Source organism: Peptoniphilus asaccharolyticus DSM 20463 (genome assembly GCF_900176115.1).
Taxonomy (GTDB): Bacteria; Bacillota; Clostridia; order Tissierellales; family Peptoniphilaceae; genus Peptoniphilus; species Peptoniphilus asaccharolyticus.
In genome coordinates this window covers 865,071-920,626 of sequence record NZ_FWWR01000009.1, presented here as the reverse complement: position 1 = coordinate 920,626, position 55,556 = coordinate 865,071, and the positions used below count along the sequence as shown (strand labels likewise).

Sequence of the window (55,556 nt, the reverse complement as noted above, 5' to 3'; positions counted from 1 at the left end):
TCTCTTATTGATGATTTCCCTTTTAAAGATGATAAAGAATTTGATGGGTTTTATGATTTAGAACAGTCATTTGTATCAATGGTTTGTGTAGATATTGAAAAGTATTTTGAAAGTCAAAAGTTAGTAAAGAAAACACTTAATATTCCTAAGTGGTCTAATGATATTGGGAATAGACTAAATTTAAATTTTTCAAAAGTTTTAACTGAGGCTATTCAAGAGATAGCTTTAAGATAAATTTTAAACTTTGTGCGGTTTGTGCGATTTAACCGTGCTATACTTGTAGAGTAGAAATATGTATTCATTTTAACCTCAATTTAATTTAGACATTGAAGGACCTTGGCAAAGAGGTTCTTTTTTGTTATGACGAATTGTCAAATCAAATGCAACACCTATGGTAAGAGACCAAAAAGTTCTTCTTTAGGTGTTTTATATTTTATACATTTTCTAGGTCTATTATTCATTAAACTTAAGTTATAATTTAATTCATCAATATTCACTTCTGATAAATCCATACCCTTAGGATAAAACTCCCTCAAAAGTCCGTTACTATTTTCATTTGTACCTTTTTGCCATGCACAATAGGGATCACAAAAATAAGTTTTGCATCCTAATTCTTTTTCTATTTTCTCAAATTCTGAAAATTCTTTACCTCTATCAAAGGTTATTGTTTTTACTAATTCTTTTGGATAATCTTTTAATGCATTTATTATTGCTGGTGTTACGCTTTCCGACTTTCTATTTTCTAACTAGGATTGCTATATAATATCTAGATTTTCTTTCTTGCTAAAGTTACGAAACAACATCTACTTTTCCTTTTATGATCTAATCTGCCTGATTCCACTGTATCTGCTTCCCAGTGGCCTAATTCTTGCCTTCTGTATATCTCTTTAGGTCTTTTCTTAATTGTTCTACCTTTATCATTGAATTTTCCTCTTTTTTCTGCTGGCCTTTTAAATTTAGCTTTTCTTCTCAAATTTTTCATACTAGTTTTTGGCAGCTTTTTGGCGCGTATCATTCTATATATCGTTGATGTAGATGGTAATTCATGAATCTCATTTGTGTTTCTATTTGATATTTGTTCAGGGGACCAATGTTCGTTAATCTTTACAGTTAAATAATCAATAACATCTTTAGAAAATTTACTTTTTCTATGGCAGTCTTTTCTTCTATCAATATATTTATCATTTGCCTTTATCGGAAAGTACTTAGTGTAACTTCCCCTACTAACTTTTATCTTAGATGAATTTCTTTTAATTTCTCTAGATATTGTACTAGGTGACCTTTTAAGTGCTTGTGCAATTTTCCTTATACTCATTCCTAAATTTAAAAATTGGTAAATACAAGATCTTTCTTCTATGGTAAGATGGTTATAGCTCATAGTTAATCACTCCTTTTAATATGTTTTGTTTGGTCACTTACATATTAACACAGCTGATTAGCTATGAGTTTATTTATGTTGCACTTGTTATGATAAATTATCTTATGTAAAAATAGAAAGGACGGTGAAGCATGGCATTAACGGATAAACAAAAGCTTGTGGCTGATGAGTATATTAAAACTCTTAATAGGACTGAAAGCTATTTAAAATATTATAAAAACGTTAAAAACAGAGAGACGGCTCGTGCTAATGCAAGCCGTCTTTTTAATAGCCCTGAAATGAAAGAGTATATAGAGGCTAGAATGAAGGAGCTTGATGAAGAACTTATTGCAGACCAAAGAGAAATACTTAGAATGCTTACAAGGGCGGCAAGAAGGCAGGAGATTGATTATCAAGTGGTCATGACTAAAAAGCCTAGTTTTGATGAGAATGGGAATTTTTTAGGTATTGAAGAAAAGCCGGAGGTTGTCGAGCTACCAACTCAAAATAAGGATAGTATTAAGGCTCAAGAACTTTTAGGTAAAAGGTTTGGTATGTGGACTGATAAATTGGAAATCAAAGCGGAAAGTGTGGTGATTGTAGATGACATCGAAGATTAAACTATCTGAAATAATACTGCCTAATTTTAGAAGTATCCACAAAGAGATAAAAGCTAATAACTATTTAAAATATGTATTCAAAGGCGGCAGAGGTTCGGGGAAATCTTCTAATATAGGCATAGAACTCATTTTAGATATAGTAGCAAATCCAATAACTATTCTTTGTGTAAGAAAAGTTGGAAACACTCTTCAAGAATCTTGCTATGAACAGTTAAAAGAGGCAATAAGTATATTAAATCTTGAACCTTATTTTAAATTTAATTTAAGCCCTTTAAAGATAACTTATATTCCACGAGGCAATTCAATAATTTTTCGTGGTGCTGATGATCCAGCAAAGATAAAATCTATTAAGGTGGCAAAGTTTCCTATAGCAAGATTATGGATAGAAGAACTTGCTGAATTTAAAACAGAAGATGAAGTATCTATGATTGAAAATTCTGTTTTAAGAGCTGAACTTGCGGATGGGTTAAAATATAAGTTTTTTTATTCTTATAATCCGCCTAAAAGAAAACAGTCTTGGGTTAATAAAAGGTATGAGACTCAGTTTATTCCTAGCAATACTATAGTGCACCATTCAACCTATTTAAATAATGCTTTTATTTCAAAAGATTTTATTGATGAGGCAGAGCATATCAAAAAAACTAAACCAAATAAATATGAATGGGAATATTTAGGCAAGCCAATAGGGAGTGGTGTTGTGCCATTTGATAATTTAATTTTTAGAGAGATTAGCACTAAAGAGTTACTTTCATTTGACAATATAAGACAAGGTATTGACTGGGGATATGCTAATGACCCTTTGCATTTTATGAGACTTCATTATGACAAGATGAGAAGAAAAATTTATATATTTGGGGAGATACACGAGGTTAAACTCTCTAATAGAAATGCAGCTATTAAGATAAAAGAAAATGGTTGGAATGATACAAAAATATTTGCTGATAGTGCTGAACCAAAGTCAATAGATGAGATGTGGGAATATGGGTTAAAAGTGTACGGAGCTTCTAAGGGGCCGGGTTCAGTTGAATTTGGTGAAAAGTGGCTTGATGATTTAGAGGAGATAATAATAGATCCTGTAAGATGTCCTAATACTGCAAGAGAATTTGAAAATATAGATTACCAAGTAGATAAAGATGGTAACACAAAAAATAAACTGGAAGATAAAGATAACCATTCAATTGACAGTTGCAGATATGCACTTACAGAAGATATGAGGGGCAACTTAGTAGGATTTTAGGTGGTGAGAATTTGGATTTAAGTAAATTAACAGAGGAACAGATTAAAAAGTTTGTAGAGATTAATATATTAGCTCATGATATTATAAAACAAGAAATGCAAATAGGGATAGATTATTACAATTATGGCCAAGCTATTGATGAAAAGATAAGGGCTACAATAGGTAAAGACGGAAGGTTAGTAAGAATTAAAGCTCTACCAAATACTATTATAAAAGATAATCAGTATGCACGTGCGGTAGACCAAAAAATCAATTATCTATTATCAGACAAGCCAAACATTGATTCAGATGATGAGACAGTGGTAAATTTTATAAATGAGTTTATTGATAATAGGTTTATGAGAACTATGAATAATTTAGCAGCTGATTCATTTAATACAGGAATAGGTTGGCTATATTTATTTACTGATGGACAAGATGTTAAATTTAAAAGATTAGATCCATTGAGTGTAATTCCTGTGTGGAAAGATGATAATCATGACAGCTTAGAGGCTGTCATTTTGTTTGTATCAAAAGAGGAATTTAACGGTAATACAATAAAGAAGAAAGAGTGTGTTTATTTCTACACTCAAGATAAGATAAGAGTATATTCTTTTGAAAATGGACATTTAGAGTATTTAACGGATGAGCCGTATTTGGAAAAGAACGGATTAAGTTATAGTTACAAGAAACTACCTTTTGTGTATTTTAAGCAGCCTAATGAGTTAGCTTTAATTAAAAAAGTTAAGTGTTTACAGGATGCATTGAATTTACTGCTTAGCAACTATGCTGATAATATGTTTGAAAATCCTATGAATACTATCTTAATTCTTAAAAATTATGAGGGTGAGGATTTAGGGGAATTTAGAGAGAATTTAGCACAGTATAGAGCTGTTAAAGTTAGAACGGCAGATGGAAGTCAAGGCGGAGTAGATACTCTTGAAGTTACGGTTAATTCAGAGAATTATAAAGTTATCATTGAGCTTATAAAGAAAGCTATTGCACATAATGCCAGAAGTCTATATCTAGACAATGAAAGGTCGTATAATGCCCCAAATACTTTAAATATTAAGGCTATGTATTCTGATATGGAGCTGGATGCTAACAAACTAGAGTTAGAGTTTACAGCAAGTTTTGATTATATGTTTGAATTTATAGGTATAGTTAAGAATGTTAATTTTAAAGGAGTAGACATTAAATTCAAGCGAAACATAATGGTAAATGATGAGTCTACTGTTGAGATGATTAAAAATAGTATTGGAATTATATCAAATGAAACTTTAGTTTCTAATCATCCTTTTGTAACTGATAAGGATAAAGAGTTGGAACGAATAAAAAAAGAAAGAGATGAGAAAATTAAACTTTATGATGATTATCCCGACTTAGGTGGTGAAGCACGTGCGAATGGATTGGGAGAAAAGAATAGAAAAGCTTAACGAGAATGTGTTTAGAGAGTCTGAAGAATATGTTAAAGGAATACGAAAGATTTATGATTTTGAAGTAAATAAAATACAGGATAAAATTTATAACCACTTGACTAAGCTACAAGCTGAAGCAGGTGGTATTTCTTTATTCGAAGCTAAAAAAATGCTAAATGACAAAGAGTTGAGTTTATTTAAAATGGACCTGGATGAGTTTATGAAAAAGTCTAAGGGAAGTATAACTCCTGAAATAGAAAGAGAGCTAGATATCATTTCTCACAGAGTGAGGATATCAAAGCTTCAAGCTATGGAGTTAGAGCTTAAGAAGACTGTTGCAAATCTAATGTCCAAGGAAGATAAAGGATTATTTAATCATTTAGGAAAGACTTACGAGAAGAGATATTATAATGAATTGTATGAGCTTCATAGGATAGTTGGTTATTCAAATTTTCAAAGTATTGATAAAGGTACTCTAAAAACTATACTAAAAACACCATGGACAAGTGATGGGAATGAATTTTCAAATAGAATTTGGGAAAGGGGCAATAAGCTTGTTAATTCTTTAAAAGATAATTTAACAAGAGATATCATAAGAGGAACATCTCCGGATGAATCAATAAAAAACATTGCCAAAGAGTTTGAAACCTCTAAATATAATGCTGTTAGGCTTGTGATGACTGAAACTGCTGCTATTAATTCAAAAGCTGTTCAAGATTCATATAAAAAGTTAGGTGTTGAAAAATATGAAATAATAGCAACTTTAGATTTAAAAACAAGTCAAATTTGTAGAGATATGGATGGCAGAGTATTTGAGTATAAAGATTATAAAATAGGCATAACTGCTCCACCTTTTCACCCTAATTGCAGAACAACTACTGTTCCTTATTTTGATGATATAGATGATGAAACTAGGATGATTAGAAATCCTGAAACTGGAAAATCTGAAAGAATAGAAAAGCTTAGCTATGGCGAATGGTATGAAAAATATGTTGATGTAAGCAGTGAAAAAGAGTATACTAATAATAAACAAATGTTCGGAAGCGGGTTTGAAACAATTATATTTAAAAAATATTCAGAGTTTGTAGAATTTTATGGTCAAGATAAACTTGATGAATTTGAATGGTCAGTTAATGCTGAAGAAGCTGAAAGTATTGCTTATTATTCGCATAGAGGGGACGAAACAATAAATTCCATTTTGAGAAGTGGAAAGATAAAAGGTGAAATTGAAAGACACATAAGAAACATAGATAATGTAATATCAAACTTTGATTTACCAGATAAAATATCAGTGTATAGAGGAAGTGACTTAGATTTCTTATATAAAAAGTTTGAGACAAGTAATATACAAGAGTTTATAGGTAAAAGTTATATAGATAAAGGATATGTAAGTACATCAATAATTTTAGAAAAAGCTTTCTGTGAAAAAGAAGCTATGTTTGAGATATACGTTCCAAAAGGAAAAGGTATTGGAGCTATGATTAGTAGTTTTAGTAATCATTTTGATGAATATGAATTCTTATTAAAAAGAGATTTAGAATTTAAAATACTTGATGTAAAAGAAATGGGGCTTATAGTGAATAATAGAACTATGCCATTGCTTATTATGGAGGTTAAAAATGTTTAAGTTTGATGAAAAAGACTTTAAAAAGTATTTAGAGGCAAGTAATTTTTTTAAAAAATATAGTCCAAATAAATTGTTAAATGCTCATGATATAGAATTAAATAAAATATTTTATGAAGATTATGGATACTATGCCCCTATAGGAGACTTTAGAGATTTATTAAAAGGAATAGAGGTTAAGATAGAAAGATTTGAGCCTCTTAAATATTATACACCAAGAGAATATAGTTTTAATGAATATTGTGAATATGTTGAAAGAAGATTCCATTATAATAAAAAAACAAAGATGAGAGATTTTTCTGTTAGATCGGCTAAAGAATGTTTTGAGAAATATCAAAGATTTATAGAGGGTACTCCAGCTGACTCTATGGATGAACATGCGGAATTGCACAGAATGCAAGAAAAAGTTAAAAAAGAAGATTTTTATAATTGGTGAAAAGTATGAAAAGAACATTATTAAGAATATTAAAAGCTAAAAAAGCTAAGTTATATAGGGTAAGAGACGGACAAAGGGATTTTGAATTTATTGAAAATATAGAAATTCATTTGTATGAAGAAGAAAATAGAGTGCCTAGGCTTGGGAACAAAGAACCATTAAAAATTAATAATAGGGTGTCTATTGTTATAACTGAACCATTGGACGAACCATTTAGATATGGAGATGGTTTTTCTTTAGAGCTAGATTTAAAGAGAAATGATGGAATTTTTGAGCGTGTTTTTATTCATAACATTGAACCGATAAATATTAATGTTAATGGAAAGTGGGAATTTGAAATGGATCATGATTCTTTGAATTGGGTGAGATTTTTATAAGTGATAATATGACTAAAAATGATTATTTTACAATATATTCTTTATCGCAAGAAGATATAAATAAATTGAAAGAGTCAATTAAAAATATATTTTATATAGATTAAAATTTAATAAGTTTTTTAAGAGAGGGAAACCTCTCTTTTTTAGTGGTTGTAAATTAATAGTTTGTGACCACTTTTATATTGTCTTGGAATGACGTAAAACTTAGCCAACCTGTGAGACTGTAACACTCGTAAAAAAACGTAAGGAGGAAGTTAATGAAGAGAGAGTTTTTAGAGGGATTAGGTTTAGATAAAGATGCAATTGATAAGATTATGGCAGAAAATGGTAATGACATTAACGCTGAAAAGGCAAAAGCTATAGCCAAGGATGAAGAGATTAAAACTCTTCAAGAACAGATTAGTGTTGCAAATAAAGAGATTAAATCTTATAAAGATATGAATATAGAGGATATACAAAAGTCTGTTGAAACTTGGAAGGCTACTGCTAAGGAGCATGAAAAGGCGCTTACTAATTTAAAGAATGATACTGCTTTAAAAGAGGCTATAAGAACTTATGGGTCTTTGGATGATGATGTGTTGATGAAGTTAATCAACAAAGAAAATATAAAGTTCAATGATGATGGTATAAGTGGACTTAAGGAGCAGGTTGAAGCTTTAAAAGAATCTAAGCCTTATCTTTTCAAAGACGATAGTAACAATGGTAGTGATAATAGATTTAATGCACATGAGCCTCCAACTCCTGAGGGTGGCGGAGCTAGTGCTATGGAATCTACGATAGCAAGTATATTTAGTAATTGATAATTTATCATAACAAGTGCAACATAAATAAACTCATAGCTAATCAGCTGTGTTAATATGTAAGTGACCAAACAAAACATATTAAAAGGAGTGATTAACTATGAGCTATAACCATCTTACCATAGAAGAAAGATCTTGTATTTACCAATTTTTAAATTTAGGAATGAGTATAAGGAAAATTGCACAAGCACTTAAAAGGTCACCTAGTACAATATCTAGAGAAATTAAAAGAAATTCATCTAAGATAAAAGTTAGTAGGGGAAGTTACACTAAGTACTTTCCGATAAAGGCAAATGATAAATATATTGATAGAAGAAAAGACTGCCATAGAAAAAGTAAATTTTCTAAAGATGTTATTGATTATTTAACTGTAAAGATTAACGAACATTGGTCCCCTGAACAAATATCAAATAGAAACACAAATGAGATTCATGAATTACCATCTACATCAACGATATATAGAATGATACACGCCAAAAAAGCTGCCAAAAACTAGTATGAAAAATTTGAGAAGAAAAGCTAAATTTAAAAGGCCAGCAGAAAAAAGAGGAAAATTCAATGATAAAGGTAGAACAATTAAGAAAAGACCTAAAGAGATATACAGAAGGCAAGAATTAGGCCACTGGGAAGCAGATACAGTGGAATCAGGCAGATTAGATCATAAAAGGAAAAGTAGATGTTGTTTCGTAACTTTAGCAGAAAGAAAATCTAGATATTATATAGCAATCCTAGTTGAAAATAGAAAGTCGGAAAGCGTAACACCAGCAATAATAAATGCATTAAAAGATTATCCAAAAGAATTAGTAAAAACAATAACCTTTGATAGAGGTAAAGAATTTTCAGAATTTGAGAAAATAGAAAAAGAATTAGGATGCAAAACTTATTTTTGTGATCCCTATTGTGCATGGCAAAAAGGTACAAATGAAAATAGTAACGGACTTTTGAGGGAGTTTTATCCTAAGGGTATGGATTTATCAGAAGTGAATATTGATGAATTAAATTATAACTTAAGTTTAATGAATAATAGACCTAGAAAATGTATAAAATATAAAACACCTAAAGAAGAACTTTTTGGTCTCTTACCATAGGTGTTGCATTTGATTTGACAATTCGTCAATTAAAAAAGGAGAGTAAATTATGCCAATTAACACAATTGAGTATTCAAAATTGATGATGAAACAATTAGATCAACAAGTGGTACAGGGGCTTACAAGTGGATGGATGGAAGCTAATGCGGGCCAAGTTATTTATAATGGTGGGGATGAAGTTAAGATTCCAAATATGTCTACTGTTGGTCTTGGAAATTATGATAGGGACAATGGATTTGTTCAAGGTGGAGTAACTCTTAAGTGGGATACTTATAAAATGACTCAAGATAGAGGTAGAACATTCCAACTTGATGCTATGGATGTAGATGAATCAGGATTTGTTGCGACAAGTGCTAATTTAATTAAAATATTTCAAGCTGAGCATGTAATTCCGGAAATTGATGCTTATAGATATTCTAAAATTGCAACTATTGCTGAAAAAGCTAGTAAAACGGAGAAAATAACTATAACAGCTGATAACGCAATTTCAAAGATTAGAGAGCATATAAGAGCAATTCAAGATGTTATAGGGATTGATAGTAAACTTATTTTGACAATGCCATCTTCAATTCTTGCTCTTATTGAGGATTCTCCTAAAGTGAGTAAGTCTATTAATGTTGCTGATTTTAAGCAAGGTGGGTTGAATTTTAAGGTAAAGACTATTGATGAGCATGTTATAAGGGTTGTACCATCGGCAAGATTAAAAACATTATATGATGTTAATGACGGTAAAACAGGAGGACAAGAGGCAGGTGGATTAAAGCCTAATAGTGAAGCTAAAGATATAAACTGGATTATAACTCCTCAAAATGTTCCTATTGCAATAAATAAGACTGATAAGCTAAGAGTGTTTACTCCTGATGTGAACCAAAAGGCGGATGCATGGAAGATTGATTTTAGAAAGTATCATGATTTATGGATTAAGAAACATAAAGAAAACCAAATTTTTGTTTGTACCGCTGAATAATAAGGGGGAAGATGATGAAACTTAGATTAGATAATTTAATTTATACAACTACAGATGCAGGGAAAATAGAACAGCTTGAAAGTTTAGGGGCTGTAGTTATTGAAGATGATTCAAAGGCGGCTAAGGTTGTTAATGGAACTGTTATAGAAGAGAAATCTAATTTGAAAAATTTAACTGTTTCTGAGTTAGAGGCTCTTATTGATGAAAAGGGCATTGATAGAAGTGGTGTTACCAAAAAGGCTGATTTAATAGCTCTTTTAGGGTAGGTGATGGGGTTGTTTGAAACTCTAAAACCTATGGATCCTTTTTTTGATAGTATATATGCTAGTCAAGTCCTTGATACTTTAAAGAAAACTGGATTTGAAAGTATTGACTCTGGTATAAATATTATTGCTTCTAATGAAGTTATGAGGCTTAAGAATTTCTGCAATACTGATTATGTGCCTGAAAGGTTATATTATCTGTTGTATGAAATGATTTTAGGGAGTTTTTTAGAAAGTATGTATGTTTCTGGAAAACTTCCTGACGAGTTTGATTTTGATAGTTTAGTTGGGAGGGTACAACTGGGAGATACTTCTGTTGAGCTTAAGGATTCAACAAATATTAATGACATGAGTGAACAAAAACTTATGTATTGGATTGGATATCTAAAGGGGAGATGGCAAAAAGAGGCGATAACATGCAGAAAGATAAGCTGGTAAAAAAGTATAGGCAGACTATAGAAAATTTATATATCGGGGTGGCAAGTGTTGTTGTGAGGGAGTCTGTTAAGGATCATACAACTAAGGTTACTGAGTTTAAAGAGAAGACAGTTTATGAGAATATTGATTGTAGATTGTCTTTTTCTTCTGCTAAAAATAATAAAGGAGAGTTTGTCACTGAGAGTGAAAGCGGCTTTACTCTTTTTATAGCTCCGGAAATAGATATTCCAATAAATTCTAAGATAACTGTTATTCAAAACGGATATACTCATAATCTTATGAATGCAAGGTTAAAGTCTTATTCTACTCACAATGAGTATTCTTGTGTAGAGTTTGTGAGGTGGGCATAGAATGAGTTTTGGCACTAAGGAATTAGTGGCTTATAGGGATAAGTTAGTTTCTATAAGGGATAATCAAGATGTGATACTTGAAAAAGTTATTAAGGGCATAGCTGCAAGGCTTTTAAGAACTGTTAAGTTAAATACTCCTGTTGGGCAGTATGATAAACCGGTATCTTTTATTGCATATAAAGGAACGGACAAGGAAACTTTGGTTAGTTTTACTCCTCATACAGGTAAGCTTGGCGGAACTTTAAGACGTGGGTGGTTTATTGATGGCTATACTAATTCCGGAGGTTATTACACTATAAAGGTTGTTAATAATGTTGAGTATGCTCCGTATGTTGAAAGTGGACATAGGATAAAGAGAGATGGGAAAACCGTAGGTTGGGTTCCCGGTGTTTTTATGCTAAAGATTTCTGAACAGAAGATTGAAAAGCAAATTGATAAGTTTGTTGAGAATGAATTAAGGAAGGTGCTTGGATGATTAAGTTATTACAAGCGGTTGTGAATAGACTAGATGAGCTATTTCCTGAAACAAATATATATATTAAGGACACAGAGCAAGGTTTGATTGAGCCTTGCTTTTTTGTGCAGATTGTAAATACGGATATTAGTTTGGAGTTTCAAAGAAGGTATAGGGTGGATAGTCTTATAAATATTGTTTATTTAAATCAAAATGCTACTGCTTATATCAAAGAGGAAGTTGGGCAGAGGCTTATTTATGGAATGAGGAATATTAGACTTGAAACTGGTGGTGTTTATGGATTTGATGCTTCTGTTAAAAATACTGATTTTGAGGTGAATTTTACAATCAATTATAGGTACAACACTAAGGAATTTGTTGAAAAAGACCCGTATATGATGAGGATAGAAAATATTATTCATTATGCAGATGAAAAGCCATATAAAGAGGCTACTCAAAAAGATAACCCCGGCATGTGGGGAAGTGATTTACCTAAAGAGAATAGAGGAGTTATTCCGGAGAAAAATATAAGGAATAATGGCAAATTAGATGAAGAAGATTTGATGTTTAAGAAGGAGATTAATTTATATGTCAAGGACTAAAAATGTTCCTAAATTAGAATTGGAAGATGCCAAGTATTCTAAAGATTCAATTTTAAGGGCGGAAAGGTTAGATTGGAACAAAGATTTATTAAAAGTCATTTTAGATGACGATAAAGAATATACTCTTGATGAAGTTGAAACATTAGTCAAAGAGTTTAATAGTAGGGAGGTAAAATAATGGCTTATGGAGCATTAGGGGGAGGTACTTTTTTAGTACAAAACAAGATATTACCAGGAGCATATATAAATTATGTTTCGGTTGCAAGAGCTTCTAACACTTTTTCAGACAGAGGGTATGCAACTATTGGTCTGGAACTTGATTGGGGAAAGACCGGGGAAATTATCACTATTGAGCCTCAAGATTTACAAAATGATTCTCTTGAGATTTTGGGATATTCTTATGTGCATAAAAAGATGAAACCTTTAAGAGATTTAATGAATGGTGCTAAAACTTTATATCTTTATAGACTAAATGATGAAGGAGGAGCAAAGGCCAGTGTAACTATTGGACAATTAAAGGTTACTGCTAAGCACAATGGAATTCGAGGTAATGACATCATGATAATCATTGAAAAGGATGTTGATACAAAGAATGCTTTTGTAATTACTACTAAGATGGGTGATGCAACTGTTGCTGAACAACTTGTTAAGGACTTGAAAAATATAGAAGGAAATTCTGTAGTTGATTTTAGTTTTGATGGAGAATCTTTGGAAATTACTTCAGGGACTAAATTGACCGGCGGTGAAAATGGCAAGGTTGTTGGCAAGTCTCATTCCAGGTATTTAGAGGAGATAGAAAAGTATGATTTTAATGTGATTGGTTATGCCGGGACTGATGATGATGTAAAGCTTCTATATAAAGAATTTACAAGAAGAATGAGAGAGGATGAAGGGATAAAATTCCAGTGTGTTGTTTATAAAAACAATAAAACTAAATCTAATTATAAAGGGCTTATAAATGTGTTTAATAGGGTTTTAGATGAGGATAATGAGGCTGCAGCAGTTTATTGGGTTGTCGGCAATGAATCGGGATGTAATGTGAATGCTTCAATTACTAATAAATTATATTCAGGAGAATATAAAATTGATACTAAGCTTAAAAAGCGCGAACTTGAACAGGCTGTAAAGGACGGCTATTTTGTATTTTATGAAAGAAATAAAGAAGTTAGAGTTCTTGAGGATGTCAATTCGTTTACTGAGTTTACTTTGGCACAAAATGTTGATTTTTCTAAGAATCAAGTTATTAGAGTTTTAGACCAAAGGGCAATTGACAGTGCCAAGATATTTAACAAACAATTTTTGGGCAAGGTTCAAAATAATGAAGATGGAAGAATTGGTTATTGGAATGAACTTGTTAAACATGCAGAGACTTTAACTGAATTAGGGGCTATTGAAAATTATGAGTCTTCTGATACAACTGTTGAGAAAGGTCATGAAAAGGATGCTGTTGTTGTACATGATTATTTGCTTCCTGTAATGGCTATGCAAAAACTTTATCAAACAATTCACGTGAGATAGAAAGGAGATATAGATGTCAAATATTAATCAACCAATTATGCATGCAAGAGAGCCGCTTCACGGGGCTGAAGGTGCTGCTTATGCAACTATAGAAGGTAGTAGATACTTACTTTTCCAACTTAAGAATTTTGAGGGTAATTGGGAAAAGGGAAAGAGTGAAATACCTAGGCTCGGTACAAGAAAGAAAGGTAACAGGTCAAATACATTATCGGGCAAGTGGTCTGCTGATTTGTATTATAATACTGATGTTTTTAGAAAGCTTATAATGGTGTATGCGAAAACCGGAAGGGATATTTATTTTGATATTCAAATTACAAATGATGATCCTAATTCTAATGCAGGTAGACACACTGCTATTTTTAGAGATTGTAATATTGATGGGGCGGTTATGGCCAAGCTTGATATAACTGCTGATACTTTAGAAGAAAAGATTTCAGGAACGTTTGAAGATTGTGATATGCCTGAAGAATTTAATGTTTTAGAAGGGATGATATAAGATGAGTTTAACCGGTTTTTTTAAAGACGAATTGTCAAATCAAATGCAACACCTATGGTAAGAGACCAAAAAGTTCTTCTTTAGGTGTTTTATATTTTATACATTTTCTAGGTCTATTATTCATTAAACTTAAGTTATAATTTAATTCATCAATATTCACTTCTGATAAATCCATACCCTTAGGATAAAACTCCCTCAAAAGTCCGTTACTATTTTCATTTGTACCTTTTTGCCATGCACAATAGGGATCACAAAAATAAGTTTTGCATCCTAATTCTTTTTCTATTTTCTCAAATTCTGAAAATTCTTTACCTCTATCAAAGGTTATTGTTTTTACTAATTCTTTTGGATAATCTTTTAATGCATTTATTATTGCTGGTGTTACGCTTTCCGACTTTCTATTTTCAACTAGGATTGCTATATAATATCTAGATTTTCTTTCTGCTAAAGTTACGAAACAACATCTACTTTTCCTTTTATGATCTAATCTGCCTGATTCCACTGTATCTGCTTCCCAGTGGCCTAATTCTTGCCTTCTGTATATCTCTTTAGGTCTTTTCTTAATTGTTCTACCTTTATCATTGAATTTTCCTCTTTTTTCTGCTGGCCTTTTAAATTTAGCTTTTCTTCTCAAATTTTTCATACTAGTTTTTGGCAGCTTTTTGGCGTGTATCATTCTATATATCGTTGATGTAGATGGTAATTCATGAATCTCATTTGTGTTTCTATTTGATATTTGTTCAGGGGACCAATGTTCGTTAATCTTTACAGTTAAATAATCAATAACATCTTTAGAAAATTTACTTTTTCTATGGCAGTCTTTTCTTCTATCAATATATTTATCATTTGCCTTTATCGGAAAGTACTTAGTGTAACTTCCCCTACTAACTTTTATCTTAGATGAATTTCTTTTAATTTCTCTAGATATTGTACTAGGTGACCTTTTAAGTGCTTGTGCAATTTTCCTTATACTCATTCCTAAATTTAAAAATTGGTAAATACAAGATCTTTCTTCTATGGTAAGATGGTTATAGCTCATAGTTAATCACTCCTTTTAATATGTTTTGTTTGGTCACTTACATATTAACACAGCTGATTAGCTATGAGTTTATTTATGTTGCACTTGTTATGATAAATTATCTAAAGAAAATGTTGTTTCTGCTTTTAACGAAAAACAAATTGTTGTTAGTGATAGATTTAAGGATGAAAATGGGGAGTCTATTAAATGGACAATTAAACCAATGAAAGCAAGTCAGATTTTAGAGGCATCTGATAATGCTGTTGTAACTAGAGGAAGAACTGCAGAGTTTAAGTCATCTCAATATTTTTTAGGGATAGTTATAAACAGTGTTGTTTATCCTGATTTAAATAATGCTGAGTTACAAGATTCTTATGGTGTAATGGATTCGTACTCTCTTATAAATGCTATGTTAAATGCTGAGGAGTTTCAAAGACTTCAAACTGAATGTAACAAGATAAATGGTTTAGATAAAACTTTTAAAGATTTAAAGGATGAGGTAAAAAACTAATTAGGGAGGATTTAGAAACCTCCCTTTCTTATTATGTTTTTGTGGCTACAGAATATAAAATAAGACCAACTGAATTTATAAAAATGAGTAAGGCGGAGCAGGCCATGTATGTTGCTATGCTTGAGAAGTATGCTGAAGACACGAAAAGAGGTGAGAGTTAATGGGTTTAATTGAGTCTACAATTGCTTTGCAAAACAGAATGACTCCAGTTTTAAATAATGTTATTAATTCAATGAATATTGTTATTGCAAGTGCAAGTAAAATTGAAAATGCAACGGACAATATGTTTAATATTGAAGATTTAAAGACTGCAAAAAAAGCTCTTGATGATGCAGAATTTCAATTAAGAGATATTGAAAATAATACTAATAGAGCAAAAAATGCACAGGATGAGTATAATAATTCAATTAATGTTGGTGTAAAGGGAGCTAATAAATTATCGGGGGCTATTAAGACAGTTGTTGCGACTTATGTATCTATGGCAGGAATGAAGTTATTAGGTGGATTGTCTGATGAGTTAGTTTCTGCTAAGGGAAGGGTTAGTGCTTTGGTTGAGTCTGAAGAAGAATTTATAAAAGCTCAAAAATTGATTTATGAGTCGGCTCAAAAGACGGGGTCTATATATATTGACCAACTAAATACAGTGGCTAAGCTAGGTGGGCAAGCTAAGGAGGCTTTTGGTAGTTTAGAGGAAGTAATTAAATTTCAAGAGTCTATTAATATGATTTTTGCAACTGCCGGAACCGGTGTGAACGAGGCTAAAAATGCTTCTATACAATTGACTCAAGCTCTCTCTTCAGGTGTTCTTCGTGGTGATGAACTCAACTCCATTTTTGAACAATCTCCTCAATTGATAAGATACATTGCTGAGTATTTAGGAGTTCCTATCGGGAAGATTAGAGAGCTTGCAAGTGAGGGTAAACTCTCTGCAGATGTTGTTAAGAATGCAATTTTTGCAAATTATGATGAAATCAACTCAGCTTTTGAAAATACTCCAAAGACCTGGGGAAGAATTTTTACCGAGATGAAAAACGAGGCTGTATCAAAGCTTGAGCCGGTGCTTGTTCGTTTAAATGAGTTTGCCAATAGTGAAGATTTTATGATATTTAGACAAAATGCAATGGAAAATTTAGGGATTGTTTTAAATGGATTGGGATGGATTATAGAAAAATCTATTCTACTTGCTAATACTATATCTAACAATTGGGATTTTATTGAATCTACTTTATATGGGATTGCGGCCGCTTATGGTGCTTGGACTGTCGCTACAACGATTCAAACTGTTGCTCAAAATGGATTAAATATGGCAATTTTAGCTAATCCAATTTTTTGGTTTGCTGCCGGGATTGGAATTATTATTATGTTTTTAGCTCGTTGGGTTAGGTCTGTTGGCGGTGTTCAAGTTGCACACATGATTTTGAAAGATGAGATTCTTACTACCTATGAGTCTATTCAACTAAAAGTTTTAGAAACTCAGAATAGGTTTGAAGAGACTAAGATAAACATTTCTAGAGGGATAACTGAGTTAGTTAATAGCATTCTAAACAACTTAGGGAATTTAAAAGTTCAAGGACTAGGTATTATAGACTCATTTTTAAATGGAGCTATAGATGGAGTTAACAAGTTAATTAATTTTGCAAATAACATACCTGGGGTTGCTATAGAAACTGTGGAACATGTTACTTTTCAAGCAGATATGGCTACGAAAGAAGCAGCAAAAAAGAAAGAAAGAGACGATAAGCTAGAAAGTTTAAATAGACAATATGAAAATTTAAAAGCAGTAAATCAATCTGAAAGGGCTGCATTAGAAGCAAAGAATAGATCTGAACAAACTAAGAGAAGTAAAGGTATAACTGATTTAAAAGAAAAGAAATTAAATGAAAAAAGGAAAGTTTCTGAAGCTTCAAATTATTTAAAACCTAATTTTCTTTCTAATATACCAAAAGCTTCAGAGTTAGATTCTATAAAAAAGGCGACTAATGGTACTGAGAAAAATACTAAAGCTTTAAAAGATGGCATTCAAGTTAAAAATGAAGATGTTAAATATTTAAGAGATTTAGCAGAGAGAAGGGCTATTCAAAACTTTAGCTTTGATAAACTTGAAGTAATAGCTAATAATACATTTGGTGATGTTCATGAAACGGCTGATTTAGATGGATGGATAGAAGGATTAACAGATAAGCTTGGAGATGCGGTGTCTACAACTATGGGAGGTATAGCTGCTTATGAATAAAGGGTATGACTTTTATATAGACGATTTATTGCTCCCTATAACTCCATCAAAAATAAATACAAAAATAAAAAATAAAAATAAGGTTATAACTCTGTTAAATGGTGAAGAATTAAATTTATTGAAGAAACCAGGATTAACAGAGTTTAATTTTGAATGTAGAATTCCGAGTGAAGAGTTTCCATCTGTAAAAGAATTTATTAGCCCTCACTCTGTATTAAATAAACTTGAAAGATTAAAAGTTGAAAAAAAGACATTTCAATTTAAAATTCTCAGAAGTAAGTATCAAAATAATCTTAATGATTCAATAAATAAAGCAGTTTCTTTAGAGGATTATGAAATATTAGAAGATGCAGAAAATGGTATGGATTTAATTGTTTCTATATTTTTAAAGCAGTATATTCCTCTTAAAACAAAGATAATAAATGTAAATGCTGATAAAAATTCAAAATTAGAAGCTAGTGAAGGTAATGTTCAAATGAAAGCTAGCAATAAATTTGATAGTAGTTTGGCATCTAATGTGATTCATGGTCTTAAAGAAAATGTATTTAAGTTTTTAGATACTGTAATAGGTGTAAAAAGATGAAATCGAATAGATTTAAAGTAATAATTGATAATCAAGGAAAGGTTCAGGAAGTTTTAATCGAGGGTGAAATTCAAGTAACATGGGCAAGAAATGGAGAACCGGGCAAAATGATTTGCAATATAGTTAAAGATAAGTATTTAGATTATCAAGAAGGTAATCCAATAGCTTTTTATATAGATGGAGAAGTTTTTTTCTATGGCTATGTTTTTTCTAAATCTAGAACTGGAGAACAAATAATAACTACAACTTGTTATGACCAATTAAGATATTTAAAAAATAAATCTACGTATCAGTATAAAAATTGGACTTATGGGGAATTATTAAAAAACATTTGTGCAGATAGAAATCTTCAGATTGGAGAAATTGACAATACTGGATTTAAAATCCCAGGACGGATAGAAATAAATAAAGAGTTTTGGGAGATTTTAAAGTTTGCAAGTGATATGACAACTGCGAACACGGGCAAACTATATGTTTTATTTGATAAGGCTGGCAAAATTTGCTTAAAAAACATAGAAAATTTAAAAACTAAAGATGTGATTGATTATGATTGCACTGAAGATTTTAATTATCAAACTTCTATTAATTCAAATAGTTATAATAGAATTCATTTAAAACTTTTAGATGATAATAATAAAGAAATAAAATCTGCTACTGCGGAGGATAAAGATTCAATAGCTAGATGGGGGCTTCTGTCATATTCAGATATGACAAACAATGAAGAAGTAGATATAGAGGCTAAAGCAAAAGAGTTGTTAAAAGTTTTAAATAGAAAAAATAGAAAATTAAGGTTAAAAAATATAATCGGAAGGCTAGATGTTAGGGCTGGTTCTTTAGTGCCAGTAAGAATGATTGGGCTAGGGGATATAGATGTAAATTCTTTAATGCTTGTGGATTATGTAACACATAAATTTTCTGAAGAACATCATTTTATGGATTTAGAAGTTTATAACAAGGATATTAGCCCGGAAGTATCTCCACAAAAATTGGATCAAAAACAAGAACAAAAAGCTACTTCGGGTAAAGGTGGCAGTTATTCTGGTTCTAGTAAAGTTGTAGCAGTTGCAGATAAATATCTAGGTAAACCTTATGTATGGGGAGCGGCTAATTCTAATGCTGTAGATTGTAGTGGTCTTGTAATACAAGCATACAAGGCAAATGGAGTTCGTTTCCCTGATAGAATGACGTCTTCATCATTAAGTTCTAATCCTAAGAGATATGGATTTGTTGAAATTCCAGTTAAGCAAGCACAGCCTGGAGATGTCATGTGGAACAAGGGTCATGTGGCTATTATGTATGATGGTAAAAATGTAATTGAAGCTAGTCAAACAAAAGGTAAGACTGTTATTCAAACGGCATGGAATAGGAATAAAAACTTTACAAGAGCTTTTAGATATAAGGGGTGATTAAATGAGTGAGTTTGATATTAATAAATTAAAAAATGTAATTTCTAAAATAGCTGCAGATTATATATCAACGCTTACTTTTTCTAATTTAGTGCATGCTAAACTTGAATCTTTAGAACCTCTTACATTTAAAAGAGATGATGATGTGGAATTAAAAGAGGAATTTCTTGTGGTCCCTAGATATAGGAAGTTTACAGAAGAAGAAGTAGGACATTATTTTGTTTTTCAATCTAACCAGGAAGGACAAGTGTGGTATTACATGTATGAAGCATCAAGTCCACAAGGTTCAAATGGTGAAGATTATTACTTTGATGGAACTCATAAGTTAAAAGGTAATGTTAAGTGCAAACTGAAAGGTAATTGTTCAGATGGCTCTACAACTTTGGTAACAGAAGGTACTATTGAATTATTTGAGGGAGAAATAATAGAAATCAAACATGATAAAGGTATAAGGAAGTGATTTTATGATTCCTGAACAAAATGATATTAATTTAGCTATGAAACTAGGGATAGAAGAAAAAATATCTGCTACAAAGACTTATAGAATGCATGTTAATTCTAAAAGAATTTACGGAAATATAGACGGAAAAGAAGCGTTAAAACAAATGATTTATAAAAATCTAAATACTGAATACGGAGTGCATTTAATCTACCCTACATTTGGAATTGAATTACAAGATCTATTTGGAAAGCCTAAAAATTTTGCTTATGTTGAACTTATAAGGAGAATAGAGGAATGTCTTATTAGAGATGATAGGATAAATTCTGTTACTGATTTTAAGTATATAAAAGAAAAATCTTATAAAGATAATCTGTCAATTAGTTTTGTTGTTAATTCTATTTACGGAGATATTGAAATAACTAATGATTGGAAGTTTGATTATGACAACATTGATTAGGGGGTGATTAAATGGCACAGATGGAGTATAATGCACAATTTGACGAATTCTCTGCTGATTTTCTTTTGAATAGAATGTTATCTAGAGTTGACAATTCTAGAGATAAGCGAGAGGGTTCTATAATTTATGATGCAATGGCACCTGGTTCTATAGAGCTTTCTTTGATATACATGGAACTTGATTATATATTAAAGAATATGTTTGGTGATACCGCTGATAGGACTAGCCTTATAGCTATTGCAAGAGATAGAGCACTTAAGCCATTTCCGTCAACACAAGCTATTGTTAAGGGTGAATTTGACATTAAATTACCAATAAACGCTAGGTTTAATTTTGATAATATCAATTTTATGGCAACTAACTTTTTAGAAGAAAGAAGTGGAAAATTTTATTATGAGCTTGTGTGTGAAGAATATGGAGAAGTAGGGAATATCCCACATGGAAAGTTAATACCAATAGATACTATTAGAAATCTCAAACATGCTTATATAGTTAGTGTTATTAAGCCTGGAGAAGAAGAGGAAGATACTGAGGATTTTAGGGAGAGATATTTTAGGCACATAAAAACTAATGCGTATGGCGGCAATATAGATCAGTATCTTGATTGGTGCCATGCAATAGAAGGTGTTGGAGGGGTTAAAGTATATCCGGTATGGAATGGTGGAGGAACAGTTAAGATAGTCTTTACAGATTCTAAGTTTAATTCTCCGTCTAGAGAGTTAATTGGAAAAGTTCAAGAACTTTTAGATCCGGTTGCACATCATCAATTAGGATACGGACTTGCACCTATAGGGCATCTAGTCACTGTTGGAGGAGCTAACAAAAAAGAATTAAATTTATCTTTAAAATTGACACTTAGAGATGATGTTTTATCTGATGGGATTTCTGAAAAAATAAAAAGTGCTTTAGAGCCTTATTTTTTACAGCTAAGAAAAGAATGGGAAAAAGAAAAATCTACAATAGTAAGAATCTCTAAACTAGAGTCTTTGATTTTAGATGTAGATGGTGTGATTGATGTTTTAGATACAAAACTAAATGAATATGAACGTAATGGAATTTTGGGTGAAGCTGAGATTCCATTTTTAAATGCGGTGATAGTTAATGGAGGATAAGAGAAGCTTTGAAAAGATATGGTATTTTGATACAGAAGAAGATTTTTCAGGAAGAGAACTTGAGGTAGCAAGAAAAGTAGATTTAGCTAAGTATAATGACTATGAAACTATTGCTAAGTCTTCTGACTGGATAGAATGGACTGACAGTGAAGACTTAGAATTTGATTTTTTAGCTAGAAGAGTATTAAAAACGTATGCGGATAGGTTTATTTTACAAGCTAGCGAATATGGGATTTTAAGATATGAGAGGATGTTAGGGATTTCATCTGATAATGATATTAGCTTAAATGAACGAAGGAAGAGAGTTTATTTATTATGGAATAGAAAAATAAAATGGACTCATAGAACCTTATTAAAGTGGTTAGATTCTGCTATAGGGAATGGGAAACATGAGATAGAGTTTGCTTATAATGACTATGAATTAATTTTTGAATTAAAGATACAGAGAGGTGTATTTGACGTACCATGGCTTGGAAATGAACTAAGAAAAATAATTCCAGCCAATTTACTATTAACCTTTAGATTGTATAGATTAGATAAATTCATCTACAAAGAAAAAACAGACGTATACAAATCTAAATACTGGATGGTAAGTGAACCGCCGTGTGGCAGAGTGCCAAATCAGGCATATAAAGGTAAGAAATTTAGTGATGTTATTAAAGTGTCTAACGGTTCTAATATTAGAAATAATAGACAAGTTAGAGTTAATGAGATTAAATCAGGGGGTGTAGTGAATAAATGATACCGGTTGAGCAACTTAGTAAACGTGCTAAGAAACTGCATGAAGATATATCTAGTGCAAACATATATATTGATGGAGTAAAAAGCGCAGGTAATATTATAAAAAAGACAGTTAATGAGAATATTGTAAAGGTGTTTGTTAGTCTCTCTGTTCAAAAAGGAACGGTAACTAAGGTTGAAATTATAGACAAAGATGGAGATATTTTACAAACACAAGATATGGAGATTATAAAAAATACCAGAGAGGGTTTTATTGCAGTTATTGAAATTAGAGTAGAAAACGAGGTGCTAAATGGCAAACATTGATTTAAAAGAGAATCCTTATTTTGGGATACCGACAAAACAAGAGGACATAAACAATGCAACGTACACAATGACAGAGTTTGATGATGAAATCGTTGAGAATCCTTGGACTTTTTCTCTAGTTGAGAGGGGTACGGACAACAAAGGCAACAAGATTGTAACTTTAGAGCCATGTTTTGGAGAGGTTATTCAAGAGGGTTTACCTCTTAGTGCAAGGAATTTAGGCAACGTTGATGTTGGAGTCGACTTGCTTTATAAGTGGAAAAATTGGGTAAATGAAAGAATTTTAGCACTGACTTTAAAGGGTGATGCAAGTGACGGAGCAATCCTAAATGGTTTTTTAGCTATTCAGTTTGTAGCTACTCTTAAGGATTTGGGAGATAATATATTAATTTTAGATGGATATTATGACGAAGATAGAGGGGTTCTAAGTGTATAAATTCATTTGTAGACATGTGTAATACATTGTAATTATTGTGTGATAAGCGTATAATACCCATAAGAGGTGATTATATGAGTAAGGTTAATTTGACGATTAGTGTTGATGATAAAGATAAAGATGTATTCAGTGATTTAGTTTCAGAACTTGGAATGAACGTGTCCGTTGCAATCAACATGTTCATAAAACAATCTATTAGGCATAATGCTTTACCACTTAGTTTATCAATTGAAAATAGTAGCATTGAAGATAGAATTATGAACAAATATGATGAAGCTTTTAAGGAACTCGCTAAATGAAATATGTAAGTGTAGATGAGGTAATAAAACTTCAAGAGAAGCTTATATTTAGATATGGTGGTTCAAAAGGCATAAGAGAAATGAACTTATTAAAATCTTCTATTGAAAGTGTTTTTCAAACTTATGAAGGCATTGAACTTTATCCAACTATAATTGATAAGATTATACAAGTTTCTTATTCTTTAATTAAAAATCATTGTTTTATTGATGGTAATAAGAGAATTGGAGTTATGATTTTACTATATTTATTAGAAATAAATGAAATAAATCACATAATGAGTAATTTAGATATTATTAAACTTGGTCTTGAAGTAGCAAGTGGAGAAATAAGCAAGGAAGCTTTTAAAAGTTTTGTTGAAAATAAGATAATTAAATAGTTAATTTAAGGCAATCCTTAGGGGTTGCTTTATTGATATGTAAATTTAAAATGAGTATAATATGAATGAGGACATACAGATGGTCGCCCAATATAAAATTTGGGAGGTGCGTTATGAGTGATTATGAAATCTTATCTTTATTGATTAAGATTACAACACTTATAATAGCCATCCTAACGCTTGTTAAAAAGAATTAGGACATAAAAATACCACCTGTACTAGCACTACAAGTGGTATTAAAATAAAAATATCCTTTAGGGCTACCGTCGCTTGTACTGTAAAGTATTAACGGTGTCCTCTTTAATTAAATTATACCACAATTAAATATATAGTAAACATAGACAAGTTTGAAGACTTGTCTTTTTTAATGGAAGGAGTGATTAGATGGTAAATCATTTATGGGGGAAGTATAGAAAAGTTGTAGATAGGGGATATGTTGAAGAAAATCTTGGGGTAAAGACATTAAGATTTGTCAATCCATTAACACCTAAGATTGTCGGGATAGGATATACGAATGGAAAAATTTGTTATTTTGGTGATTGGCTTAGTAGAGACCCATATAATGAGAATATCACTTATAAAGAAAGTCCTGCAATAAAAAAATCATTTAGAGGATACCTAGTTTCGAACGTTGAATGGTTGAGGGGAGATACACTCCCAAGAGGGGCTGATTTTTTAGAGTTTGGAGGACACGGAGGAAACGGCGGCGCAACTGCTACTTACTCTAAATCTAATTATAGAATTGAAGCTCGCGACAGTGATATACAACATGGTAAATCAACTAAAATAGACGGAGAATGGGAAAATTTTAGTGAAATAATAGGTATAGTTTATTATCTTAAAGAAAAAATAACTACTTCAAAAGGTTCTTATCTTGGAGATGTTAAATCTACTAATGCTAATGCTTATCCTAAAGATGGTGTTAGCGGTGATTATTGGTATGTATATAAAGGCATTGATAATCAAGCGCCGAGCGTTTCAGGTTCTAATTTAGATTTAGGTTCTAAAACAGAAAACTTCGACATTGAATATATCGTAACAGACATGGATAGTGGAGATGCATTAAAAGTAGACATCTATGAAGATACTGTTAAAAAAGTCAGTGCAAAAAGCATTACAAGTGGAATCAAGAATATATATAGAGTTGACTTATCAGGATTTAACCTTGGAAAGCACACAATAAGAATTGTGGCTACAGATACTAAAGCAACTACAGAGAGGACATACACTTTCTATAAATCAAACTCAGCGCCAATAATCAGTGGAGAGGATAGAGATTTAGGAAATAAAAATACTGCATTTACAGAAACTTTCACAGTAAAAGATAGTAATAATGACTCAGTATCTGTAATCGTGACTTTAAATGGAGAGGAAATAAAAAATATTTCAAACGCTCAGAATGAAGAACAGAGCGTTACTATTTCAACTGAAAAGCTTGCTACTCTTGAACTTGGAAGAAAAAATGAAATAATAATTCGTGCTGATGATGGCAAAACAGGAATAACTTATAGAAAACTTACTTTCACAAGGAGTAATCAACCTCCTATTATAGGTGGTACTAATGGAGATTTAGGGATAAAAGACAAAGAATTTACTCTTAAATACTCTATCTCAGATTTAGAAAAAGACAAGATTTCAAGTGTAATTTATTTAGACGGAAAAGTAATTGAAACTAATGAAAATGTGACAGATGGAAAGATGAACACCTTAACTATAGATAAAGAAAAATTTGTAAGACTTTCAAAAGGACTTCATGCGATAAAAATCGTGGCTAAGGATAGCCAAGGTGGAGTTTCTGAAAAAATAGGGTTCTTTTTTAAACAAGTAAACAAACTTGAGTTTATTTTAATTGTAAAGGAGACTGATGTTGCAGCTAAGAAGATACTTGCAATACTTAATAGCACAGTAGCTGAGGGCGATGTAGTTAGCATAAAAGCTTGTAATAACTACAATGATGCAGAGAGTGCTGTATGGGAAGATATTACTCAAAAAGCACTTGCTAAAATGGTACATCAATACACAAATTCAAATAAGACTAAAGCAAAGCCTTGGAGGATTGCTATTCATGTGACTATTACTAAAAAGTCTGACGATAGCTTAAAGAGTGAAGTTAGAGGGATAAGTGGAGGTTATGAATAATGTTAAAGATTATTGGAGACAACTTACCTCTTAGTGAGGTGCAAGGGTTAAAAGAGGGGCGAGTTGATAAGGTAATAGCTAAGATAACAGACCCTGAGATAGTAAAGAGTTTAGAAAAGATAGAAGAGGATAGTAAATCGGGTAAGATGCAAAGTGCAATGCTTGCAACTGAAATAACTACAATGATACAGAAGCAACAAGAGGACAACGCTAAAGCAATTGCAGAGCTTACTACAATGATTTCAATGAGCATGATGGGAGGAATGAAATAATGAAATTTACTAAGGATAGCATGGTTGTAAAATGTTGGGTTATGTTAATTCAAAATAAAACAAAGTCTCTTAAGGATGTTCCGGACTTATGGAATTTAAGAGAAGTTGTTACAAATGTAATCGAAGGAAAGTGAGGTGAAAGACAATGTTTAAGCTAGGTAAAGATAGTGCAGTAGTTAAATGCTGGGTGACACTTGTTATGGCAGGCACTTACAAACTAGAACAAGTTCCAACAATCTTTGGAATAAAAGAAGCTGTTATGGCAGTATTAAAAGAAACTGGCATAGAAATTTAAGAAAAGACAGGGCAACAGATTAAGCTACTGTCTTTTTTGTTGCCCTTATAATTAAAATGTAATATTTATTTACAAATGCGTGTAAAATGATATAATTATTTTAAGGGGATGATTATATGGCAAATGTAAATTTAAATATTAGACTGGAAGAAAATTTAAAAAATGAATTTTCAAGGGTTTGCGATTCTATGGGGATGAGTATGTCAACTGCATTTAATGTATTTGCTAAGGCTGTTGTTAATGATAGAAAAATTCCTTTTGAGATAAAAGAAACAAATCCTATAGTTGCAGAGTTTGACAATATGGATGATTTTAAAAATTTTGTGGATAGTTTATGAAAAGAAAGATTCAAATTAGGTCTAGCTTTAAAAAAGATTTAAAAAAGATAAAAAAGTCTGGGCTAGATATAGAAAAACTATATTTTGTTGTGGAATGTTTGGCAAATGATATAGTTTTAGATGGAAAATATAAAGACCATAAATTGATAGGCAATTATACAGGGTGCAGAGAGTGCCATATCGGACCTGATTGGTTGTTGATTTATGAAAAGGTAGAAGATAATTTAATATTAATTTTAAATAGAACTGGTTCACATAGTGAATTGTTTTAGAGAATAGGCAATCCTTAGGGGTTGTCTTTTTTAGTGTTTCAAAACGGGGTGAATTATGGATGAAAAACAATGTGAAATATATAGACAGCATCTGTTAGAAAAAGTTAATAGGAATGAAATAAGAATAAACGACCATTCAAAAAGAATTGACTCAATAGAACAACACAATAGTAGGACAGATGAAAAGATAGAAAACTTAATAGATAAAATGGATAATCTTATCTCAACTATGCGTTGGGGAATGGGGTTATTAGTAGGAAGCTTTGTAAGCTTCTTTTTTTATGCAGTTCAACACGGACTATTTAAATAGGAGGTAAAAATGTTAGATAACAAAAAAGTAGAGAGGTTTATTGCAGCATGTATGAAATATGAAGGGGATTTATATTCACAACTTAAAAGAATGATGCCGGGATTTAGTGATTGTTCATCTATTCCTTACAAGGCACTAAAAGCAACAGGACTACTAGATGAAAGCCAAACTACACGAACTATATCAACCAAATTTATGAGAGATGGAGACCCTAGAATGCATCAAATCCCAATGAACCAAATACAAAGGGGTGATTTGTTGTGGTGGCAAAGACCGGGCACAACAGACTCAAATTACTATGGTCATACCGGAGTTTATCTAGGCGGTGGCAAAGTATTAGAAGCCATTAAGCCTAGGGCAAAAATAACAAGCATTAAAAGACTTGGATGGCAAAGAGCTTATAGAGTTAAATCTTTAGAAGCTAGTACAGTGCAATCTAAAGAAGGCAATAGTCAACAATACGCTCTTTTATATGTTGCAGGCAAGCAAACTAAAATTAGTCCATATATAAAAAATGGAGTTTCATATATAAAACTAAAAAATATTGAAGTGCCTGTTCGTGAATTTTTTGAAAGTCTTGGTATGACTGTTAAGTGGAATAACGGAAGAATAGATGTTGTATAGGAGGTAACTATGCAAGAAGTGTTATACACGCTAAAGGAATACTTAAGTCCGGAACTCGTGTTTATGGTTCCGGTTCTTATGGTTTTAGGAAGTATATTAAAGAAAAGCAACAGGATTTCGGATAGTTTAATTCCTACTATTTTATCGATAGTAGGAATACCTCTTGCAATGATAACAAGCTTGGCCAATAAGTATGATGCAATGAATATTGTTCAAATGATTGTATGGATATTAATGTCTATTGGGCAAGGTGTTTTTCTCGGAACAACTAGCGTAGGTGTTCATCAATTACTAAAACAGCAAGGGGAGTATTCTAAATTAAAGAAATGGCAGCAAAAAGAAGAGTTGTTAGAAGAGTTAAAGCAAGAAATGTTAGAAACTCAGGGGGAAAGTAGAAAAAAATCTAAAAAAAGTAAAAATAATGATTATGAAAGTGGTTAAGTTAATAGATAGCGATAAAATGCTATCTATTTTTAATTTTAAATTGAAAGCTATGTAATTGGATTAGTAGATAAATAAAAGCTCTTAAAATTCGATTTGTGGGGCATTTTTTGAAAGGGGAAAATAAAAAATGAAGAAAGAATATTTTGAAATATTAGTATTGTTATTAAAAGTTGGTTTAATAGTACTTTCAGTTTATATTGTGCCATCAGCCAAAAAGTTTTTAGATGCGAATGTAAGCAAAGAGCAAAAAGAACAAGCAAAGTTTTGGACTTTAATGGCTGTGAAATTTGCTGAAACTATCTACAAAGAAAAAGGTCAGGGAAAATTAAAAAAAGAGTGGGTATTAGAATGGTTAAATAGAAATAAAATAACAATATCTAAAGAACAAGCAGATATTTTAATAGACACTATAGTAAAGGAATTTAATAAAAATGGATGGGACACTGATATTATTAATTCATTAAAAGAACAAGCCTAGGATTAATTTCCTAGGCTCTTTTTTATTGACGAATTGTCAAATCAAATGCAACACCTATGGTAAGAGACCAAAAAGTTCTTCTTTAGGTGTTTTATATTTTATACATTTTCTAGGTCTATTATTCATTAAACTTAAGTTATAATTTAATTCATCAATATTCACTTCTGATAAATCCATACCCTTAGGATAAAACTCCCTCAAAAGTCCGTTACTATTTTCATTTGTACCTTTTTGCCATGCACAATAGGGATCACAAAAATAAGTTTTGCATCCTAATTCTTTTTCTATTTTCTCAAATTCTGAAAATTCTTTACCTCTATCAAAGGTTATTGTTTTTACTAATTCTTTTGGATAATCTTTTAATGCATTTATTATTGCTGGTGTTACGCTTTCCGACTTTCTATTTTCAACTAGGATTGCTATATAATATCTAGATTTTCTTTCTGCTAAAGTTACGAAACAACATCTACTTTTCCTTTTATGATCTAATCTGCCTGATTCCACTGTATCTGCTTCCCAGTGGCCTAATTCTTGCCTTCTGTATATCTCTTTAGGTCTTTTCTTAATTGTTCTACCTTTATCATTGAATTTTCCTCTTTTTTCTGCTGGCCTTTTAAATTTAGCTTTTCTTCTCAAATTTTTCATACTAGTTTTTGGCAGCTTTTTGGCGTGTATCATTCTATATATCGTTGATGTAGATGGTAATTCATGAATCTCATTTGTGTTTCTATTTGATATTTGTTCAGGGGACCAATGTTCGTTAATCTTTACAGTTAAATAATCAATAACATCTTTAGAAAATTTACTTTTTCTATGGCAGTCTTTTCTTCTATCAATATATTTATCATTTGCCTTTATCGGAAAGTACTTAGTGTAACTTCCCCTACTAACTTTTATCTTAGATGAATTTCTTTTAATTTCTCTAGATATTGTACTAGGTGACCTTTTAAGTGCTTGTGCAATTTTCCTTATACTCATTCCTAAATTTAAAAATTGGTAAATACAAGATCTTTCTTCTATGGTAAGATGGTTATAGCTCATAGTTAATCACTCCTTTTAATATGTTTTGTTTGGTCACTTACATATTAACACAGCTGATTAGCTATGAGTTTATTTATGTTGCACTTGTTATGATAAATTATCTCTACCATTACATCACCTCTCTTTCTATATTCTTATTATATAACGTATTACGTTATAAGTCAACACTATTTTTGAAGTTTTAACTCGTGGAATAAATCTCCTAGCTTTTTTATTGTAAAAATGTTAGAAATGGGTATAAAAATAAAAAATAGTACTTGACAAAACGAAAGTTGTTGATAAGTACTTTGTCTTATCCATAGTATTTTTTCTAAATATTTGATATAATGAACAAGCTTAGCAAAATATACTTGAAGGTGTTGTTATATGAAATATGACAATGAAGAAAAATTAAAAGAAATAGAAAGCGTTATAGATTATTTGTTTAAAAACAAACACTATAATTCTTTAGCGAATAGAACATATTATTATATTTTTCAAAATATAAGTATATATTTAAAAAATAATAATATAGAGTTTGAAACAAATGGAAGAGATTCACATATTAGTGCTATAGAAATGTATAGTAAAAATAAGTTGGGAATTCCTTCGATGAATAAAGAAAAAAGAGTGTTTAATAGTTTGATTTGGGATTTGAAAGATCAAAGAAAAGTGGCTGATTATGAATTTCAGTCGCTAACAGAAAAAGATGCCGAAAAAAAATATGATGAGTTTTGAAGCGCTAAAAATAATAGTTAATAAGTAAGAAAAGATCAGGAGTGATTTTATGGATATTAATCAATTAAATAGTTTTATTGGCTTATTAAAAGAAAAATATCCTAATGAAAGATTTTTCATAGATCAAGAGGATGTTTACTTTAAAGTCTTATCTAAGAATAGAGATTTGATAAATTCAGAAGAATTTTTAGATTTTTTTTATAATAAGAGTGATGAATTATTGTTAGAAGATAGTTATTTAGTAGTGCCTTTGTATGACTATCTTAATAGAATGCCAGAAATATCTTTTGAAAGCTTTGAAAATATTAAAGTTGTTTTTGGAGATTTTATAAAATCTTTATCTTCAAAATACTTAGTTAAAAAAGATCTATTCGTTCAAGAAAAAAATGAAAATATTGTAGAATCTAAAAATATAAAAAGAATTGTTTTTAGTGAAGAGAAATTTGGGCAAAATAAGAAATTAAACTACAGAAAACAAAAAAACATCTATCACAATAATCTTAATACTAAGGAAGATGTTCTGATAGGTGCAGAATTTGTATGTGAGGTTGCGTAATGAATAGTAATAAGGATTTTAAAGGGGCCATTAGTTTTGATGGATACAGAGTTATAGAAATTAATTATAACCTCAATGATAAGTTTAAAGCTGATGAAACATTAGATATAGATATTAATTTTAGATTAGGCCATGGATTAGAAGTTATAGATAATACTATGATAGTAAGTCTTGGCGCAGATATTTTTAGTGATCCAGAAGAAAATAATTATCCTTTCTCTATGAGGGTGATTTTAGAGGGGATGTTTACAGGTGAAGATGGAGAAACTGAAATGGAAAAGTATTTACCTAATGCTTTATCTATCTTATTTCCATATGTAAGAAGCATAGTTTCAACATATACTTCTGTAGCAAATATATCTCCATTAAATTTACCGACAATAAATATTATTCAGTATTTAAAAGATGCTAAAAATCAAAATTAAGTAGAGTGGTTTAATTCCACTCTTTTTGTTTTTAAAAGAAAATAAAATGTATATATATGATGAAAAATATTGTATAATTTTCTAATAAATAAAGAATAGTCTGATGTAAGATACTCTAAAGAGACAGAAAAACACAACAAGTATCACATCAGTAGATTACAAAAGTAAGAGGGAAAGCCTAAATATAGAGAGATTATGTATCGCTACGGACCAGAAGGTCAGGGGTTCGAATCCTCTAAGGCGCACCAATTTAACCTCTGTAATTATACAGAGGTTTTTTATGTGGAATTAATTATGGCTCTATGTCAAATATTGGGGAGACTCGTTAACTCGAGTCTCTTTCTTTATGTAAAAATGGGCACATAGACGCTAATAAAGATATCAAAACTAAAATAGCAAAAAACAACTAAAAATAAGCATAGCAAATAAAACCCCTAGGGGTTTTGCAAATTTTCCCGTTTTCCCAATCTCTACTTACATGAAAACATAATTCTTTTTCTAAACAAGTCAAAATTTCTCATACCAAAACAATTTCTTTTTAATGTTTTTATCTTTGTATGAGTTCCTTCAAGAGGTCCATTTGACCAAGAGTAATCAAATGAATTACATATTTCTTCAAACCAGTTATTAAAAGAAGTGATACAAGATTTAAATTCTTTTAATTTTGATTCATCTGCTCTTTTTATCCATTCTCTTAAAGCTTTTTTAGCTCTAGTTTTGTTTGGCTGACTAAGTACATACTGGTACCCACAGGGCACACAGTAGAACAATTCTTTTAACTTGTATGCTTCTTTTAATTCCTTGTTAAGTTCAATCATAAGTGATACTTCATTAGCTTGTTCTGAAGTTAGCTTAGAGGCAGGTTTTGTAATTAAACTCTTACTTCTTTTAAAATATTTCCTAAGCTTTGATGATACATCCTTTTGTATTCTCTTTCTAACATTTTCTAATGCCCAGGATACTTGTCTTATGAAGTGGTACCTATCTATGATATGTATTGCGTTTTTAAAGAATGATTTCTTAACTGATTTAAATGTTTTAGACATATCACTTACAAAAAATTTTACTTCGTTTCTTTCTTTGTTTGGTATCTTTTCAAAGTACCCATACAATGTATTCTTATCTCTTGATGGTAAGATATCTATGATAGAGTGTTTAGATCCATTAAGAAGAGAAGTCTGATACCTGTTATTACCACTATCACCTTTAAATTCATCAATACATAAAACCTCAGGAAGTTTAGCTCTAGAAGCACTTAAACAATTTAAAATTCTTAATACTGTGTTTGAAGAAACATTATACCTATTAGCAATAGAAGATATAGAATAAAGCTCATCAAACTCAGAAACAATAGCAAAAACAAGTCTATTGGTCATAGTATGACCTTTGGCAATAAAATCAAGATTCCTCTCAAAACGAGAACCACAAGACTTACAATCATATCTAGTTTTCTTTAAGAAAATCAAAGATTTCTTACCTCGGATGTGAGTATCCCTAATCTTTTGAATTCTATGATCATGAACCCAAATCTTTTTAGAACCACAATGAGGACAAATAGACATCTTAGAAACAGAAGCGTGAACATTAACAAAATTATTACTCTCATCAACACTATCAAAAACTACATCTTTAAAACCAAACAAATTCATGATATTATTATTTTGCACTTATATGCACCTCCAAGCTTTGTTGTTGATTACTTAAAGTTTAGGACTAAAAGCGTATAAGTGCAATTTTTTTTGCAGATAATTTATCATAACAAGTGCAACATAAATAAACTCATAGCTAATCAGCTGTGTTAATATGTAAGTGACCAAACAAAACATATTAAAAGGAGTGATTAACTATGAGCTATAACCATCTTACCATAGAAGAAAGATCTTGTATTTACCAATTTTTAAATTTAGGAATGAGTATAAGGAAAATTGCACAAGCACTTAAAAGGTCACCTAGTACAATATCTAGAGAAATTAAAAGAAATTCATCTAAGATAAAAGTTAGTAGGGGAAGTTGCACTAAGTACTTTCCGATAAAGGCAAATGATAAATATATTGATAGAAGAAAAGACTGCCATAGAAAAAGTAAATTTTCTAAAGATGTTATTGATTATTTAACTGTAAAGATTAACGAACATTGGTCCCCTGAACAAATATCAAATAGAAACACAAATGAGATTCATGAATTACCATCTACATCAACGATATATAGAATGATACACGCCAAAAAGCTGCCAAAAACTAGTATGAAAAATTTGAGAAGAAAAGCTAAATTTAAAAGGCCAGCAGAAAAAAGAGGAAAATTCAATGATAAAGGTAGAACAATTAAGAAAAGACCTAAAGAGATATACAGAAGGCAAGAATTAGGCCACTGGGAAGCAGATACAGTGGAATCAGGCAGATTAGATCAATAAAAGGAAAAGTAGATGTTGTTTCGTAACTTTAGCAAGAAAGAAAATCTAGATATTATATAGCAATCCTAGTTGAAAATAGAAAGTCGGAAAGCGTAACACCAGCAATAATAAATGCATTAAAAGATTATCCAAAAGAATTAGTAAAAACAATAACCTTTGATAGAGGTAAAGAATTTTCAGAATTTGAGAAAATAGAAAAAGAATTAGGATGCAAAACTTATTTTTGTGATCCCTATTGTGCATGGCAAAAAGGTACAAATGAAAATAGTAACGGACTTTTGAGGGAGTTTTATCCTAAGGGTATGGATTTATCAGAAGTGAATATTGATGAATTAAATTATAACTTAAGTTTAATGAATAATAGACCTAGAAAATGTATAAAATATAAAACACCTAAAGAAGAACTTTTTGGTCTCTTACCATAGGTGTTGCATTTGATTTGACAATTCGTCTGCATAAAAATATCTGTTAGGGATTTACTCCCCAACAGATATTTTTATGCAAAAAAATTTATTGTTAACAGGAGTAATAGAATTAAGGAGAACACTTAATCACTATTTTAGTGAAATATGTACTTCTTAATTCTTTTTTTATTGAAAAATTAAGAGAAAGGGGGTAAAAATGAGGAATTTTGAAAAGATAACAGCACTCTATGAGAGATTAAGTCGTGATGATGAACTGCAAGGAGAGAGTAACTCTATCATCAATCAGAAAAAAATATTGGAAGAATACGCAAGCAAAAATAATTTGTCAAACATCATTCACTTTACAGATGATGGAATCAGTGGAACGCAGTTTGACAGACCGGGATTTATGGCAATGATGAACGGAGTCAATCAAGGAAATATTGGTTGTATCATTGTAAAAGATATGAGCAGACTTGGCAGAGATTATCTCAAAGTCGGTCAATGTATGGAGATACTAAGACAAAAGGGCGTAAGACTAATCGCTATCAATGACAATGTAGATAGTTTTTACAGAGAAGATGATTTTACCCCTTTTAGAAATATCATGAACGAATGGTATGCAAGAGATACATCAAGAAAAATCCAATCGACTTTCAGGTCAAAAGGCGAAAGTGGGAAACATACTGCAAGTACACCGCCTTATGGCTATATCAAAGATGAAAAAGATAAAAACAAGTGGATAGTAGATGAAAAAGCAGCAGAGATAGTAAGGCGAATATTTAACCTGACCATGCAAGGCAATGGTCCGTATCGAATAGCAAAGATATTGGAGAGTGAAAAAGTAGATATACCAGCCTATCATCAACAGAAATTAGGCTATGGACTATATCAAAGCAAAAACTTTGAACATCCCTATCGTTGGTGCAGCTCAACCATAGCAAGCATTTTAAAGAAACAGGAATACTTGGGACATACAGTCAATTTCAAAACAAGAAAACACTTCAAGGACAAGAAAAGCAAATATGTATCCGAGGATAACTGGCTTATTTTTGAAAATACACACGAGCCAATTATAGATCAAGAAACCTTTGACAATGTGCAAAGGATAAGAGGAAATGTAAAAAGGTATCCTGACGGTTGGGGAGAATATCACCCACTCACAGGACTGATGTATTGTGCAGATTGTGGAAGTAAAATGTATGTTCATAGAACAAGCAATTACAAAAATATACCCTATTACACTTGCAGTGCCTATACTAAAACACCTTGTGGCATGCTTTGTCCATCAGCACACAGAATAAAAGCGGAAGTAGTCTTAAATTTAATACAAGACACACTAAAAGATATTAAAAAATACCTTGATGAAGATAATGAAGCCTTTATCCGTTCCATTCAAAATGAAATGGAAGAAAAGGAAAAGGTGGAGATAGAAAGGCAAAGAGCAAGACTGATTGATAATAAGGCAAGAATACAAGAGTTAGAAAGGCTTATGTGTCGTATTTACGAGGATATGATACTTGAAAAAATACCAAGCAGTAGATATGAGATACTTAATAGCCAATACGAAACAGAGCAAAGAGCTTTAAGCACAGAAATTAAGGAGTTAGAGCAACAGGTATCAAGATATGAAAAAGAAACAGACAGAGCAAGAAAATTCATATCTCTTATCAGTCGCTATGAAAACTTTGATGAACTTACAAATACTATGATAAATGAGTTTGTAGAGAAGATTATCATTCACGAAAGGGATAGGAAAGGCAGTCAAAACTCAAAACAGAAGATAGAGATATATTTTAACTTTATCGGAAATTATGAACCGCCAAAAGAAGAATTGACCGAAGAAAAACAAAAATTTGAGGAAGAAGAAAGAAAAATCAATGAGAGAAAGGACAGGCTTCATCAAAATTACCTGAAACGAAAAGCAAATGGGAAACAACAAGAATATGAGGAAAGGTATAAGGAAAGGTATAAGGAAAGGAGAGAACAGAAGAAGCAAGAGAAATTAAAGGTTTTGAAAAGAGTGGGGATACCCTTATGTGAAATGTAGAGTTTTTTAACTGAATAATATATCCAAGGTCAATGAATATAAAACAAAATATTCATTGACCTTTAAATTTGCGGGCGTTATAATATCTATGAATAAAAAACGGAAAATTCACAGATTGGTTTGAGAAGTTTGGAGGTTAAAAATGGCAAAGGCATTTACAGAAGAAGAAAAGATAAAAATCAAAGAAAGTATTATGGAAACTGCTCTTGATTTATTTCATGATAAAGGTACAAAATCACTTAGTATTTCGGAATTGACAAAAAGAGTAGGGATAGCACAAGGAAGTTTCTATAATTTTTGGAAAGACAAAGAATCTCTTATCATCGATTTAATAGCATATAGGTCAATACAAAAATTGGAAAACATTGAAAGAGAATTTTCAAATTCACTCACGAATCCTAAAAAATTCCTTTCAGAGGTAATTTATAAGTATTCGATAGATATGACTGAGAAAATTAAAACTCAGCCAATTTATCAAGAGGCATTTAGAATATTTGCAAGTCAAGATTCAAAGAAAGTGAATAGAGTAGAAAATCTATATGGTGATTTTTTGGATAGGTTAATAGATTATTGGTACAAAAATAATGTAGTAAAAAGCGTAGATAAGCAAGGCTTATCAAATGCCTTTGTTGGCAGCTACGTTCTATGTTCAAATTATTTCCATTTTAATAAAGATACCTTTGAAGAAGTGCTTAATATTTATATACAAAGCATTGTTTTTAAATATATAGAAATTTAATTGTATAAGGGAAAGTGATAGCAATGATTCTGGATTTTAATGAGATAAAAAAGGAAGATGTATTAGTTGCTGGAGGTAAGGGTGCTAATCTTGGAGAAATGACTTCTGCTAAAATAAATGTTCCAAGTGGATTTGTTATAACAGCAGACGCATATAGAGATTTTTTAAAAGTAAATGGGATTGATATTCTCATTGAAAATGGAATTAAAAAATCAGTAGATGATGAAAGAAATCTTCTAAATGAAGCTGAGCATTTTAGAGGAAAGATAAAGTCTGGAAAATTTCCTGAAAGGTTAGAGAATGCAATAAGAGAAAAATATTTTAATCTTGGAAATAATACAAGAGTTGCAGTGCGTTCTTCAGCAACGGCAGAAGATTTGCCAGATGCCAGTTTTGCAGGGCAACAAGAAACTTATTTAAATGTTCAAGGTATTGAAAGTGTATTGAATGCAGTGCGTAATTGTTATGCTTCACTTTGGGGGAATAGAGCTGTAAGTTATAGATTTCATCAAGGTTATGCTCAAACTTCAGTTTCTATTGCAGTTGTTATTCAAGAAATGATAGAGAGTGAAAAATCAGGAGTTTTATTTACCGTAAATCCAGTAAACAAAAAAGAAAATGAAATGCAAATAAATGCAAGCTTTGGATTAGGAGAAAGCGTTGTAAGTGGAAGAGTTACAGCTGATAGTTACATTATTGACAAATTAGGGAAAATAGCCCAAGTAAATATTGGAAGCAAGGAAACACAGATTATATATGGGGATAAGGAAACTGTTGAAGTAGCAGTAAGCTCTGATAAAAGAAAAACTCGTGCATTAAATGATAGAGAAATACTTGAACTTATGAAGTGTGGTTTAGAGATTGAAAAACACTATCGCATGCCTATGGATATTGAATGGGCAATCAAAAATGATATTGTATATATTTTACAGGCGAGAGCGATTACCACATTAAAAAATTCTGAAAATGATATAACTGGCAATGATTTAATAGAGAAGTACACAAAGGATAAAAAAATCAAAAAGGATACACGAGAAGTAATGTCATTCTTATTAGAAAAAATGCCTTCTGCATATAGAGTCCTTGATTTCGATTATTTGATGGCAATCAATGATCAGAAATTAAACATTTTATCAGAAGGTGGGATTATTTTACCAAGAAATCCAATTATAGATGATGATGGTATACAAACTTTTTCTGATGAAGGAAAGCGAATTGGAAAGAATATTTTCAAAATTTTTAATATCTTAAAGAACATGAAAGATTTTGAGTTCTGTTATAAGAAGTGCAAAGATTTTATGAATATATATGAAACTGAAATAGAAGAAATGGGGCACTTAAATTTTGAAAATATGACATTAACGGAGTGTGGAAATTTTTTAGAAGAAAGTTATGCTCTTTTGCAAAAGCTTGCTTATGATAGATTTAAGTATGCCTTATTTCCATCAGTATTAAATAGCAAGAAATTTACCAAAATAATAAAAAAAGTAAATAGCAATTACTCATCGTTTGATTTTTATTGGGACTTAGATAATAAAACATCGGTGATTACAAATGATGTCTATACAATGGCTTGTGAGATAAGAAAAAATGAAGTTTTAAAAAGAGCGATAATTTCCGGAGATAATTTTAAGGAATTATATAAAAAGTATAATGATTTTAAGAATATATCAGATGAGTTTATGAAAGATAATGGCTTTAAATCTGATTATAACTGTTATTGTTTATCTGCAAAAACATTTCTCGAAGATCCTGATAGGCTAACAAATATATTACGACCTATATTAAATGAAAATAGTAATGAAAGTAAAGATACAAAGGATTTTTCTAAGCTTATGGAGAGTATAGAGGGAATCTATGGTAAAAAGTATCAGGATATAGAAAAACAGATAAAATATTTTAGATATTTTCATGTGGTTCGTGAAGAAAGTCAATATTTGTGGGAAACACTATTTTATTATGTCAGAAAGTGTGTTAAAAGAATTAACTTTATACTCTTGGGTGATGAAAACATAGAAATAGGAGTGGCTAATCTTTTTCATAAAGAATTACTTAAAGCAATTAACAGAGGTAATTTAAATGAATCAGATAAGGAAAAAATAAATAGGAGAAACGAAAAATTTCCTTTAGCAGTGAAAGTATGGGAAGCTTCAAAGTTATTGATTTTTAAAACGGATGGTGATGTCTTAAAAGGAGTAAGCGGAAGCACTGGTATTGCAGTTGGAAAGGTGTGCCTGATAAATAGTTCCAAAGAATTTTATAAAATGAAAAAAGGAGATATATTAGTTTGTCATCTTACAGATCCTGAGTGGACTCCATTATTTAAGCTGGCAAGTGCTGTTGTGGCAGATACAGGTTCTGCTTTAAGCCATGCTGCAATTGTTGCAAGAGAATATAATATACCGGCAGTTCTTGGAGTTGGTTTTGCAACTACCAAATTCAAAGATGGAGATACCATACAAGTAGATGGTAATACCGGCGAGGTCAAAGGCTTTTAATATGAAATCAAAAAATCAAATAGATCAAAAAGAATTGAGAAGGCAAAAGATTTTAAGTGAACCACTTTTACCTCTGATAGTAAAAATGTCTGTTCCAACAATTGTTGGTATGCTAATTATGGTTATTTATAATTTGACAGACACATTCTTTGTCGGACTTTTAAATGATAAATCGATGACAGCTGCTATTGGTGTTGTTTTTAGCTTCGTGAGTATTATTCAGGCTATTGGTTTTTGGTTTGGATATGGCAGTGGGAATATTATGTCTAAAAAACTTGGAGAACAAGATGAGGAAGAGGCAATAATTATTTCTTCAATCGGAATAGTATTTTCTATTATAAGTGGATTTTTAATAGCTATAATGTCATGGATTTTTATATCTGACTTGACAAAGTTCATTGGTGGGAATGCTTCTGTTAACTTATTTAAATTTACTACTCAGTATTTAAAGGTGATTATAATAAGCGTTCCATTTAGTCTGTATTCAATTACTATTTATAATCAATTACGACTTTGTGGAAATGTAAAAGATGGAATGATAGGTTTACTTTTAGGAATGTTCAGCAATATGGTTCTTGATCCTGTATTTATGTTTATATTAAAATTCGGGTTTGTTGGATCTGGATATGCAACTTTGACAGGGCAAATAATTGCTTGTATTTCACTTACTATGTTGGCGAAAAGAAATGGTAATATTCCTGTTTCTTTGAAAAATGTCAAATGTAGTAAAGAACGCATATACCATATTCTTGTAGGAGGAATGCCTAATTTTTCAAGGCAAGCAATTACAAGTGTTTCCCTCATTTTATTGAATAGAGTTGCAGCAAGCTTCGGGGATAGTATTATTGCAGCTTTAACCGTTAGTTCAAGAATAGTTGCCATAGCTTATATGATTATGATTGGATGGGGGCAAGGGTTTCAACCTATTTGTGCAATGAATTATGGTGCAAAAAAATATGGCAGAGTTAGATCAGCATTTAATTTGACAGTTGTTGTTGGAACTATATTTTTGATTATATCAGCAGTGGTGCTATATATTTTTTCGGAACATTTTGTTATTGCAATGTCTAAAGATAGTGAAGTTATTTCTATAGGAGTGCAAATACTTAGAATGCAATGTATAACAATTCCGTTGTTAGCCTATTATGCGATAAGTAGTATGTTGATGCAAAACATAGGGAAATATTTTTGGTCGTTGATAATTTCGATTTCAAGGCAAGGTATTTTCTACATCCCTCTTTTATATTTACTTACTAATTTATATGGGAAGTTGGGAATATATTTATTGCAACCTGTTTCTGATGTATTGTCATTTGCTTTGGCTGTTTTTATAGTTTGTAAAATGAAACTTACTTGTTATAAGCTTCAAAAAGATAATATTTAAGGTTTACAGAATATTTATTAGGAGGGAAAAAATATGTAACTAAGCAATGGAGGGATAAATAATGGGAACATTAAATTCGGTTATTCATATAAGATACATTTATCCTTTTTTATGCTTGGAATTGCTTAAACATAGCAATAATACTTTGTCATACACAACAAAATAGGAAATTATATAAGACATTAGTTTTTAAGCCGAGAGGACATTTTACGCCAAAGTGTAGAAGTTCTCCTTTTTTATTCTCAAAAAGCAAAACAGAGAACTTAAAAAGGAGGATAATACGATGGCTAAGAAAGAATATTACCTTTATTTAAAAGGCAAAGCAATACCTGTAAGTGAAGAAGTCTACAAAGCCTACTGGAAGATAACAGAGCATGAAAAGTATCTTCACAAGAAAGATAGAGAACACTGGGTATTACCTTTTTCGTCTTTTGATTATGACGGACACTTTGTAGATAACATCATAGATGAAAAAATAGACTTAAAAAAATTGTAGAAGTAAAAATGCGAATTGAAGAACTTCATAGAGCATTAAATACTCTTTCAAAAGAAGAACGAGAGTTAATGGAAGCCATCTTCTACAGAGAAGAAAGTCTAAGGTCAATCAGCAGAAGAGAGAAAGTTACACATCAAGCAATCAGCGGGAGGAGGGACAGAATTTTAGAAAAACTGAGAAAGATTTTAGAAGATAAAGTCTAAAAACTTGGAAAGGTTAAGTGTCAAAAAAAGGTGCTTAACCTTTCTTTATGGAAACAAGCAGATACCAAAATGGAGGAATTAAAAATGAAGAAAGAAAACACATTACAGAAAGTACAGGAACAAATTTTTGAACTTCAGGAAGAAAGAGAAAAGTGCGATGTAAAGCTGAAACAATTACAAAATCAAGGCAAAAAATTAGAAAAACTGGCAAATGAAAAGGAACGAAAAAGAAGAAATCACAGGCTTATACAAAGGAGCTGACAATTCAATTTTCAGTAAAATAGCTGGAGCAAGCAAAGAAGAATATTATAATTCTCATAAAAAGGAAATAGACAGATACCTAAGAGCAAGAAAGACCATAGAAAAGTTTACCGGGACATCAGCCATAAAATTAAATGATTGGCAAAAAGAAATATCAAGCCTTGAAAAAGAGATACAAGACTTAAGCGAAGATAAAGCTAAAGTACAAGATGAATTTAAGCAGATAGATCATATCAAATATGCAGTAAAGATTGTCAATGACGAGTATGGAATAGATTTATCCATAGAGATAGACAAGGCAATTAAGAGAGGAGATAAACCAAGCGTGATTGCACAACTTAAAAAATTTCAAGAGCAAGAGGAAAGAAAGGGGCAGTACAAACAAAAGGCAAAAGAAAAATATAAGGGAGAGGAGAGGTAGAAAAAAAGGCTTGAAGTGGTATAATAAAAAAATAGGCAAATATAGATTTGAATTTTGAGGATGAGTTTGAGATGTAAAAGATGAAAAAACACATAAAAAAAACAATATTTATAATAGCATTTTTGCTTGTATTACTGGGAATAGCAATCTTTATTTCTTTAAGTAAATTTAATGTGGAAAACCCATTTTCAGTTGTTACAGGGTTATATAAAATCACATTTACAGACACTGAATATGTAAAAATACAAGAATATCCAAAGGTAATTATTGCAAAACCAAATAATGCCAATGATTTATTAAATAAATATATGGAAGGTGAAGGTTATTATGAAAAGGATAGATTAGGTGCAATAATCGAATTTACACAAGCAGAAAGTGTGAATTATGTTGAATTTTCAGTAAATAAATACTATTCATTATGGAAATGGAACGAATGACGACAAGAAAGCTACAAATCCAAGCTTGTGAAGTTAATAAAACTTAATATATAGCAAAATCAGACGGTAGAAGAAAAAGCTATCGTCTTTTTTTATTGAAGAAAGACTAACTATTAAAAGTCAAGAGGTGAAACAAAGAAAATATAAGTAATGATATTGATAAAAACTGAATAAAAATAAGCATGAAAAAGTACCCTAAAGTTTAAGATTAAAAATAGGGTTAGCAAAGTTTTTTCCTTTTAAATAGTAATTTTCTCAAAAGAACCTGTAAATGATAAAGGCTATGCCCGAGCAAAGCTCGTCATTTACAGAACCTTTTTCAAAAATTAATTCATAATTAAGCAAAAACTAACTTTGTTGTTGATATGGTTCATTTTTAGTTAAAACAGCAAAAATAGTATGACAAAGCTTTCTAGCAACAGCGTTTGTAGCAACTAAATGATGTTTGCCTTCACTGATTTTCTTCTGATAATAATCAGAAAAAACTGGGTCACAAAATTCAGCTCTAAGAGCGGATTGAAAAAGAGCACGCCTTAAGTAAGGAGAACCTCTTTTACTCATATGATTGTAAGTAGATTCATATTCTCCAGACTGAGAAACACTAGCATCCAAACCAGCATAAGCGACAAGCTTAGAAGGATTAGAAAATCTTTTAATATCTCCAATCTCACCTAATATAGTAGCAGCATTAACAGAACCAATACCAGGAATGGTATTAATTGGAGAATTGAGTTTTTCAAGTAAAATTTCAATTTCTTTTTCAACATCTAAAACTTGATTTTGAATAAAAGAAATTTGCCCTATAAGCATTTTAATTTGAAGTCTAAAAGAATCCATGCAGAAATTAATGCCAAAAGATTTAGAAGCTTTCTTAGAAAGTTCTTCAAGTTTTCTAGAAGCATACTTCTTTCGAGAAACATTGTCTAAAAAATATTGTAAATCTTCAGAACTGATATCTTCAAAGTCTAAAGGAGTAGAGAAATTTGAAAGAATTTCTTTAGAAGTCTTACCAAAAATATTGCTAAAAGAAGAAGCATATTCAGGGAAAACTTGGTCTAAAAGAGCAATAGTCTTTCTTTTAAGATCACCAATTGATGATACAAGATAAGATCTGAATCTAGAAAGATTTCTCAAAGACAAATAGTCCTCATTAGAAAGAGAAGTTTCAACAAAATCACCATAGCGAAGAAGATCGGCTATTAAAAGAGAATCAATAATATCAGTTTTTCTCTTTCTGATTTCGATACCTTGTCTCCAACCATCAGTTTGGATTGGATTGATAACACGAACAGTAAAGTTTTTTTGGGCAAGATATGAGTATAGAGATAACCAATAATGACCAGTAGCCTCCATGCCAATTTCAAGTTCATTTTTGAAAGCTTCTAGTTTAAGGATTAAACTCTCAGCACCATAAATGGAATTTGAAAAAGAAAAAGCTTTAAAAATAACTTTTTTCTTATCATCAACTAATGAAGCAACATGAGTATTTTTACCAATATCAATACCTAAATAAAACATTTGAAACCTCACAAAAAAGTATTTTAGATAGACACCTCAAAATCTAATAACGTTACTGCCTTATGCTAAATACGAAGTACCCTAAGAGGGTCAACATCTAACTTATTCGTAAACAGTTAAAAGATTAGAGGACTCACTCTTTCAATTACGAGATTAAATCTCAAGGAGAAAACGAGTACACTCTATCTAATAACAATATTATACAGCAAACCTGAATAATATTTAGTCGATAAAGGATTATAGGTTACCTTTAACAACCTAAATACATTATATAAGGAAAAAAGATGAATAATACAACATTACAAGATTTATTTGAAATAACAAATACAGATGACTTATTAGACATCAACCTATATACACAAGCTGTATATTTTCATTTAGCAATGAGAGCAGATGAAAAAGACTTAATAGCTAACTATAAATCAGTATTAAGGATGCTTGGAGTATTAAACCACGAATTAGTAGAGCTGATAGAGAAAAAATTTTTGAAAAAAGAAGAGGGAAAGCTGTATTTAGTAAGCAGAAAGGAAAGGTAAGCAAATGAGCGATAATAAAAAATATTACTACATAAAGCTAAAAGAAGATTTTTTTACAGATAAGAGAATCAAAAGGCTAAGAAAAATATCAGGAGGAGATACCTATACAATCATTTACCTCAAATTGCTTTTACTTAGCTTAAAAGATAGTGGGAAGCTGTATTATGACGGAGTAGAAACAGACTTTATCAAGGAGCTTGCATTAACGATTGATGAAACGGAAGATGATGTAATGGTTACAGTAAATTATCTTGTAGCACAAGGATTGATGGAGATAATCACAGAAAATGACGAGTATTTTTTAACAGAAATTCCAAGTCTAATAGGTTCAGAAACAGCTTCTACAAGGCGTTCTAGGAAATCAAGAGGACAAAAAGCATTGCAATCTGGCACTGGTGCAACATCTTGCAACCTTTTGCAACAAAACTGCAACGGAGAGATAGAGATAGAGAAAGAGATAGATATAGAATTAGAAAAAGAGGGGGAGAAAGAAAAAATATCCCCCTCCCTTTATGGAGAATATAAAAATGTTTCCTTAACTGATGAAGAATATGGAAAATTAAAGGATAAAATGCAAGGTCATAGGGATAAAATGATAGAGAAGCTGTCAACCTATATGCAAAGTACAGGAAGAAACTACAAAGACCATTATGCGACCTTAGTTCATTGGTATGAACAGGACAAAGGGAAATTAAAGGAAAACAGTAAATCAAAAGTATATACCTTTGAAGATTATGACAAGGGTGAACACTTGTAGACTTCGCATAAGACGGTGGAAAGGTGTTTTTAGAGCGTTAATCATAAAATAGATATGAGACTATAGCTAAGTGTAAAATAGGGCTTAAAATTGCAGTATGGAAAAAATATCGTATTTATGATAAAATGATAATGATATGGTAATAAACTCAGTTATAAGGAGAGGATATATAAATGCGAATTCAATTTACTGTAACCGATGAAGAACTTGAAATATTAGCTAAAAAAGCAATAGAGGGAGGTTTCCCAAGCGTTACTGAATATTGTAAGTGTAGTAGTTTACAAGAAAATACAAGCTATGCTGACCTATATACTACCTTATTAAACAAAATTAGCTCTTTACCAAAGGACAAAGAATTTGTTTTGAGAGAGTTAATCGCAACACCTCCGGCATTGATTGGCAGATGGTTTTATGAAAATGTAAATAAGGGACTTGTAAAAAATGTGGAACACATCGGAAAAGCTGAAGGCGGAGTAGAAAAATATAAAAGAATATAAGACTTATTCAAAAAGCTACGCAGTGCGTAGCGAATTGAAAAGTCAGGAGGTCAGCTATATGGAAAAGATAAAAATAGAAAAAAATACCGTTCAGGAAACATTGATTGTCCCACTTTATGGAAGAAAAATGTGTTCTGATAAATTCCCTAAACTTTATACAGATGTTTTCGCAAAAAAATTATGTGATAGATTGGATTATGATTTTTCTGAATTAGAGAAAAAGAACAAGTCCTTTTTATATGAATTCGGTTCTCTTGAAGCGGCAATGCGTCAACTGGATATTATGTGGGAAATAAAAGAATATTTAAAGAAATATCCGAAAGCTACGATTGTAAATCTCGGTTGTGGATTGGATGAAACGGGAAAGGCTTGTGATAATGGAAGTTGTAACATTGTTAATATAGACTTTCCTGATGTTATAGAGATTCGTAATCAGCTTACTTCAAAACATGAAAGGGAAACAAATATTGCCTGTGATTTAAAAGATTATTCATGGATGGATGCAGTGGATGGAACTAATGGAGTCATTTTCTTTGCAGCAGGGGTGTTTCATTATTTTAAGAAAGATGAGGTTAAGGCATTAGTCTTGGAACTTTCAAAAAGATATTCTAAAGGCTCTTTGGTCTTTGACAGTGTAGGCAAATTTGGGTTGAAACTGATGATGTTAAAGGTACTGAAAAATATGGGCATCAAGGATGTAGATGGTTTATTCTATCTAAACAATTCAAAGGAAGAATTAAACTGGTCAGAAAATATTAAAGTCACATCGAAAGGATATATGTTAGGCTATTATGATATGAAAAGTCCTAATATTCGTTTTTCTCATCGTTTACTTGCAAGAATAGGCGATAGTATGATGAAGATGTCTGTGAACAGAATGGATTTTGAATAATGAAATAAAATGAGAAGAAATCGAGGTGAAATAATGAAGATGATTGATAGATATTTTTAACTAAAGTTGCCAATGCTCTCACAGAAGCAAGAAACAACACAAGAACAGCAATAAATCTTTCTATGGTATATACTTACTTTGAAATAGGAAGAATGATTATAGAGGAAGAACAAAATGGGGAAGATAGGGCAGAATATGGTAAGTATTTACTTGAAGAATTATCAGGTTATTTAACCAAAGAATTTGGTAAGGGTTTTTCAGTAACTAATTTAAAGCAGATGAGAAAATTTTATAGTGTATATGCCAAAGATTCAATTGGTCAGACACCTTCTGACCAATTAGAAAATATGCTTGTAACAGTTACCGGAAGACAGTTTTTTCTTAGTTGGTCACACTAGTTGCAACTAATGAGAATAGAAAATAAAGAGGAACGTCTTTTCTACGAAATTGAGTCTTATAAAAATGACTGGAGCTTAACAGAGTTGAAAAGGCAGTTTGATAGTTCTCTATATGAGCGTTTAGTATTAAGTTACGATAAAGAAAAAGAATTGTATGTTAAAGGACAAATAATATCGAGTGGAAAAGATTTGCTAAAAGATCCGTATGTGTTTGAATTTTTAGGTTTTCCGGAGCTTGCAGTATATTCCGAAACGGAGTTTGAAAGTAGGATAATAGACAATTTACAAAAGTTTTTGCTTGAGTTTGGAAAGGGTTTTGCCTTTGTAGGACGACAAGAACGTTTTACTTATGATGAAGAACATTTTTTGTCGATTTGGTATTTTACAATAGACTGCTGAAGTGTTTCGTATTATTCGATTTAAAGATAGGTGAGATAAAACATCAGGATATAGATCAAATGCAAATGTATGTAAATTATTATGACAGAAATGTTAAACTGGATGATGAAAATACAAAAATAGGCATTGTTTTATGTAAAGATAAAAAACAATCTTTAGTAGAAATGACTTTGTCGGAGAATAACAGTCAGATATTTGCGAGTAAGTATAGTACGGTGTTACCGAGTAAAGAAGAATTGAAAAAATTATTAGATAAGTAAATAAACTTGTAAAAAGCTGAATATAAATATCGATTCCAATAGAAGTAGATAAGCCTAAAAAGGTTGATTTACTTCTTTTTTATTGTAGTAAACAGGAGGGAAACAAAATGCACGAAAATAAAAATGAACATAATACAGGAACAAAGACCATAAAGAAGATTGGAAAAGTAACTTATGAGGTTATTGTCCATTTTAATGAAAATGTGACTGAAACTATGCAAGATAAATTGAAAAGGATAATGCTTAGAGAAATGGAGCGAGAAAAAGATAAAAAACCTAAAAATGATTAGAAAGTCCTTGACAAGCTGTTACAGGTGTTGAGCCTATTTATGTGTTGAGTATAGTGCTAATTACAATTTTAGGGAGATATCTATAGGCAAATAAAATATTAAATACTCCTTTGCCAAAAGAATGGGATATCATTTTAATTGCAATAGGCGTTATATCACTCGCAATAGGAGTTGTTATGTATGTTATAAGTGTTTAAGTCTAAAATAGTAAAGGGAATAAGAGAGAATAGATTGGTAACTGAAGGGATTTATGCATATGTTAGAAATCCGATATATTCTGCATGGCTCTTTATCTGCAATGGAGTTTTATTTTTAGGAAGAGATATTTGGCTTATTGGATTGAGTTTTATATTTTATTTTTATTTAACCATACTAGTTAAATTTACCGAGGAGAAATGGTTGCTTGAACTTTACGGAAAAGAATATGAACTGTATTGTAAAGTGATACCATGGTTTTAAAATGATAAGAATACATATTAAAATTAGATTTAGGAGGCAATTGTGAAGAGATATTATAAAATTTTAGGATTACTATTTTTAATAGCACTAGTAACAGCTTGTACTTCAAATAAAAAGATTGTACTACCTATGCCACAAAATGTTACTGAAATAAAACTTGTAGATAGTGATACTGAAAATAAGGTTTCAATTACAAAGCAAGATGAAATTAAGTCAATAATAGATGATTTGGTAAATGATTCTAAAATCACAAAGAAAGATAGTATAAATGACGCACCAACAAATGTAGATGAGTATATAGGAATTTATTTTACACATAAGGGAACAGGGTATGGCGAAAGCGTAGCCTATGTTTACAAAAAAGATGGGGTTAATTATTTAGAACAACCTTATTCAGGAATATGGAAGTTGGGAGATAAAACATTTGATAATATCAACCAATACTTTGAAAAATAAATTTAAAACACAAAAACAGTAAATCAAGTGGTGATATGTACCCTCTTTACTGGACAAACCAGTAAGGAGGGTATTTTTAGGCTCTATAATATCTGTTGGGGAGTAAATCCCTAACAGATATTTTTATGGACGAATTGTCAAATCAAATGCAACACCTATGGTAAGAGACCAAAAAGTTCTTCTTTAGGTGTTTTATATTTTATACATTTTCTAGGTCTATTATTCATTAAACTTAAGTTATAATTTAATTCATCAATATTCACTTCTGATAAATCCATACCCTTAGGATAAAACTCCCTCAAAAGTCCGTTACTATTTTCATTTGTACCTTTTTGCCATGCACAATAGGGATCACAAAAATAAGTTTTGCATCCTAATTCTTTTTCTATTTTCTCAAATTCTGAAAATTCTTTACCTCTATCAAAGGTTATTGTTTTTACTAATTCTTTTGGATAATCTTTTAATGCATTTATTATTGCTGGTGTTACGCTTTCCGACTTTCTATTTTCAACTAGGATTGCTATATAATATCTAGATTTTCTTTCTGCTAAAGTTACGAAACAACATCTACTTTTCCTTTTATGATCTAATCTGCCTGATTCCACTGTATCTGCTTCCCAGTGGCCTAATTCTTGCCTTCTGTATATCTCTTTAGGTCTTTTCTTAATTGTTCTACCTTTATCATTGAATTTTCCTCTTTTTTCTGCTGGCCTTTTAAATTTAGCTTTTCTTCTCAAATTTTTCATACTAGTTTTTGGCAGCTTTTTGGCGTGTATCATTCTATATATCGTTGATGTAGATGGTAATTCATGAATCTCATTTGTGTTTCTATTTGATATTTGTTCAGGGGACCAATGTTCGTTAATCTTTACAGTTAAATAATCAATAACATCTTTAGAAAATTACTTTTTCTATGGCAGTCTTTTCTTCTATCAATATATTTATCATTTGCCTTTATCGGAAAGTACTTAGTGTAACTTCCCCTACTAACTTTTATCTTAGATGAATTTCTTTTAATTTCTCTAGATATTGTACTAGGTGACCTTTTAAGTGCTTGTGCAATTTTCCTTATACTCATTCCTAAATTTAAAAATTGGTAAATCAAGATCTTTCTTCTATGGTAAGATGGTTATAGCTCATAGTTAATCACTCCTTTTAATATGTTTTGTTGGTCACTTACATATTAACACAGCTGATTAGCTATGAGTTTATTTATGTTGCACTTGTTATGATAAATTATCTGCAAAAAAATTGCACTTATACGCTTTTAGTCCTAAACTTTAAGCAACAACAAAGCTTGGAGGTGCATATAAGTGCAAAATAATAATATCATGAATTTGTTTGGTTTTAAAGATGTAGTTTTTGATAGTGTTGATGAGAGTAATAATTTTGTTAATGTTCACGCTTCTGTTTCTAAGATGTCTATTTGTCCTCATTGTGGTTCTAAAAAGATTTGGGTTCATGATCATAGAATTCAAAAGATTAGGGATACTCACATCCGAGGTAAGAAATCTTTGATTTTCTTAAAGAAAACTAGATATGATTGTAAGTCTTGTGGTTCTCGTTTTGAGAGGAATCTTGATTTTATTGCCAAAGGTCATACTATGACCAATAGACTTGTTTTTGCTATTGTTTCTGAGTTTGATGAGGTGTATTCTATATCTTCTATTGCTAATAGGTATAATGTTTCTTCAAACACAGTATTAAGAATTTTAAATTGTTTAAGTGCTTCTAGAGATAGGCTATCGGAAGTATTATGTATAGACGAATTTAAAGGTGATAGTGGTAATAACAGGTATCAGACTTCTCTTCTTGATGGATCTAAACACTCTATCATAGATATCTTACCATCAAGAGATAAGAATACATTGTATGGGTACTTTGAAAAGATACCAAACAAAGAAAGAAACGAAGTAAAATTTTTTGTAAGTGATATGTCTAAAACATTTAAATCAGTTAAGAAATCATTCTTTAAAAACGCAATACATATCATAGATAGGTACCACTTCATAAGACAAGTATCCTGGGCATTAGAAAATGTTAGAAAGAGAATACAAAAGGATATATCATCAAAGCTTAGGAAATATTTTAAAAGAAGTAAGAGTTTAATTACAAAACCTGCCTCTAAGCTAACTTCAGAACAAGCTAATGAAGTATCACTTATGATTGAACTGAACAAGGAATTAAAAGAAGCATACAAGTTAAAAGAATTGTTCTACTGTGTGCCCTGTGGGTACCAGTATGTACTTAGTCAGCCAAACAAAACTAGAGCTAAAAAAGCTTTAAGAGAATGGATAAAAAGAGCAGATGAATCAAAATTAAAAGAATTTAAATCTTGTATCACTTCTTTTAATAACTGGTTTGAAGAAATATGTAATTCATTTGATTACTCTTGGTCAAATGGACCTCTTGAAGGAACTCATACAAAGATAAAAACATTAAAAAGAAATTGTTTTGGTATGAGAAATTTTGACTTGTTTAGAAAAAGAATTATGTTTTCATGTAAGTAGAGATTAGGAAAACAGGAAAATTTGCAAAACCCCTAGGGGTTTTATTTGCTATGCTTATTTTTAGTTGTTTTTTGCTATTTTAGTTTTGATATCTTTATTAGCGTCTATGTGCCCATTTTTACATAAAGAAAGAGACTCGAGTTAACGAGCCTCCCCAATATTTGACATAGAGCCTATTTTTATGAAATATAGTTATGAAATCAAAAAAGAAAGCGTGCAATTGTATAGAGATGGTAAATGGCCTGATACACCTGAAGGGACCAACGAAAAAAACTTTCATGATTCAATTAGAATATGGGTTAGGTTAGAAGAACTTCATGGACCAGAAATTTTAAAACATGGAAATAATATCAATTGGACACCTGATGAGAAATTAGAAATGGTATCTAAAGTGTTAGCTGGAAATTCCATAACATCTATAGCAGTTGAATATGGAATTAATCATGGACAGCTTTATTCATGGGTTAACAAGTATAAAAATTATGGATATAATGGTCTTGTAAATAAAAAGAGAGGTCGTAAATCTAAAAATACAAGTATGAAAAATAAAAATATCCATAAAGCAAAAGAACTTAATGAATCTGAAAGAGAAGAACTAATAAAACTTAGAGCAGAAAATGAATATATAAAAGCAGAAAATGAATATATAAAAGCAGAAAACGAAATAATAAAAAAAGAGATCGCCTTGAGAGAAGAACGTTACGCTGCGCAACTCAAGGCGAAAAAGCAGCGATTATCAAAGAACTCAAAGAAGAAGGATACAGACTAAAATATCTTTTAAAAGCTATTGATATGCCAAGATCAACATACTATTTTGAAATAAATAAAGTTGATAAGATAAAAGATTAAGAATAGTCACATTGCAGATAAAATAACTCAAATATTTAACTTCCACAAAGGAAGATATGGAGTAAGAAGAGTATATATGGAGTTGATAAATCAAGGTTATATCATAAATCATAAAAAGAGTTCAAAGAATAATGCATGAGCTAAAACTATTTGGAAAAAGATCTAAGGAAAAATATCACTCATATAAGGGGAAGGTAGGTAAAGTAGCTAATAATATAATAAATAGATATTTCAAGGCAGATAAACCTCTACAAAAATGGACCACAGATGTGTCAGAATTTAAATTCTCTTGGGGTAAATGCTACATATCTCCAATACTTGATATGTATACCAATGAGATAATCTCTTACGACCTATCCTTAAGTCCTAACTTAAATCAGATATCAAATATGTTGAAAAAAGCATTTAACAAATTTCCAAAACTAGATAACTTAATACTACATTCAGATCAAGGTTGGCAATACCAACATGAATATTATGTAAATGAGCTTAAAAAACATGGCATAAGACAATCAATGTCAAGAAAAGGTAATTGCTATGATAACTCCATAATGGAGACATTCTTTGGAAGATTAAAAAATGAAATTTATTATGGTTATGAAAAGAGTTATAGCTCTTTTGAAGAATTTTCAAAAGCAATAGAGGAATATATTTACTATTACAACAACGAAAGGATTCAATCAAAAACAAAATGGATGCCACCTACAAAATATAGGTTAGCATCCACTAATAATTAATTAAATATTGTGTCCAGTTTTATGGGTACACATCAATAATGAGCTGGCTTTAAATTATTTACCTGTTAAATTTTCTATAGTGTATCCTTTTTCTTTAAGATAGTGAAGCACTGATTTTTCAGGAACATAGTGTCCACTTCCAACTACTACAAAGTAAGTTTTCTTTTCTTTAGACTTTAGCATAGCGTCAATTTTTTCTGCCATTTTAGGATCTCTATCCACTAAAAGATGTTTTGTAAACTCATCAGAACCATTGAATATCTTTGCAAAATCTTTTTCATTACCATCTATCCAATATTTTTGCATTTTTTTAGTATCTTTAACTAATTCTTTTCCGTTGTCTTTTTCAATTTGAGTAACTAAGTCTTCTATTAATTTTATATACTTTTCATCTCCAAAATTATTTAACATATCAAATTGGAATTCGATTGATTCAACTTCACCAATTTTTTTATTATCTAATTTAGAGTTAACTAAGAAGTATTGGTCGATACCTTTTACACTACCTAAAGGCATTTCTGTCAACATAGGAATTGAAGAAATAGTAGAGTATAATGCAGATACTTTTAAGTTTTTGTAATTCTCTTCTGGAATTTGATATTTATCCATTATAGCTTTAAGTCTTGAATATAATTCAGGTGAAAGTTTTTCAGTTAAAGGAGTCTCGCTTACTAATGAACTTTGAGCAGCCATAACTTTTTCTGAATTTGTAATGTCAGCTTCTACAAATAATTCATTTGAAGAATTAAAGGCATTCATTACATCAGAATCTATTGGATACATTGCAGAGTCACCAACGTGGATTGAACCGAATAAGTAGACTGTGTTTCCATTTGCTTCTACCTTGTAGAAAACACCTTTTCCACCCATGTTTTGATCATCAATAACATCAGTAATTGCACGAGTATATAGGGCAATGGCTTGTTCAAGTGTTGCTGTTTTGTCTAATTCAAGTTCAACACCATTTCCCTTAATTAAATTATTTGCTTTAAAATATTCTACAGCACCATTTCCTGAGTCATCTGCATATTTTCCAACTAAGTTGTAAATATTTATGATTACATCTTCTTTAGTGAAATTATTTTTTAAGGCTTCTGGTTTGAAATTTTTATTTTGCTTTAAGTTATAACTTTCAAGTTTCTTTACAGAAGATGAATTTAAAGAATCCAATTCATTTTTATTAAGTACAATTGTGTAGTCTTTAGTTTGTTGTTCAGGAGATATAGGAATTATACCTTGCATTTGAGCATTATTAACTATCTTTATTGCCCATGGACTAATTGTGGGTTGTTGTATTTGAGTAGCAAAGACTTGAGTAGATAGCGTCAGTGTAAGCCCAAGAGTTACCGTTACCTTATTTAATATTTTCATTTTTTCCTCCAGACGAATTGTCAAATCAAATGCAACACCTATGGTAAGAGACCAAAAAGTTCTTCTTTAGGTGTTTTATATTTTATACATTTTCTAGGTCTATTATTCATTAAACTTAAGTTATAATTTAATTCATCAATATTCACTTCTGATAAATCCATACCCTTAGGATAAAACTCCCTCAAAAGTCCGTTACTATTTTCATTTGTACCTTTTTGCCATGCACAATAGGGATCACAAAAATAAGTTTTGCATCCTAATTCTTTTTCTATTTTCTCAAATTCTGAAAATTCTTTACCTCTATCAAAGGTTATTGTTTTTACTAATTCTTTTGGATAATCTTTTAATGCATTTATTATTGCTGGTGTTACGCTTTCCGACTTTCTATTTTCAACTAGGATTGCTATATAATATCTAGATTTTCTTTCTGCTAAAGTTACGAAACAACATCTACTTTTCCTTTTATGA

At 30.8% G+C, this 55,556-nt stretch carries 66 protein-coding genes and 8 pseudogenes (2 of these 74 cut by a window edge); 66 read left to right on the top strand and 8 right to left on the bottom strand.

Annotated elements, in window-relative coordinates; translation table 11 throughout:
- Positions 1-234: the 3' portion of a type II toxin-antitoxin system HicB family antitoxin gene (locus tag B8869_RS05300; RefSeq protein WP_084230651.1), read on the top strand. The gene continues 210 nt to the left of window position 1, outside the view; 234 of the gene's 444 nt are visible here — the last part of the coding sequence; its start codon lies off the left edge, out of view; the stop codon is at positions 232-234.
- Between the two features lie 155 nt (positions 235-389).
- On the opposite strand, the pseudogene B8869_RS05295 reads toward B8869_RS05300, so the two are convergent.
- A pseudogene (locus B8869_RS05295) lies at positions 390-1,378 on the bottom strand (IS30 family transposase).
- A 131-nt stretch (positions 1,379-1,509) separates the two neighbouring features.
- Here B8869_RS05295 and B8869_RS05290 point away from each other — a divergent pair.
- From B8869_RS05290 to B8869_RS05210, 17 genes and pseudogenes are all read left to right on the top strand, one after another.
- Positions 1,510-1,977: a terminase small subunit gene (locus B8869_RS05290; protein WP_084230650.1), complete on the top strand. Its 468-nt coding sequence runs from the start codon at positions 1,510-1,512 to the stop codon at positions 1,975-1,977.
- The gene (locus tag B8869_RS05285; protein WP_084230649.1) at positions 1,961-3,214 is read left to right on the top strand and encodes a PBSX family phage terminase large subunit; all 1,254 of its coding nucleotides are present in this window, start codon (positions 1,961-1,963) and stop codon (positions 3,212-3,214) included. Before B8869_RS05290 ends, B8869_RS05285 begins: the two co-directional genes overlap by 17 nt.
- Before the next feature lie 11 nt (positions 3,215-3,225).
- A complete protein-coding gene (locus B8869_RS05280; protein ID WP_084230648.1) occupies positions 3,226-4,629 on the top strand; it encodes a phage portal protein in 1,404 nt (467 codons plus the stop codon).
- On the top strand, positions 4,598-6,238 hold the full coding sequence (locus B8869_RS05275) for a minor capsid protein (RefSeq protein ID WP_084230647.1): 1,641 nt from the start codon (positions 4,598-4,600) through the stop codon (positions 6,236-6,238). The genes B8869_RS05280 and B8869_RS05275 overlap by 32 nt, the downstream gene beginning before the upstream one ends.
- Entirely contained in the window at positions 6,231-6,671 is a 441-nt protein-coding gene (locus B8869_RS05270) for a hypothetical protein (RefSeq protein ID WP_084230646.1), read from the top strand. The genes B8869_RS05275 and B8869_RS05270 overlap by 8 nt, the downstream gene beginning before the upstream one ends.
- A 5-nt stretch (positions 6,672-6,676) precedes the next feature.
- The gene (locus B8869_RS05265) at positions 6,677-7,048 is read left to right on the top strand and encodes a hypothetical protein (RefSeq protein WP_084230645.1); all 372 of its coding nucleotides are present in this window, start codon (positions 6,677-6,679) and stop codon (positions 7,046-7,048) included.
- A 257-nt stretch (positions 7,049-7,305) separates the two neighbouring features.
- Entirely contained in the window at positions 7,306-7,848 is a 543-nt protein-coding gene (locus tag B8869_RS05260) for a phage scaffolding protein (protein WP_004822501.1), read from the top strand.
- 100 nt (positions 7,849-7,948) lie between these two features.
- Positions 7,949-8,936: pseudogene (locus B8869_RS05255) on the top strand (IS30 family transposase).
- A gap of 49 nt (positions 8,937-8,985) precedes the next feature.
- Positions 8,986-9,903, top strand: a complete 918-nt coding sequence (locus B8869_RS05250; RefSeq protein WP_084230644.1) for a hypothetical protein — start codon at positions 8,986-8,988, stop codon at positions 9,901-9,903.
- Between the two features lie 14 nt (positions 9,904-9,917).
- Positions 9,918-10,169 carry a hypothetical protein gene (locus tag B8869_RS05245; RefSeq protein WP_084230643.1) on the top strand — a complete coding sequence of 84 codons (252 nt, stop codon included), beginning with the start codon at positions 9,918-9,920 and terminating at the stop codon, positions 10,167-10,169.
- 3 nt (positions 10,170-10,172) lie between these two features.
- On the top strand, positions 10,173-10,604 hold the full coding sequence (locus B8869_RS05240) for a hypothetical protein (protein ID WP_234989755.1): 432 nt from the start codon (positions 10,173-10,175) through the stop codon (positions 10,602-10,604).
- On the top strand, positions 10,583-10,954 hold the full coding sequence (locus tag B8869_RS05235; RefSeq protein WP_084230641.1) for a hypothetical protein: 372 nt from the start codon (positions 10,583-10,585) through the stop codon (positions 10,952-10,954). The genes B8869_RS05240 and B8869_RS05235 overlap by 22 nt, the downstream gene beginning before the upstream one ends.
- A gap of 1 nt (position 10,955) precedes the next feature.
- Complete coding sequence (locus B8869_RS05230) at positions 10,956-11,429, top strand: HK97 gp10 family phage protein (protein ID WP_084230640.1); 474 nt, start codon at positions 10,956-10,958, stop codon at positions 11,427-11,429.
- Complete coding sequence (locus B8869_RS05225) at positions 11,426-12,010, top strand: phage tail terminator family protein (RefSeq protein ID WP_084230639.1); 585 nt, start codon at positions 11,426-11,428, stop codon at positions 12,008-12,010. The genes B8869_RS05230 and B8869_RS05225 overlap by 4 nt, the downstream gene beginning before the upstream one ends.
- The gene (locus B8869_RS05220; protein ID WP_084230638.1) at positions 11,997-12,188 is read left to right on the top strand and encodes a hypothetical protein; all 192 of its coding nucleotides are present in this window, start codon (positions 11,997-11,999) and stop codon (positions 12,186-12,188) included. The genes B8869_RS05225 and B8869_RS05220 overlap by 14 nt, the downstream gene beginning before the upstream one ends.
- Complete coding sequence (locus tag B8869_RS05215) at positions 12,188-13,528, top strand: phage tail sheath subtilisin-like domain-containing protein (protein ID WP_084230637.1); 1,341 nt, start codon at positions 12,188-12,190, stop codon at positions 13,526-13,528. Before B8869_RS05220 ends, B8869_RS05215 begins: the two co-directional genes overlap by 1 nt.
- A 13-nt stretch (positions 13,529-13,541) precedes the next feature.
- Entirely contained in the window at positions 13,542-14,024 is a 483-nt protein-coding gene (locus tag B8869_RS05210; RefSeq protein WP_004822486.1) for a phage tail tube protein, read from the top strand.
- Between the two features lie 52 nt (positions 14,025-14,076).
- On the opposite strand, the gene B8869_RS05205 is transcribed toward B8869_RS05210, so the two are convergent.
- Positions 14,077-15,063 (bottom strand): IS30 family transposase, encoded by a 987-nt coding sequence (locus tag B8869_RS05205; protein ID WP_084229742.1) that lies wholly within the window; start codon positions 15,061-15,063, stop codon positions 14,077-14,079.
- A gap of 115 nt (positions 15,064-15,178) precedes the next feature.
- Between B8869_RS05205 and B8869_RS05200 the strand changes: the two are divergent.
- From B8869_RS05200 to B8869_RS05105, 22 genes and pseudogenes are all read left to right on the top strand, one after another.
- A pseudogene (locus tag B8869_RS05200) lies at positions 15,179-15,553 on the top strand (phage tail assembly chaperone); the annotation flags it as partial.
- 160 nt (positions 15,554-15,713) lie between these two features.
- Complete coding sequence (locus B8869_RS05195) at positions 15,714-17,786, top strand: tape measure protein (protein WP_084230635.1); 2,073 nt, start codon at positions 15,714-15,716, stop codon at positions 17,784-17,786.
- The gene (locus tag B8869_RS05190; protein WP_084230634.1) at positions 17,779-18,369 is read left to right on the top strand and encodes a hypothetical protein; all 591 of its coding nucleotides are present in this window, start codon (positions 17,779-17,781) and stop codon (positions 18,367-18,369) included. The genes B8869_RS05195 and B8869_RS05190 overlap by 8 nt, the downstream gene beginning before the upstream one ends.
- Positions 18,366-19,775: a C40 family peptidase gene (locus B8869_RS05185; protein ID WP_084230633.1), complete on the top strand. Its 1,410-nt coding sequence runs from the start codon at positions 18,366-18,368 to the stop codon at positions 19,773-19,775. Before B8869_RS05190 ends, B8869_RS05185 begins: the two co-directional genes overlap by 4 nt.
- A 4-nt stretch (positions 19,776-19,779) precedes the next feature.
- Positions 19,780-20,235, top strand: a complete 456-nt coding sequence (locus tag B8869_RS05180) for a hypothetical protein (protein ID WP_084230632.1) — start codon at positions 19,780-19,782, stop codon at positions 20,233-20,235.
- A 4-nt stretch (positions 20,236-20,239) separates the two neighbouring features.
- Complete coding sequence (locus B8869_RS05175) at positions 20,240-20,674, top strand: DUF2634 domain-containing protein (protein ID WP_084230631.1); 435 nt, start codon at positions 20,240-20,242, stop codon at positions 20,672-20,674.
- 11 nt (positions 20,675-20,685) lie between these two features.
- Complete coding sequence (locus B8869_RS05170; protein ID WP_084230630.1) at positions 20,686-21,786, top strand: baseplate J/gp47 family protein; 1,101 nt, start codon at positions 20,686-20,688, stop codon at positions 21,784-21,786.
- On the top strand, positions 21,776-22,528 hold the full coding sequence (locus B8869_RS05165; RefSeq protein ID WP_084230629.1) for a putative phage tail protein: 753 nt from the start codon (positions 21,776-21,778) through the stop codon (positions 22,526-22,528). Before B8869_RS05170 ends, B8869_RS05165 begins: the two co-directional genes overlap by 11 nt.
- Positions 22,525-22,833: a hypothetical protein gene (locus B8869_RS05160; RefSeq protein ID WP_084230628.1), complete on the top strand. Its 309-nt coding sequence runs from the start codon at positions 22,525-22,527 to the stop codon at positions 22,831-22,833. The genes B8869_RS05165 and B8869_RS05160 overlap by 4 nt, the downstream gene beginning before the upstream one ends.
- Positions 22,820-23,269 (top strand): hypothetical protein, encoded by a 450-nt coding sequence (locus tag B8869_RS05155; RefSeq protein ID WP_084230627.1) that lies wholly within the window; start codon positions 22,820-22,822, stop codon positions 23,267-23,269. The genes B8869_RS05160 and B8869_RS05155 overlap by 14 nt, the downstream gene beginning before the upstream one ends.
- Positions 23,270-23,343: 74 nt before the next feature.
- Positions 23,344-23,568, top strand: coding sequence for a type II toxin-antitoxin system RelB/DinJ family antitoxin (locus B8869_RS05150; protein ID WP_084230626.1), 225 nt, complete (start codon positions 23,344-23,346; stop codon positions 23,566-23,568).
- A complete protein-coding gene (locus B8869_RS05145) occupies positions 23,565-23,945 on the top strand; it encodes a type II toxin-antitoxin system death-on-curing family toxin (RefSeq protein WP_084230625.1) in 381 nt (126 codons plus the stop codon). The genes B8869_RS05150 and B8869_RS05145 overlap by 4 nt, the downstream gene beginning before the upstream one ends.
- A 65-nt stretch (positions 23,946-24,010) precedes the next feature.
- Positions 24,011-24,142, top strand: coding sequence for a putative holin-like toxin (locus B8869_RS12460; RefSeq protein WP_412458519.1), 132 nt, complete (start codon positions 24,011-24,013; stop codon positions 24,140-24,142).
- A 187-nt stretch (positions 24,143-24,329) separates the two neighbouring features.
- Entirely contained in the window at positions 24,330-26,084 is a 1,755-nt protein-coding gene (locus B8869_RS05140; protein ID WP_084230624.1) for a hypothetical protein, read from the top strand.
- Positions 26,084-26,356 carry a hypothetical protein gene (locus tag B8869_RS05135; protein ID WP_084230623.1) on the top strand — a complete coding sequence of 91 codons (273 nt, stop codon included), beginning with the start codon at positions 26,084-26,086 and terminating at the stop codon, positions 26,354-26,356. The genes B8869_RS05140 and B8869_RS05135 overlap by 1 nt, the downstream gene beginning before the upstream one ends.
- Positions 26,356-26,490, top strand: coding sequence for a hypothetical protein (locus B8869_RS12210; RefSeq protein ID WP_268802058.1), 135 nt, complete (start codon positions 26,356-26,358; stop codon positions 26,488-26,490). Before B8869_RS05135 ends, B8869_RS12210 begins: the two co-directional genes overlap by 1 nt.
- Positions 26,491-26,767: 277 nt before the next feature.
- Positions 26,768-26,989: a type II toxin-antitoxin system RelB/DinJ family antitoxin gene (locus B8869_RS05130; RefSeq protein ID WP_004822454.1), complete on the top strand. Its 222-nt coding sequence runs from the start codon at positions 26,768-26,770 to the stop codon at positions 26,987-26,989.
- A complete protein-coding gene (locus tag B8869_RS05125) occupies positions 26,986-27,261 on the top strand; it encodes a type II toxin-antitoxin system YafQ family toxin (RefSeq protein ID WP_084230622.1) in 276 nt (91 codons plus the stop codon). Before B8869_RS05130 ends, B8869_RS05125 begins: the two co-directional genes overlap by 4 nt.
- A 55-nt stretch (positions 27,262-27,316) precedes the next feature.
- On the top strand, positions 27,317-27,571 hold the full coding sequence (locus tag B8869_RS05120; protein WP_084230621.1) for a hemolysin XhlA family protein: 255 nt from the start codon (positions 27,317-27,319) through the stop codon (positions 27,569-27,571).
- Between the two features lie 9 nt (positions 27,572-27,580).
- Positions 27,581-28,195, top strand: a complete 615-nt coding sequence (locus B8869_RS05115) for a peptidoglycan amidohydrolase family protein (RefSeq protein ID WP_084230620.1) — start codon at positions 27,581-27,583, stop codon at positions 28,193-28,195.
- A 9-nt stretch (positions 28,196-28,204) separates the two neighbouring features.
- Entirely contained in the window at positions 28,205-28,636 is a 432-nt protein-coding gene (locus B8869_RS05110) for a phage holin family protein (protein WP_084230619.1), read from the top strand.
- Positions 28,637-28,766: 130 nt separating this feature from the next.
- On the top strand, positions 28,767-29,117 hold the full coding sequence (locus tag B8869_RS05105) for a phage holin, LLH family (RefSeq protein ID WP_084230618.1): 351 nt from the start codon (positions 28,767-28,769) through the stop codon (positions 29,115-29,117).
- Positions 29,118-29,171: 54 nt separating this feature from the next.
- Here B8869_RS05105 and B8869_RS05100 read toward each other — a convergent pair whose 3' ends face one another.
- Positions 29,172-30,158 carry an IS30 family transposase gene (locus tag B8869_RS05100; protein ID WP_084229742.1) on the bottom strand — a complete coding sequence of 329 codons (987 nt, stop codon included), beginning with the start codon at positions 30,156-30,158 and terminating at the stop codon, positions 29,172-29,174.
- A 366-nt stretch (positions 30,159-30,524) separates the two neighbouring features.
- Between B8869_RS05100 and B8869_RS05095 the strand changes: the two genes are divergently transcribed.
- The 3 genes from B8869_RS05095 to B8869_RS05085 are packed head-to-tail and all read left to right on the top strand — an operon-like array spanning position 30,525 to position 31,856.
- Positions 30,525-30,875, top strand: coding sequence for a hypothetical protein (locus tag B8869_RS05095; protein WP_084230617.1), 351 nt, complete (start codon positions 30,525-30,527; stop codon positions 30,873-30,875).
- A gap of 49 nt (positions 30,876-30,924) precedes the next feature.
- Complete coding sequence (locus tag B8869_RS05090) at positions 30,925-31,431, top strand: hypothetical protein (protein WP_084230616.1); 507 nt, start codon at positions 30,925-30,927, stop codon at positions 31,429-31,431.
- On the top strand, positions 31,431-31,856 hold the full coding sequence (locus tag B8869_RS05085) for a protein-export chaperone SecB (protein WP_084230615.1): 426 nt from the start codon (positions 31,431-31,433) through the stop codon (positions 31,854-31,856). Before B8869_RS05090 ends, B8869_RS05085 begins: the two co-directional genes overlap by 1 nt.
- A gap of 470 nt (positions 31,857-32,326) precedes the next feature.
- On the opposite strand, the gene B8869_RS05080 is transcribed toward B8869_RS05085, so the two are convergent.
- Positions 32,327-33,523: an ISL3 family transposase gene (locus B8869_RS05080; protein WP_234989754.1), complete on the bottom strand. Its 1,197-nt coding sequence runs from the start codon at positions 33,521-33,523 to the stop codon at positions 32,327-32,329.
- A 179-nt stretch (positions 33,524-33,702) separates the two neighbouring features.
- Here B8869_RS05080 and B8869_RS12455 point away from each other — a divergent pair.
- The 10 genes and pseudogenes from B8869_RS12455 (at position 33,703) to B8869_RS05040 (ending at position 43,159) form a co-directional block, all read left to right on the top strand.
- Positions 33,703-34,691: pseudogene (locus tag B8869_RS12455) on the top strand (IS30 family transposase).
- 196 nt (positions 34,692-34,887) lie between these two features.
- Positions 34,888-36,720 carry a recombinase family protein gene (locus B8869_RS05070; RefSeq protein WP_084230613.1) on the top strand — a complete coding sequence of 611 codons (1,833 nt, stop codon included), beginning with the start codon at positions 34,888-34,890 and terminating at the stop codon, positions 36,718-36,720.
- A 142-nt stretch (positions 36,721-36,862) separates the two neighbouring features.
- The gene (locus B8869_RS05065; RefSeq protein ID WP_084230612.1) at positions 36,863-37,459 is read left to right on the top strand and encodes a TetR/AcrR family transcriptional regulator; all 597 of its coding nucleotides are present in this window, start codon (positions 36,863-36,865) and stop codon (positions 37,457-37,459) included.
- Between the two features lie 23 nt (positions 37,460-37,482).
- Entirely contained in the window at positions 37,483-39,957 is a 2,475-nt protein-coding gene (locus B8869_RS05060; RefSeq protein WP_084230611.1) for a PEP/pyruvate-binding domain-containing protein, read from the top strand.
- A gap of 1 nt (position 39,958) precedes the next feature.
- A complete protein-coding gene (locus B8869_RS05055; RefSeq protein WP_084231062.1) occupies positions 39,959-41,341 on the top strand; it encodes an MATE family efflux transporter in 1,383 nt (460 codons plus the stop codon).
- A gap of 283 nt (positions 41,342-41,624) precedes the next feature.
- Complete coding sequence (locus B8869_RS12635; RefSeq protein WP_459550383.1) at positions 41,625-41,837, top strand: hypothetical protein; 213 nt, start codon at positions 41,625-41,627, stop codon at positions 41,835-41,837.
- Between the two features lie 8 nt (positions 41,838-41,845).
- Positions 41,846-42,040: a sigma factor-like helix-turn-helix DNA-binding protein gene (locus B8869_RS12630; protein ID WP_459550382.1), complete on the top strand. Its 195-nt coding sequence runs from the start codon at positions 41,846-41,848 to the stop codon at positions 42,038-42,040.
- A gap of 84 nt (positions 42,041-42,124) precedes the next feature.
- On the top strand, positions 42,125-42,301 hold the full coding sequence (locus B8869_RS11730) for a hypothetical protein (RefSeq protein WP_200805989.1): 177 nt from the start codon (positions 42,125-42,127) through the stop codon (positions 42,299-42,301).
- A gap of 40 nt (positions 42,302-42,341) precedes the next feature.
- Positions 42,342-42,722: pseudogene (locus tag B8869_RS11725) on the top strand (MobQ family relaxase); the annotation flags it as partial.
- 80 nt (positions 42,723-42,802) lie between these two features.
- The gene (locus tag B8869_RS05040) at positions 42,803-43,159 is read left to right on the top strand and encodes a hypothetical protein (protein WP_084230610.1); all 357 of its coding nucleotides are present in this window, start codon (positions 42,803-42,805) and stop codon (positions 43,157-43,159) included.
- A 348-nt stretch (positions 43,160-43,507) separates the two neighbouring features.
- Here the strand turns inward: B8869_RS05040 and B8869_RS05035 are convergent, their stop codons facing one another.
- A complete protein-coding gene (locus B8869_RS05035; protein ID WP_084229931.1) occupies positions 43,508-44,677 on the bottom strand; it encodes an IS110 family RNA-guided transposase in 1,170 nt (389 codons plus the stop codon).
- 284 nt (positions 44,678-44,961) lie between these two features.
- On the opposite strand from B8869_RS05035, the gene B8869_RS05030 reads away from it, so the two are divergent.
- The 9 genes and pseudogenes from B8869_RS05030 to B8869_RS04995 all read left to right on the top strand — a co-directional run bounded on the left by B8869_RS05030 (position 44,962) and on the right by B8869_RS04995 (position 49,621).
- A complete protein-coding gene (locus tag B8869_RS05030) occupies positions 44,962-45,213 on the top strand; it encodes a hypothetical protein (RefSeq protein ID WP_084230609.1) in 252 nt (83 codons plus the stop codon).
- Positions 45,214-45,217: 4 nt separating this feature from the next.
- Complete coding sequence (locus B8869_RS05025) at positions 45,218-45,970, top strand: phage replisome organizer N-terminal domain-containing protein (protein WP_084230608.1); 753 nt, start codon at positions 45,218-45,220, stop codon at positions 45,968-45,970.
- 173 nt (positions 45,971-46,143) lie between these two features.
- Positions 46,144-46,467, top strand: coding sequence for a hypothetical protein (locus tag B8869_RS05020; protein WP_084230607.1), 324 nt, complete (start codon positions 46,144-46,146; stop codon positions 46,465-46,467).
- 58 nt (positions 46,468-46,525) lie between these two features.
- Entirely contained in the window at positions 46,526-47,359 is an 834-nt protein-coding gene (locus B8869_RS05015) for a class I SAM-dependent methyltransferase (protein WP_084230606.1), read from the top strand.
- A 50-nt stretch (positions 47,360-47,409) separates the two neighbouring features.
- Complete coding sequence (locus tag B8869_RS11720; RefSeq protein WP_200805980.1) at positions 47,410-47,757, top strand: DUF1016 N-terminal domain-containing protein; 348 nt, start codon at positions 47,410-47,412, stop codon at positions 47,755-47,757.
- 9 nt (positions 47,758-47,766) lie between these two features.
- Positions 47,767-48,416: pseudogene (locus B8869_RS12450) on the top strand (PDDEXK nuclease domain-containing protein).
- Positions 48,417-48,523: 107 nt separating this feature from the next.
- Complete coding sequence (locus tag B8869_RS05005; RefSeq protein ID WP_084230605.1) at positions 48,524-48,706, top strand: transposon-encoded TnpW family protein; 183 nt, start codon at positions 48,524-48,526, stop codon at positions 48,704-48,706.
- Positions 48,707-48,895: 189 nt separating this feature from the next.
- Entirely contained in the window at positions 48,896-49,165 is a 270-nt protein-coding gene (locus B8869_RS05000; RefSeq protein WP_084230604.1) for a methyltransferase family protein, read from the top strand.
- A gap of 42 nt (positions 49,166-49,207) precedes the next feature.
- On the top strand, positions 49,208-49,621 hold the full coding sequence (locus tag B8869_RS04995; RefSeq protein WP_159445240.1) for a DUF5301 domain-containing protein: 414 nt from the start codon (positions 49,208-49,210) through the stop codon (positions 49,619-49,621).
- Positions 49,622-49,776: 155 nt separating this feature from the next.
- Here the strand turns inward: B8869_RS04995 and B8869_RS04990 are convergent.
- Positions 49,777-50,761, bottom strand: a pseudogene (locus B8869_RS04990) (IS30 family transposase).
- Positions 50,762-50,934: 173 nt separating this feature from the next.
- Here B8869_RS04990 and B8869_RS04985 point away from each other — a divergent pair.
- From B8869_RS04985 to B8869_RS04970, 4 genes are all read left to right on the top strand, one after another.
- Positions 50,935-52,131, top strand: coding sequence for an ISL3 family transposase (locus B8869_RS04985; protein ID WP_234989752.1), 1,197 nt, complete (start codon positions 50,935-50,937; stop codon positions 52,129-52,131).
- A gap of 181 nt (positions 52,132-52,312) precedes the next feature.
- Positions 52,313-52,900 carry a helix-turn-helix domain-containing protein gene (locus B8869_RS04980; protein WP_084230601.1) on the top strand — a complete coding sequence of 196 codons (588 nt, stop codon included), beginning with the start codon at positions 52,313-52,315 and terminating at the stop codon, positions 52,898-52,900.
- Positions 52,901-52,975: 75 nt separating this feature from the next.
- Positions 52,976-53,119, top strand: coding sequence for an IS3 family transposase (locus B8869_RS12440; RefSeq protein WP_084231061.1), 144 nt, complete (start codon positions 52,976-52,978; stop codon positions 53,117-53,119).
- Positions 53,088-53,717 carry an IS3 family transposase gene (locus B8869_RS04970; protein ID WP_327083038.1) on the top strand — a complete coding sequence of 210 codons (630 nt, stop codon included), beginning with the start codon at positions 53,088-53,090 and terminating at the stop codon, positions 53,715-53,717. Before B8869_RS12440 ends, B8869_RS04970 begins: the two co-directional genes overlap by 32 nt.
- A gap of 54 nt (positions 53,718-53,771) precedes the next feature.
- Here the strand turns inward: B8869_RS04970 and B8869_RS04965 are convergent, their stop codons facing one another.
- Positions 53,772-55,088 carry a TraB/GumN family protein gene (locus B8869_RS04965; RefSeq protein WP_084230599.1) on the bottom strand — a complete coding sequence of 439 codons (1,317 nt, stop codon included), beginning with the start codon at positions 55,086-55,088 and terminating at the stop codon, positions 53,772-53,774.
- A gap of 38 nt (positions 55,089-55,126) precedes the next feature.
- A pseudogene (locus B8869_RS04960) lies at positions 55,127-55,556 on the bottom strand (IS30 family transposase) (it continues 557 nt past the right edge of the window).

What these genes read in the sequence shown, in the direction of transcription:
- B8869_RS05290 (WP_084230650.1), top strand. Translation starts at nt 1,510, where the DNA reads ATGGCATTAACGGATAAACAAAAGCTTGTGGCTGATGAGTATATTAAA.
- B8869_RS05285 (WP_084230649.1), top strand. Translation starts at nt 1,961, where the DNA reads ATGACATCGAAGATTAAACTATCTGAAATAATACTGCCTAATTTTAGA.
- B8869_RS05275 (WP_084230647.1), top strand. Translation starts at nt 4,598, where the DNA reads ATGGATTGGGAGAAAAGAATAGAAAAGCTTAACGAGAATGTGTTTAGA.
- B8869_RS05270 (WP_084230646.1), top strand. Translation starts at nt 6,231, where the DNA reads ATGTTTAAGTTTGATGAAAAAGACTTTAAAAAGTATTTAGAGGCAAGT.
- B8869_RS05265 (WP_084230645.1), top strand. Translation starts at nt 6,677, where the DNA reads ATGAAAAGAACATTATTAAGAATATTAAAAGCTAAAAAAGCTAAGTTA.
- B8869_RS05260 (WP_004822501.1), top strand. Translation starts at nt 7,306, where the DNA reads ATGAAGAGAGAGTTTTTAGAGGGATTAGGTTTAGATAAAGATGCAATT.
- B8869_RS05250 (WP_084230644.1), top strand. Translation starts at nt 8,986, where the DNA reads ATGCCAATTAACACAATTGAGTATTCAAAATTGATGATGAAACAATTA.
- B8869_RS05245 (WP_084230643.1), top strand. Translation starts at nt 9,918, where the DNA reads ATGAAACTTAGATTAGATAATTTAATTTATACAACTACAGATGCAGGG.
- B8869_RS05240 (WP_234989755.1), top strand. Translation starts at nt 10,173, where the DNA reads ATGGGGTTGTTTGAAACTCTAAAACCTATGGATCCTTTTTTTGATAGT.
- B8869_RS05235 (WP_084230641.1), top strand. Translation starts at nt 10,583, where the DNA reads ATGCAGAAAGATAAGCTGGTAAAAAAGTATAGGCAGACTATAGAAAAT.
- B8869_RS05230 (WP_084230640.1), top strand. Translation starts at nt 10,956, where the DNA reads ATGAGTTTTGGCACTAAGGAATTAGTGGCTTATAGGGATAAGTTAGTT.
- B8869_RS05225 (WP_084230639.1), top strand. Translation starts at nt 11,426, where the DNA reads ATGATTAAGTTATTACAAGCGGTTGTGAATAGACTAGATGAGCTATTT.
- B8869_RS05220 (WP_084230638.1), top strand. Translation starts at nt 11,997, where the DNA reads ATGTCAAGGACTAAAAATGTTCCTAAATTAGAATTGGAAGATGCCAAG.
- B8869_RS05215 (WP_084230637.1), top strand. Translation starts at nt 12,188, where the DNA reads ATGGCTTATGGAGCATTAGGGGGAGGTACTTTTTTAGTACAAAACAAG.
- B8869_RS05210 (WP_004822486.1), top strand. Translation starts at nt 13,542, where the DNA reads ATGTCAAATATTAATCAACCAATTATGCATGCAAGAGAGCCGCTTCAC.
- B8869_RS05205 (WP_084229742.1), bottom strand. Translation starts at nt 15,063, where the DNA reads ATGAGCTATAACCATCTTACCATAGAAGAAAGATCTTGTATTTACCAA.
- B8869_RS05195 (WP_084230635.1), top strand. Translation starts at nt 15,714, where the DNA reads ATGGGTTTAATTGAGTCTACAATTGCTTTGCAAAACAGAATGACTCCA.
- B8869_RS05190 (WP_084230634.1), top strand. Translation starts at nt 17,779, where the DNA reads ATGAATAAAGGGTATGACTTTTATATAGACGATTTATTGCTCCCTATA.
- B8869_RS05185 (WP_084230633.1), top strand. Translation starts at nt 18,366, where the DNA reads ATGAAATCGAATAGATTTAAAGTAATAATTGATAATCAAGGAAAGGTT.
- B8869_RS05180 (WP_084230632.1), top strand. Translation starts at nt 19,780, where the DNA reads ATGAGTGAGTTTGATATTAATAAATTAAAAAATGTAATTTCTAAAATA.
- B8869_RS05175 (WP_084230631.1), top strand. Translation starts at nt 20,240, where the DNA reads ATGATTCCTGAACAAAATGATATTAATTTAGCTATGAAACTAGGGATA.
- B8869_RS05170 (WP_084230630.1), top strand. Translation starts at nt 20,686, where the DNA reads ATGGCACAGATGGAGTATAATGCACAATTTGACGAATTCTCTGCTGAT.
- B8869_RS05165 (WP_084230629.1), top strand. Translation starts at nt 21,776, where the DNA reads ATGGAGGATAAGAGAAGCTTTGAAAAGATATGGTATTTTGATACAGAA.
- B8869_RS05160 (WP_084230628.1), top strand. Translation starts at nt 22,525, where the DNA reads ATGATACCGGTTGAGCAACTTAGTAAACGTGCTAAGAAACTGCATGAA.
- B8869_RS05155 (WP_084230627.1), top strand. Translation starts at nt 22,820, where the DNA reads ATGGCAAACATTGATTTAAAAGAGAATCCTTATTTTGGGATACCGACA.
- B8869_RS05150 (WP_084230626.1), top strand. Translation starts at nt 23,344, where the DNA reads ATGAGTAAGGTTAATTTGACGATTAGTGTTGATGATAAAGATAAAGAT.
- B8869_RS05145 (WP_084230625.1), top strand. Translation starts at nt 23,565, where the DNA reads ATGAAATATGTAAGTGTAGATGAGGTAATAAAACTTCAAGAGAAGCTT.
- B8869_RS12460 (WP_412458519.1), top strand. Translation starts at nt 24,011, where the DNA reads ATGAGGACATACAGATGGTCGCCCAATATAAAATTTGGGAGGTGCGTT.
- B8869_RS05140 (WP_084230624.1), top strand. Translation starts at nt 24,330, where the DNA reads ATGGTAAATCATTTATGGGGGAAGTATAGAAAAGTTGTAGATAGGGGA.
- B8869_RS05135 (WP_084230623.1), top strand. Translation starts at nt 26,084, where the DNA reads ATGTTAAAGATTATTGGAGACAACTTACCTCTTAGTGAGGTGCAAGGG.
- B8869_RS12210 (WP_268802058.1), top strand. Translation starts at nt 26,356, where the DNA reads ATGAAATTTACTAAGGATAGCATGGTTGTAAAATGTTGGGTTATGTTA.
- B8869_RS05130 (WP_004822454.1), top strand. Translation starts at nt 26,768, where the DNA reads ATGGCAAATGTAAATTTAAATATTAGACTGGAAGAAAATTTAAAAAAT.
- B8869_RS05125 (WP_084230622.1), top strand. Translation starts at nt 26,986, where the DNA reads ATGAAAAGAAAGATTCAAATTAGGTCTAGCTTTAAAAAAGATTTAAAA.
- B8869_RS05120 (WP_084230621.1), top strand. Translation starts at nt 27,317, where the DNA reads ATGGATGAAAAACAATGTGAAATATATAGACAGCATCTGTTAGAAAAA.
- B8869_RS05115 (WP_084230620.1), top strand. Translation starts at nt 27,581, where the DNA reads ATGTTAGATAACAAAAAAGTAGAGAGGTTTATTGCAGCATGTATGAAA.
- B8869_RS05110 (WP_084230619.1), top strand. Translation starts at nt 28,205, where the DNA reads ATGCAAGAAGTGTTATACACGCTAAAGGAATACTTAAGTCCGGAACTC.
- B8869_RS05105 (WP_084230618.1), top strand. Translation starts at nt 28,767, where the DNA reads ATGAAGAAAGAATATTTTGAAATATTAGTATTGTTATTAAAAGTTGGT.
- B8869_RS05100 (WP_084229742.1), bottom strand. Translation starts at nt 30,158, where the DNA reads ATGAGCTATAACCATCTTACCATAGAAGAAAGATCTTGTATTTACCAA.
- B8869_RS05095 (WP_084230617.1), top strand. Translation starts at nt 30,525, where the DNA reads ATGAAATATGACAATGAAGAAAAATTAAAAGAAATAGAAAGCGTTATA.
- B8869_RS05090 (WP_084230616.1), top strand. Translation starts at nt 30,925, where the DNA reads ATGGATATTAATCAATTAAATAGTTTTATTGGCTTATTAAAAGAAAAA.
- B8869_RS05085 (WP_084230615.1), top strand. Translation starts at nt 31,431, where the DNA reads ATGAATAGTAATAAGGATTTTAAAGGGGCCATTAGTTTTGATGGATAC.
- B8869_RS05070 (WP_084230613.1), top strand. Translation starts at nt 34,888, where the DNA reads ATGAGGAATTTTGAAAAGATAACAGCACTCTATGAGAGATTAAGTCGT.
- B8869_RS05065 (WP_084230612.1), top strand. Translation starts at nt 36,863, where the DNA reads ATGGCAAAGGCATTTACAGAAGAAGAAAAGATAAAAATCAAAGAAAGT.
- B8869_RS05060 (WP_084230611.1), top strand. Translation starts at nt 37,483, where the DNA reads ATGATTCTGGATTTTAATGAGATAAAAAAGGAAGATGTATTAGTTGCT.
- B8869_RS05055 (WP_084231062.1), top strand. Translation starts at nt 39,959, where the DNA reads ATGAAATCAAAAAATCAAATAGATCAAAAAGAATTGAGAAGGCAAAAG.
- B8869_RS12635 (WP_459550383.1), top strand. Translation starts at nt 41,625, where the DNA reads ATGGCTAAGAAAGAATATTACCTTTATTTAAAAGGCAAAGCAATACCT.
- B8869_RS12630 (WP_459550382.1), top strand. Translation starts at nt 41,846, where the DNA reads ATGCGAATTGAAGAACTTCATAGAGCATTAAATACTCTTTCAAAAGAA.
- B8869_RS11730 (WP_200805989.1), top strand. Translation starts at nt 42,125, where the DNA reads ATGAAGAAAGAAAACACATTACAGAAAGTACAGGAACAAATTTTTGAA.
- B8869_RS05040 (WP_084230610.1), top strand. Translation starts at nt 42,803, where the DNA reads ATGAAAAAACACATAAAAAAAACAATATTTATAATAGCATTTTTGCTT.
- B8869_RS05035 (WP_084229931.1), bottom strand. Translation starts at nt 44,677, where the DNA reads ATGTTTTATTTAGGTATTGATATTGGTAAAAATACTCATGTTGCTTCA.
- B8869_RS05030 (WP_084230609.1), top strand. Translation starts at nt 44,962, where the DNA reads ATGAATAATACAACATTACAAGATTTATTTGAAATAACAAATACAGAT.
- B8869_RS05025 (WP_084230608.1), top strand. Translation starts at nt 45,218, where the DNA reads ATGAGCGATAATAAAAAATATTACTACATAAAGCTAAAAGAAGATTTT.
- B8869_RS05020 (WP_084230607.1), top strand. Translation starts at nt 46,144, where the DNA reads ATGCGAATTCAATTTACTGTAACCGATGAAGAACTTGAAATATTAGCT.
- B8869_RS05015 (WP_084230606.1), top strand. Translation starts at nt 46,526, where the DNA reads ATGGAAAAGATAAAAATAGAAAAAAATACCGTTCAGGAAACATTGATT.
- B8869_RS05005 (WP_084230605.1), top strand. Translation starts at nt 48,524, where the DNA reads ATGCACGAAAATAAAAATGAACATAATACAGGAACAAAGACCATAAAG.
- B8869_RS04980 (WP_084230601.1), top strand. Translation starts at nt 52,313, where the DNA reads ATGAAATATAGTTATGAAATCAAAAAAGAAAGCGTGCAATTGTATAGA.
- B8869_RS04965 (WP_084230599.1), bottom strand. Translation starts at nt 55,088, where the DNA reads ATGAAAATATTAAATAAGGTAACGGTAACTCTTGGGCTTACACTGACG.